The sequence below is a fragment of the Streptomyces sp. NPDC001093 genome (assembly GCF_040298985.1).
In the GTDB taxonomy this organism is placed as follows: domain Bacteria; phylum Actinomycetota; class Actinomycetes; order Streptomycetales; family Streptomycetaceae; genus Streptomyces.
Window position 1 is genome coordinate 56973 of sequence record NZ_JBEPBF010000021.1, and the last position, 46467, is coordinate 103439.

42 protein-coding genes and 7 pseudogenes are annotated in these 46467 nt (G+C 68.2%); 19 read left to right on the forward strand and 30 right to left on the reverse strand.

The genetic code is table 11. The annotated features are described in order from the left end of the window. Positions 1-55 precede the first annotated feature (55 nt). Complete coding sequence (locus tag ABT288_RS13620; protein ID WP_351606335.1) at positions 56-337, reverse strand: HIT family protein; 282 nt, start codon at positions 335-337, stop codon at positions 56-58. Between the two features lie 358 nt (positions 338-695). Continuing rightward, entirely contained in the window at positions 696-2300 is a 1605-nt protein-coding gene (locus ABT288_RS13625; protein WP_351606337.1) for an FAD-binding oxidoreductase, read from the reverse strand. 68 nt (positions 2301-2368) lie between these two features. Between ABT288_RS13625 and ABT288_RS13630 the strand changes: the two genes are divergently transcribed. Beyond that, positions 2369-3007: a TetR/AcrR family transcriptional regulator gene (locus tag ABT288_RS13630; protein WP_351606340.1), complete on the forward strand. Its 639-nt coding sequence runs from the start codon at positions 2369-2371 to the stop codon at positions 3005-3007. 28 nt (positions 3008-3035) lie between these two features. Here the strand turns inward: ABT288_RS13630 and ABT288_RS13635 are convergent, their stop codons facing one another. Further along, the gene (locus tag ABT288_RS13635; RefSeq protein WP_351606343.1) at positions 3036-4106 is read right to left on the reverse strand and encodes a recombinase family protein; all 1071 of its coding nucleotides are present in this window, start codon (positions 4104-4106) and stop codon (positions 3036-3038) included. Between the two features lie 947 nt (positions 4107-5053). Beyond that, on the reverse strand, positions 5054-5230 hold the full coding sequence (locus tag ABT288_RS13640; protein ID WP_351606346.1) for a hypothetical protein: 177 nt from the start codon (positions 5228-5230) through the stop codon (positions 5054-5056). Positions 5231-5385: 155 nt separating this feature from the next. Between ABT288_RS13640 and ABT288_RS13645 the strand changes: the two are divergent. Then, positions 5386-5653 (forward strand): annotated as a pseudogene (locus ABT288_RS13645) (IS5/IS1182 family transposase); the annotation flags it as partial. Positions 5654-6191: 538 nt separating this feature from the next. On the opposite strand, the pseudogene ABT288_RS13650 reads toward ABT288_RS13645, so the two are convergent. The 3 genes and pseudogenes from ABT288_RS13650 to ABT288_RS13660 all read right to left on the reverse strand — a co-directional run. Then, positions 6192-6509, reverse strand: a pseudogene (locus tag ABT288_RS13650) (acyltransferase family protein); the annotation flags it as partial. Positions 6510-6684: 175 nt separating this feature from the next. Further along, positions 6685-7749, reverse strand: a complete 1065-nt coding sequence (locus tag ABT288_RS13655) for an alpha/beta hydrolase (protein ID WP_351606349.1) — start codon at positions 7747-7749, stop codon at positions 6685-6687. A 101-nt stretch (positions 7750-7850) separates the two neighbouring features. After that, positions 7851-8816, reverse strand: a complete 966-nt coding sequence (locus ABT288_RS13660; RefSeq protein WP_351606351.1) for an alpha/beta hydrolase — start codon at positions 8814-8816, stop codon at positions 7851-7853. 174 nt (positions 8817-8990) lie between these two features. On the opposite strand from ABT288_RS13660, the gene ABT288_RS13665 reads away from it, so the two are divergent. The 3 genes from ABT288_RS13665 (at position 8991) to ABT288_RS13675 (ending at position 9918) form a co-directional block, all read left to right on the forward strand. Further along, complete coding sequence (locus tag ABT288_RS13665) at positions 8991-9449, forward strand: MarR family winged helix-turn-helix transcriptional regulator (RefSeq protein ID WP_351606353.1); 459 nt, start codon at positions 8991-8993, stop codon at positions 9447-9449. 164 nt (positions 9450-9613) lie between these two features. Further along, positions 9614-9736, forward strand: coding sequence for a hypothetical protein (locus tag ABT288_RS13670; RefSeq protein ID WP_351606443.1), 123 nt, complete (start codon positions 9614-9616; stop codon positions 9734-9736). Continuing rightward, complete coding sequence (locus ABT288_RS13675) at positions 9733-9918, forward strand: hypothetical protein (RefSeq protein WP_351606444.1); 186 nt, start codon at positions 9733-9735, stop codon at positions 9916-9918. The genes ABT288_RS13670 and ABT288_RS13675 overlap by 4 nt, the downstream gene beginning before the upstream one ends. On the opposite strand, the pseudogene ABT288_RS13680 reads toward ABT288_RS13675, so the two are convergent. The 7 genes and pseudogenes from ABT288_RS13680 to ABT288_RS13710 all read right to left on the reverse strand — a co-directional run. Further along, a pseudogene (locus ABT288_RS13680) lies at positions 9850-10272 on the reverse strand (hypothetical protein); the annotation flags it as partial. The gene ABT288_RS13675 and the pseudogene ABT288_RS13680 overlap by 69 nt on opposite strands. Positions 10273-10968: 696 nt before the next feature. After that, entirely contained in the window at positions 10969-12078 is a 1110-nt protein-coding gene (locus ABT288_RS13685; protein WP_351606435.1) for an alpha-hydroxy-acid oxidizing protein, read from the reverse strand. A gap of 120 nt (positions 12079-12198) precedes the next feature. Continuing rightward, positions 12199-12996 (reverse strand): class II aldolase/adducin family protein, encoded by a 798-nt coding sequence (locus ABT288_RS13690; protein ID WP_351606437.1) that lies wholly within the window; start codon positions 12994-12996, stop codon positions 12199-12201. A 104-nt stretch (positions 12997-13100) separates the two neighbouring features. Beyond that, on the reverse strand, positions 13101-13979 hold the full coding sequence (locus ABT288_RS13695) for an alpha/beta fold hydrolase (protein ID WP_351606355.1): 879 nt from the start codon (positions 13977-13979) through the stop codon (positions 13101-13103). Further along, on the reverse strand, positions 13976-14578 hold the full coding sequence (locus ABT288_RS13700; protein ID WP_351606357.1) for a TetR/AcrR family transcriptional regulator: 603 nt from the start codon (positions 14576-14578) through the stop codon (positions 13976-13978). Before ABT288_RS13700 ends, ABT288_RS13695 begins: the two co-directional genes overlap by 4 nt. Before the next feature lie 559 nt (positions 14579-15137). After that, positions 15138-15500 carry a winged helix-turn-helix transcriptional regulator gene (locus ABT288_RS13705; RefSeq protein WP_351606360.1) on the reverse strand — a complete coding sequence of 121 codons (363 nt, stop codon included), beginning with the start codon at positions 15498-15500 and terminating at the stop codon, positions 15138-15140. A 240-nt stretch (positions 15501-15740) separates the two neighbouring features. Continuing rightward, on the reverse strand, positions 15741-16571 hold the full coding sequence (locus ABT288_RS13710) for an enoyl-CoA hydratase/isomerase family protein (RefSeq protein ID WP_351606363.1): 831 nt from the start codon (positions 16569-16571) through the stop codon (positions 15741-15743). Between the two features lie 434 nt (positions 16572-17005). On the opposite strand from ABT288_RS13710, the gene ABT288_RS13715 reads away from it, so the two are divergent. The 4 genes and pseudogenes from ABT288_RS13715 (at position 17006) to ABT288_RS13730 (ending at position 20816) form a co-directional block, all read left to right on the forward strand. Continuing rightward, a complete protein-coding gene (locus tag ABT288_RS13715) occupies positions 17006-17713 on the forward strand; it encodes a maleylpyruvate isomerase family mycothiol-dependent enzyme (RefSeq protein ID WP_351606365.1) in 708 nt (235 codons plus the stop codon). Positions 17714-17998: 285 nt separating this feature from the next. Then, entirely contained in the window at positions 17999-19084 is a 1086-nt protein-coding gene (locus ABT288_RS13720) for an alpha/beta fold hydrolase (RefSeq protein WP_351606367.1), read from the forward strand. A 446-nt stretch (positions 19085-19530) separates the two neighbouring features. Next, positions 19531-20212: pseudogene (locus ABT288_RS13725) on the forward strand (molybdopterin-dependent oxidoreductase). After that, entirely contained in the window at positions 20154-20816 is a 663-nt protein-coding gene (locus ABT288_RS13730; RefSeq protein ID WP_351606370.1) for a cytochrome b/b6 domain-containing protein, read from the forward strand. The pseudogene ABT288_RS13725 and the gene ABT288_RS13730 overlap by 59 nt, the downstream one beginning before the upstream one ends. 80 nt (positions 20817-20896) lie before the next feature. On the opposite strand, the gene ABT288_RS13735 is transcribed toward ABT288_RS13730, so the two are convergent. After that, positions 20897-21838 (reverse strand): AraC family transcriptional regulator, encoded by a 942-nt coding sequence (locus ABT288_RS13735; protein WP_351606373.1) that lies wholly within the window; start codon positions 21836-21838, stop codon positions 20897-20899. A 110-nt stretch (positions 21839-21948) separates the two neighbouring features. Here ABT288_RS13735 and ABT288_RS13740 point away from each other — a divergent pair, with 110 nt between their 5' ends. From ABT288_RS13740 to ABT288_RS13750, 3 genes and pseudogenes are all read left to right on the forward strand, one after another. Next, complete coding sequence (locus ABT288_RS13740) at positions 21949-22791, forward strand: NmrA family NAD(P)-binding protein (RefSeq protein ID WP_351606376.1); 843 nt, start codon at positions 21949-21951, stop codon at positions 22789-22791. Positions 22792-22869: 78 nt separating this feature from the next. Then, positions 22870-23292: a VOC family protein gene (locus tag ABT288_RS13745; protein ID WP_351606378.1), complete on the forward strand. Its 423-nt coding sequence runs from the start codon at positions 22870-22872 to the stop codon at positions 23290-23292. 367 nt (positions 23293-23659) lie between these two features. Then, positions 23660-24126: pseudogene (locus ABT288_RS13750) on the forward strand (NAD(P)-dependent oxidoreductase); the annotation flags it as partial. Between the two features lie 137 nt (positions 24127-24263). Here ABT288_RS13750 and ABT288_RS13755 read toward each other — a convergent pair. The 4 genes from ABT288_RS13755 to ABT288_RS13770 all read right to left on the reverse strand — a co-directional run bounded on the left by ABT288_RS13755 (position 24264) and on the right by ABT288_RS13770 (position 27591). Continuing rightward, positions 24264-24572 carry a putative quinol monooxygenase gene (locus ABT288_RS13755; protein WP_351606380.1) on the reverse strand — a complete coding sequence of 103 codons (309 nt, stop codon included), beginning with the start codon at positions 24570-24572 and terminating at the stop codon, positions 24264-24266. Positions 24573-24750: 178 nt separating this feature from the next. Continuing rightward, complete coding sequence (locus tag ABT288_RS13760) at positions 24751-25446, reverse strand: SDR family oxidoreductase (RefSeq protein ID WP_351606383.1); 696 nt, start codon at positions 25444-25446, stop codon at positions 24751-24753. A 151-nt stretch (positions 25447-25597) separates the two neighbouring features. Continuing rightward, a complete protein-coding gene (locus ABT288_RS13765) occupies positions 25598-26866 on the reverse strand; it encodes an MFS transporter (protein WP_351606385.1) in 1269 nt (422 codons plus the stop codon). A gap of 95 nt (positions 26867-26961) precedes the next feature. Further along, positions 26962-27591 carry a cysteine hydrolase family protein gene (locus tag ABT288_RS13770; RefSeq protein WP_351606388.1) on the reverse strand — a complete coding sequence of 210 codons (630 nt, stop codon included), beginning with the start codon at positions 27589-27591 and terminating at the stop codon, positions 26962-26964. Positions 27592-27757: 166 nt separating this feature from the next. On the opposite strand from ABT288_RS13770, the gene ABT288_RS13775 reads away from it, so the two are divergent. Together ABT288_RS13775 and ABT288_RS13780 are read left to right on the forward strand one after the other, a co-directional pair. Next, positions 27758-28348, forward strand: coding sequence for a TetR/AcrR family transcriptional regulator (locus tag ABT288_RS13775; RefSeq protein ID WP_351606390.1), 591 nt, complete (start codon positions 27758-27760; stop codon positions 28346-28348). A gap of 364 nt (positions 28349-28712) precedes the next feature. Further along, entirely contained in the window at positions 28713-29171 is a 459-nt protein-coding gene (locus tag ABT288_RS13780; protein WP_351606392.1) for a winged helix-turn-helix transcriptional regulator, read from the forward strand. Positions 29172-29215: 44 nt separating this feature from the next. Here ABT288_RS13780 and ABT288_RS13785 read toward each other — a convergent pair whose 3' ends face one another. From ABT288_RS13785 to ABT288_RS13800, 4 genes are all read right to left on the reverse strand, one after another. Continuing rightward, the gene (locus ABT288_RS13785) at positions 29216-29410 is read right to left on the reverse strand and encodes a hypothetical protein (protein WP_351606394.1); all 195 of its coding nucleotides are present in this window, start codon (positions 29408-29410) and stop codon (positions 29216-29218) included. A 125-nt stretch (positions 29411-29535) separates the two neighbouring features. Continuing rightward, on the reverse strand, positions 29536-30432 hold the full coding sequence (locus ABT288_RS13790; protein ID WP_351606397.1) for a bile acid:sodium symporter family protein: 897 nt from the start codon (positions 30430-30432) through the stop codon (positions 29536-29538). 15 nt (positions 30433-30447) lie between these two features. Continuing rightward, positions 30448-31212 (reverse strand): enoyl-CoA hydratase/isomerase family protein, encoded by a 765-nt coding sequence (locus ABT288_RS13795; protein ID WP_351606400.1) that lies wholly within the window; start codon positions 31210-31212, stop codon positions 30448-30450. Next, positions 31209-32405: a CaiB/BaiF CoA transferase family protein gene (locus tag ABT288_RS13800; protein ID WP_351606402.1), complete on the reverse strand. Its 1197-nt coding sequence runs from the start codon at positions 32403-32405 to the stop codon at positions 31209-31211. Before ABT288_RS13800 ends, ABT288_RS13795 begins: the two co-directional genes overlap by 4 nt. A gap of 104 nt (positions 32406-32509) precedes the next feature. Here ABT288_RS13800 and ABT288_RS13805 point away from each other — a divergent pair, with 104 nt between their 5' ends. Further along, on the forward strand, positions 32510-33286 hold the full coding sequence (locus tag ABT288_RS13805; protein WP_351606405.1) for an IclR family transcriptional regulator: 777 nt from the start codon (positions 32510-32512) through the stop codon (positions 33284-33286). A gap of 307 nt (positions 33287-33593) precedes the next feature. On the opposite strand, the gene ABT288_RS13810 is transcribed toward ABT288_RS13805, so the two are convergent. The 3 genes and pseudogenes from ABT288_RS13810 to ABT288_RS13820 form a co-directional block, all read right to left on the reverse strand. After that, positions 33594-34235 (reverse strand): 3-oxoacid CoA-transferase subunit B, encoded by a 642-nt coding sequence (locus tag ABT288_RS13810; protein ID WP_351606408.1) that lies wholly within the window; start codon positions 34233-34235, stop codon positions 33594-33596. A gap of 3 nt (positions 34236-34238) precedes the next feature. Further along, positions 34239-34730 (reverse strand): annotated as a pseudogene (locus tag ABT288_RS13815) (CoA transferase subunit A); the annotation flags it as partial. 11 nt (positions 34731-34741) lie between these two features. Further along, positions 34742-35901 (reverse strand): annotated as a pseudogene (locus ABT288_RS13820) (alpha-hydroxy-acid oxidizing protein). A gap of 111 nt (positions 35902-36012) precedes the next feature. On the opposite strand from ABT288_RS13820, the gene ABT288_RS13825 reads away from it, so the two are divergent. After that, positions 36013-37047, forward strand: a complete 1035-nt coding sequence (locus ABT288_RS13825; RefSeq protein WP_351606410.1) for an Lrp/AsnC family transcriptional regulator — start codon at positions 36013-36015, stop codon at positions 37045-37047. Positions 37048-37452: 405 nt separating this feature from the next. After that, positions 37453-39183 (forward strand): DUF3533 domain-containing protein, encoded by a 1731-nt coding sequence (locus ABT288_RS13830; RefSeq protein WP_351606412.1) that lies wholly within the window; start codon positions 37453-37455, stop codon positions 39181-39183. Positions 39184-39245: 62 nt separating this feature from the next. Here ABT288_RS13830 and ABT288_RS13835 read toward each other — a convergent pair whose 3' ends face one another. The 4 genes from ABT288_RS13835 to ABT288_RS13850 form a co-directional block, all read right to left on the reverse strand. Next, the gene (locus ABT288_RS13835) at positions 39246-39902 is read right to left on the reverse strand and encodes a helix-turn-helix transcriptional regulator (RefSeq protein WP_351606415.1); all 657 of its coding nucleotides are present in this window, start codon (positions 39900-39902) and stop codon (positions 39246-39248) included. Between the two features lie 32 nt (positions 39903-39934). Continuing rightward, complete coding sequence (locus ABT288_RS13840) at positions 39935-40735, reverse strand: alpha/beta fold hydrolase (protein ID WP_351606416.1); 801 nt, start codon at positions 40733-40735, stop codon at positions 39935-39937. A 181-nt stretch (positions 40736-40916) separates the two neighbouring features. Then, positions 40917-42062, reverse strand: a complete 1146-nt coding sequence (locus ABT288_RS13845) for an FUSC family protein (RefSeq protein WP_351606418.1) — start codon at positions 42060-42062, stop codon at positions 40917-40919. 130 nt (positions 42063-42192) lie between these two features. After that, positions 42193-43881 (reverse strand): alpha-keto acid decarboxylase family protein, encoded by a 1689-nt coding sequence (locus ABT288_RS13850; RefSeq protein WP_351606420.1) that lies wholly within the window; start codon positions 43879-43881, stop codon positions 42193-42195. Between the two features lie 296 nt (positions 43882-44177). Here ABT288_RS13850 and ABT288_RS13855 point away from each other — a divergent pair, with 296 nt between their 5' ends. Both ABT288_RS13855 and ABT288_RS13860 read left to right on the forward strand, forming a co-directional pair. After that, positions 44178-45371, forward strand: a complete 1194-nt coding sequence (locus ABT288_RS13855) for a PucR family transcriptional regulator (protein WP_351606422.1) — start codon at positions 44178-44180, stop codon at positions 45369-45371. Between the two features lie 416 nt (positions 45372-45787). Beyond that, positions 45788-46354: a carboxymuconolactone decarboxylase family protein gene (locus tag ABT288_RS13860; RefSeq protein WP_351606425.1), complete on the forward strand. Its 567-nt coding sequence runs from the start codon at positions 45788-45790 to the stop codon at positions 46352-46354. The last annotated feature ends 113 nt before the right edge of the window (positions 46355-46467 follow it).

The following is a 46467-nucleotide window of genomic DNA, read 5'->3' on the forward strand; positions in this document are numbered from 1 at the left end:
TCCCGTGGCGACGCCCCTCCGTGGGCCGGCCGCCGGACGGCGCCGGTGGCCTGGCTCAACTTCTGTGGTGCTTGCCGGCCGTCAGTGCGTCGGCGAGTTGTACGGCCGGGTCACCGGCGAATCGATGGTGCGACAGCCCGGTAGGCCAGGTGGGGATGCCATCGTCCGGCCACCGCGGAACGACGTGGAAGTGCAGGTGGCGTACCGACTGTTCCGAGCCCGGACCACTCGCGTCGAGGACGTTCACCCCAGTCGCGTTCAGCCCGGAGCGCATGGCCCTTGCCAGACGCTGGACCAGCTCGACTGTCTCGGCCAGTACGTCGGTGGGCGTGTCCAAGACGTCTACGGGCTACCCATTGCGCACTGTCTTCGTGCATGAGCCGGCAGAAGGGGCACGACATGCAGACGACACTGCCACACGCCGCCGGCTCGCAACCGATCGGTACTCTTACGCTCGCGGCACCACGGAAGTTGAGCCAGAACCCGAGAAATGACAGCCCCTGGGGCTTGACCTTTCGGTCCGGGCGCGGTGAGGCCGGAGACGCGACTGCGGGGTGCCGGTGTCCGTGTGGGGTGGCGGTGTCCGGCGGGAGATGGGCGGCTTGAGGACGCCGCCGCCCGTGTCGGGCTGTCCGGGGCCGGCGCGGGAGAGTCGTTGCGGCAGTTCCGGCCGCCTTCGCCTGATTGCTGTCTTGTCAGTCGAGCAGGACGCCGGGGTTGAGGATGTGGTGGGGGTCCAGGGCGTGCTTGGCGGCGCGCAGTGCCAGCGCGAAGGGTTCGGGGCGTTGGAGGTCGTAGCCGGGGCGGTGGTCGCGGCCGACGGCGTGGTGGTGGGTGATGGTGGCGCGGTGGCGGTGCAGGACGTCCATCGCGGCGGCTTTGATGTCGTCCCAGATCTCGGGCTCGTCGCCGGGCCGGCCGGCGACTGCGACGGTGAAGTAGGGTGCGGCGCCGTCGGGGTAGACGTGGGTGAGGCGGCAGTTGACGGTGGCCGGGTGTCCGGTGGCCTTCGCGGCGGCGGCGCCGACCTCGGCGCGGACGGCCTCGATCAGGGCGGGTATCTTCTCCCAGGTGGCGGCGGTCTCGAAGGTTTCGACGACGGCGCCCATGCGGGCCAGACCGTCGCGCAGGTAGGGCATGCGCAGGAACGCCGCGCGCCAGGCGCTGACGGCTGCGTCGGCCGGGGCGTCGCGGTCTGCCGCATGTGTCTCGCCGCGGCCGCTGTGGGCGCGGGCCAGGTCCACGGCGCTCGCGAGGCGGTCGTCGACGGGGGTGGTGGCGGACTCGAAGCCCAGGATCAGGACGGCGGAGCCGTCGTGGGAGGCGCCGGACAGCAGCGCCTCGCCGGGGTCGAGCAGGCGGCAGTTGGCCGGGGCGAGGTCGGACCGGGCGATGACACGTACGGCGTCCAGCGCGCGGTGGAAGTCGGCGAAGGCCACGGACGCGGAGGCTTTGTGGCGGGGGCGTTCCTGCAGGCGCATCCATGCCTCGGTGATGACACCGAGGGTGCCCTCGGAACCGAGGAAGAGCCGGTCGGGAGACGGTCCGGCGCCGGATGCGGGCAGCCGCCAGGAGGTGCCCGCTGCGGCGGGTGTGACCACGCGCAGGGACTGCACGAAGTCGTCGATGTGGGTGTGGACGGTGGCGTAGTGGCCGCCGGCCCGGGTGGCGAGCCAGCCGCCGAGGGTGGAGAACTCGAAGCTCTGCGGGAAGTGGCGCAGGGTCAGGCCGTAGGGGCACAACTGGCCTTCCAGCACGGGTCCGAGCGCTCCGGCTTGGATGCGGGCTGAGCGGCTGGTGGTGTCGATCTCCAGGACGCGGTCCATCGCGGTCAGGTCGAGCGACAGGACTGCGTGGTGGGTGTCACCGCGGTACTCCACGCCGCCGACCACCGAGGAGCCGCCGCCGAAGGGGATGACGGCCACGCCGTGCTCGCCGGCCCAGTCCAGCAGGTCGGCCACGTCCTGGTCGCCGGCCGGGTGGGCGACGAGGTCGGGGATCCGGCGGGGCCGGCCGCGCAGGGCCCGGATGACGTCGCGGTAGGCCTTGCCCATGGCGTGGGCGGCGCGCGCCTGGGGGTCGGCGGTGACCAGGTGTGCCAGGGAGGGCGGGGGCGTCGCGGCGGGGCGGCCGATGGGCAGGTCGGCGATGCGGGGTATCGGCAGCGGGCGGGCCAGGGTGCCCGGCAGCAGGGCACCCATCGCGGCGCATTCGGCGTCGTCGGGGTGGGCGTCGGCGTAGCCCCAGCCCCACCAGGAGCGGGTGCGGGAGGTGCGGGGGTCGGTCGCGGTGGCAGGCATGGGTGCGCTCCAGCGGGATCCAGGGAATTTACCCGTCAGTAAATTACCCTAGGGTAAGATCTGGTTCCATGACAACGCCCCCCTCCAAGGCCGGCACCAAGGGCGTACCGAGGGCCACACGCGAACGACAGGTCCTGGCCGCGGCCACCGAGGAGTTCGGCCGCCACGGCTACGAGGCCACCACCGTGGCCGCCATCGCCACCCGCGTCGGCGTCACCAAACCACTCCTGCACCACTACTTCGGCAGCAAGCAGGACCTCTACCTCGCCTGCCTCGACCCGGTCGGCGACCGGCTGCTGGCCGCCATCCGCGCCGCGATGGCCGAACACGACGCCGACGCCCCGCCCACGCCCCTGCGCGTGCTGCACGCCCTGTTCACCGCCCTCGACGGCCGGCGCGAGGCATGGTTCGTCCTCTACGACCCCACGCTGCCGCCCGACAGCGAAGCCGCCCACCGCGCGGCCCACTACCGCGACGCCATCGACGACCTCGCCGCGACCGGCACCGCCGACCTCCTGCACACCGCCGGAACCAGCGACCCCCTCGACGCCGACGCCCTCAAACACGCATGGCGCGGCCTGTGCACCGCCCTGGTCCGCTGGTGGATCAACCACCCCGACCAGTCACCCGACGCCATGACCCGGCGCTGCGCACGTCTCCTGGGAACCGCCCACACCATCCTCTCCGCCGGCGACGACAGCGCGTGAGCCAGACCGACGCCCCACGCCCTTGCCGTCACAACTCGTGAACATCCGACTCCTTATAGCGATACGGAATCGAGGGCCTCGACCTGACGGTCGCGGTCCTCGTTGCGTGGTCGTACGCGATCGTGATGCCCAGAGCCTCGTAGAGTGGCTCTTTCTTCTCGGCGTCGGCGGCTTGGATGCGTTGAGCGATGTCTCCGAACCTTTCAGTAATCGCCCGGATCTGGTCTGCCGTGAGGGGTGGTTCCTTCCTTCGGGTGCCGGTGGGCAGGGCGTCGAGCTTCTTCTGTGCCGCTTCCCTGTCGCGTTGCGCGTCGTTGATCCACTGGGTGACGACGGCTGGGTCGGCTCCAGAGTCGAGGGCGGTCTGGTAGCGGGCGAGGCGCCGCTCGCACTCCTTGATCGCCTGGCGGGCTTGAGCCTGCTCGGGGGTTTGTGGCTGTGCAGAGCTTGCCGCGATGCCGGCCTGGCTGAGTGCGGTGATGGGGGCGGTGAGCCGGTCCGGGGCGAAGGCCCGAGCGATCCATGCGTCCAGTGCCCGGCAGATGATGTCTTCGCGCAGGTTGATGGTGCGCGGATGATCGAGCCCGGGGTAGAGGGCCACTTCCTGTTCCTTGTACTCGCATCGGTAGTAGACGCGGTCGCGGATCGCCGAGGGCTGCATCTTCCGTCCGCACAGAGTGCATCTCACCCGTCCTCGCAGGACGTAGGCCCGTCGGCTGCTTCGCCGGTTGGGGCGTTCCTGCCGCTGGTAGACGCGGGCGCGCTGCCTGCGGGCCCGCTGGGCGGCCTCGAAGAGTTCCTTGGGGATGAGCGGGGTGTGTGCGGGTTCGTTGGACCAGATCCACTCGTCGGTGGGGTTGTGGGTCATGGTGGTGCGGTGACCGAGGGTGACGTCGTCGATGTCGGTGAGGCGTTCTTCCTTGCGCTGCTTGTTCCACACCTCGTAGCCGTTGTGGCGAGGGTTGTGGAGGATCGCCCTGACGGCACCGGCCTGCCATGCCTTCTTCGCTGCCGGAGGGCTCCACGGGCAAGGCGCCTGCTCCCGCCGGGTGAGGCGGTCGCGGGTGTGACGCCACTCGCTTGGAGGGCTGCGGGGCACCGGACAGGTGGCGGAGCGGATGAGGCAGTGCGCCTCGATGCCGACGCATCGGACTTCTCGCCGCTTTTGTGCGCGGTGAACCCGTACGGTTCCCTCATCGAGTGGCTGCTGTCCGGGACTGGTGCAGCTGATCGGGGTGCGGCGAGTGTCTGCGCTACGGGTTCCTCACGAGTGCCGGGTTGCTCGAGAGGCGGGGCCGGGGCGGTGTGGGTGGCGTGCCACAGGTCCGGCCGCCGATCGGGGCCGTTCTTGATGCCCCGGTTTCGGTGGGCCAGATTTCGCTTCTCGAGGGCGACGAGGGCCTTGAAGGTGCTGGAGCGGGCGACGTCGGCGGCTTGGGCGATGTCGTCGACGGTGGCGGAGTCGGTGAAGGTGACGAGTTGGGTGTAGACGTGAATGACGGCGGGGGACAGCCCCGTCAATCGGTCGCTGATCGTGGTGTCGGACATGAAGAGGGCCTCGCTTCCCGAAGGGCTTGTGGAGTGAGGTCCCCGGCCGGGGCGCGGTCTCGGGGGGCCGCTTGTGTCGCCGGCGCGTGCGCATCGCGAGTGTTCCGGACGGACAGGCCGATGCATGGGAACGCGGTGGTCTCCGTAATCCCGGTTGACGCGTCGGCCGCGACCATGGACGCTCGGACGCGGCCATGACGTCAAGCGTCGGTCAGCCGATCGCGTCCGCCCACATGATCGGCGCGCTGATCGGAAACGGCTGGCGTCGAACGACCGTCGTCGCCCGAGTTGGGAGATCGACGACCCTGTTTGTCAGCTGGTTCTTCGTCTACTGGTGGTGCCGGGTTGATAGGCTGCTGACCAGCGGAAATGGCCTCGAAGTGGGAGAGCGGCTCTCTGGCTCGCGAACGTTCTGGATCTTGATCCGCGACCGCACCGGAAGGGGGGCTCTACCATCCGGAGAGCGTTTGGCCAGCCGGTCGAAGTCGGCCCGGAACTTCATCCTCGGTCTTCCGAGGCGAACTTCACCCGGTCCTCCCCGAGCCGCCGCTCGAGGACCATGAACTGGTGGCGCAGGACGAGAATCTCCGCGTCCTTGTCGCGGTCGCTCATCGGTAGCAGCCGCAGTGCGGCGAACGCGTTGGTGATGGTCAGGTAGGCGAGACGAAGCAACACGGGTGCTCATCCTGCCTCAGCGCCGAACAAGCCCCTGACCTGCATGGATGACATTCTCGGCAGGCGCAGAGTCCAATTGCCGGCCCATTCCGTCACAAGGAGCGGGCGTCGCCTTCGTCCTGGCGGCATGGACCACGAGACTCTCGGCCATACTCCGCTGGCTTGCGGGATCACCAAAGTCACGTCCCAGGCACTGCTCCGCCGGCCTGCCCAGCGCCGTGCTCGCGACGGAACCGTCAGTACCTGCGGCGTCGGCAGATCCGGCACACGATTCCCGAGCGGCGGGACCAGCGGGCCAACCGTAAGCGGCGCGGCAGCCGGGGCGGTCGCCCCGCTGGATTCGACCGGGCTCGGTACGCCCGCAGGAACGAAGTCGAGCGGACCATCAACGGGCTCAAGGACTTCCGGGCCGTGGCGACCCGGGCGGAAGCGGTAGGGGATTCCGCAAGCCGTACGCACGAGCGATCCTGGAGGTATGGCCCGCCGTCGGCACTGCTGCGTCTGCGGCGCCGTGCTCCCGAAGAACGCGATACAGCGGCGCCTGTACTGCGGCCCGGCCTGCCGGGCCCAGGCGTACCGGGGCAGACAGGTCACCATACGGATCGGGGCACTGGGCGGGCTGCTGATGAGGGCCAGAGCCACCGAGGATGGCCACCTGCTGCGGCGGCTGCTGTGTCCGGTGTGCGGACGCATGACCTACGCGGCCGGGTCCCGACGCCGAGACGCCAAGTACTGCTCTGCCCGCAGTCGAGACCGTGCCTACCGGCGTCGGCAGCGTCAGTACCGTCACGTCAAGCCGTCGGAAAAGCGAGCTGTACCGACGGGTACGACGCCCTGACCCCACGCAACGAGAAACCACTGCGCGACCCGGCTGACCGCCGCCGCCAGTGACCCCTGTCTGACCTGCTACGAAACCAAGATCAATCTCACCGATACTGGCTGTTCCGTCGGTCCAAGGCCGGTAGAAGCGCCGCAACGACAGCGAGCCGGTCGGCCCGGCCTCCCGGAGCAGGCCCGAGGTGATGAGGAAACCGGAGATGACGAAGAACACGTCGACTCCGACGTAGCCGCCGGCAATGAACGGGATTCCGGCGTGCGCGAGTACGACGAGCGTGACGGCCAGCCCGCGCAGCCCCTGGATGTCGTGCCGGACGGAAGGATCCGTCGGACGGCCGCCAGGCGATGCGCTCGCATCGCGCCCGCGCCGTGGCCACCCCTTGGCCTGCAGGTCGGGCTCACTGTCTCGCAGCAGGCGGGAGGCCGTGGAGTTGTGCGTCATGCCCTTGGACTGTCCGCCGGGCGGAGGGTGTCCCTGCGATGCGGAACACGGATCCATGCCGATGAGACGGGCCGGAACTTGACGGGGCGTGCGGACAGGCACGGGATGCTCGGGAGTGTGGGGCCGGCCTGTTGGGTCGGCCCCACACTCTCCGACAGGGGGCAGGCATTGCGTGTCAGTGGAGCGTGTTCCGCAGGAAGGTGTTGGCCTGGGCGACCGCTGCCTGGGCGGCGTTGGTGTTGCGCAGGGCGTTGAGCATCGCGAAGTCGTGGATGGTGCCGTTGTAGCGCACGGCGGTCACGTCGTTGCCGGCGGCGCGGAGCTTGGCTGCATAGGCTTCGCCCTCGTCGCGGAGCACGTCCGCCTCGTCCGTGATGACCAGTGCCTTCGGCAGTCCGCTGAGCTGATTGAGGGTGGCGCGCAGCGGGGATGCGAGGATCTGGTTGCGGTCCTTGGTGTTGGGGGCGTAGGCGTCCCAGAACCACTGCATGGCCTTGCGGGTGAGCCATGGGCCGCCTGCGAACTCGCGGTAGGAGGCGTCGTTGAAGGCGGCGTTGGTCACCGGGTACAAGAGGACCTGGCCGCGCAGCTTCGGCCCGTGCTGTTGCTTGTCCATGAGACTGACAGCGGCGGTCATGTTGCCGCCGACGCTGTCGCCGGCGAGGGCGATCCGGGAACCGTCGACGTTGATCTCGTTGCCGTGCTCGGCGACCCACTTGGTGGCGGCGTAGGCCTGCTCGATGGGGATCGGGAAGTGCGCTTCGGGGGCGGGTGTGTAGTCGACGAAGATCACGGCAGCGTGTGCGCCGTTCGCGATCTGCCGGACCAGGCGGTCGTGGGTCCCCTCGTTGCCGAGCACCCATCCGCCGCCGTGGAAGTACATCACGACCGGGAGCCTTCCGGTCGCTCCGGCGGGCCGGACGATGCGGATCGTCACCTTGCCGGTGGGGCCGATGGGAAGAGTGCGGTGAGAGACGTCTGCCGGGGGCAGCGGAACAGGGCCGGACTGCGCGGCGTCCAGGGCCTTACGGGCTTCGGCGTACGACAGGGTGTAGATGGGGGGATTCTTGGCCGCCGCATCGGCGAACACCTGGGCGTCGTGCTCCAGCACGACCGAGGAGTGCCCACTCGACGAGCCGGGGGAGGCGAGAGCGTTGCCGGCCGCGACGATTCCTGCGACGAAGGGGACGGTCGCGGCGAGCGCGATCTTACGGCCGATGCGGGGGGAGGGTGCGGACATGACGGAATATCTCCTGGTTGTACGGTGTGCGGTCGGCGGCGTGCCTTGCGGTCGAACGCTTGCTGGCTGCAGATGGATCAGATCGGGTGGGTGCTGCCTGGTCAGTTGGTGCCCAGAACGTCGCGCAGCGTGGTGATGGCCTGGGTGATGGCGGCCTCGGCGGCGTGGGTGCCGCGCAGGGCGTTGAGCATCACGAAGTCGTGGATGATGCCCTGGTAGCGCACCGCCGTGACCGGGACGCCGGCCTCGCGCAGCTTGTTGGCGTAGGCCTCGCCCTCGTCGCGCAGCACGTCGGCCTCGCCGGTGATGACCAGCGCCGGGGGCAGACCGGTCAGCTGCTCGGTGGTGGCGCGCAGCGGGGACGCAGTGATCTGGGCGCGCTCACTTTCGTCGGTCGTGTACTGGTCCCAGAACCACTGCATGGCGTCCCGGCGCAGGAAGTAGCCCTCGGCGAACTGGTGGTAGGAGCCGGTGTCGAAGCTGGCGTCGGTGACCGGGTAGAACAGCACCTGCTGCACCAGGGGGACGTCGCCGCGCTCCTTGGCCATCAGGGTCAGCGCCGCGGCCATGTTGCCGCCGACGGAGTCGCCGGCCACGGCGATGCGGGTGGCATCCAGGTTTTTCGAGGCGCCGTCGGTGACGATCCAGCGGGCGACGGCGTAGTTCTGTTCGATGGCGACCGGGTAACGGGCCTCCGGAGACAGGTCGTACTCGGGGAAGACGACGGCGGCCCGGGCGCCGACGGCCAGCTCGCGGACCAGGCGGTCGTGGGTGTGGGCGTCGCCGAAGACCCATCCGGCGCCGTGGATGTAGACGATCACCGGCAGCACGCTCTGAGCGTCGGCGGGGCGGACGATGCGGGCCTTGACCGATCCGGTGGGACCGCCGGGGACGGTCACCCACTCCTCGGCGATTTCCGGCTTGCTGATCTCGCCGGACTGGACCTCGTCGACGGTCTTGCGGCCTTCGACCGGCCCCAGGTCGAACAGGTACGGCGGGTTTGCGGTGGCCTCGGCGAAAGCTGCGGCGGCAGGCTCCAGCACCGGGCGGGTGGTGGTCTCGGACATGGGGCGCTCCTCATGGGGAATGGCGGCGGGCGGTAGGGCCGGCCGTCCGGGTGGGCTGACTGGAACAGTACTGCACGATTTAGTCGTGCACAACTTAATCTAGCGCTACATAATCGTGAGCGCCTGGAAGGGTAGGATGGGGTTCGCTGATCATTCGATGTGAGGACCGGAGCCATGGACGAGACCGGGCACCAAGCCGCTGAGCCGGGCTCGCTCCTGCTCCAGGACCAGCTGTGCTTCGCCTTGTACGCCGCCTCGCGGGCGGTCACCGTCCGCTATCGGCCCCTGCTGGACGATCTGGGCCTGACCTACCCGCAGTACCTGGTCATGCTGGTGCTGTGGGAGCAGGACTCCATATCCGTCCGTGAGCTGGGCACCGCGCTCCAACTGGAATCCAGCACCCTTTCTCCGCTGCTCAAGCGCCTGGAAGCCGGTGGCCTGATCCGCCGTGAACGACGCGCCGAGGACGAGCGGTCCGTCTCCATCCACCTCACCCCGGCTGGTGCGGATCTTCGCGATAAGGCTCGTACCGTCCCTGCGGCCATCGGCGAGGCCATGGGACTGACTCTTGAGCAGGACGCCATGGCCAAGCACTTGCTCCGCCTGCTCACCAGGAACGTCACCGGTACTTGAGCTACCGGGCGAGCGAAGCTTGTGGGGTGTCTCTGCATTCATCGTCGAAGCACCGGGCCTGCGGCGCGGGAAAAATCGCCCGACAATGCGGGAAACGATCTACACAGAGGTTGCATCGGCCCTGACCAGGGAATTCCGTCGGTGCCCCCTGTTCCCCGGCCGACTTGGTGGCCACCACCGCCGAGAACGCCGGCATCCGCAAGACCGCTACCGGCGACCTGCCCGCCCCGCCCGCGAACGTCGCGAAGTTGCGGCCCCGCGCCGCCCGCATCCTGCCCGACGCATGACCCGCGCCTACGTCACCGATGAGCAGTACGAACGCTGCGTTGGCATCGTCCAGCGGCGCGAGTTGGCCCCGGCCTTGATGCGGCCGATGCCGGTTGAAGTGGCGCGCGTAGTCGTTGAGGACCTTCTCGGCGTGGCCGCGGTCGAAGATCGGGAGCCGGTCGGTGCACTCCTCGCGTGCTGAGCGTGCGAACTGCTCGGTGCGGGGATTGCAGTTGGCGGAGCGCGGAGGGATTTTGGTGACGTTGATGCCCTCGCTGGCGAAGACGGCGTCGAGGCTGGCGGTGAGCTTCGTGTCCCGGTCGTGGATCAGGTGAGTGAAGTCGGATGCGCGGTTGCTGAGTTGCCATATCAGCTGTCGGGCCTGCTGGGTGGCCCAGGCCGCGGTTGGGATGCGCGATGGCCCCGAGGAGGTGGACGGTTCGGGTGCGGACCTCCATGACGAACAGCGGGTGCAGCCGCTGGAGGCCGACCGTGTCGACGTGGAAGTAGTCGGGGCGCGGAGGCCGTGGGCCGGGCCTTGAGGAAGGCGGTCCACTCAACGCGCGCCGATTGTGGGCGAGGGGCCGGCCCGAGGCCGGCGGTGCGTGGGGTGCGGCGGACGGTGGCCGGGCTGGGCCTTGTGCCCGAGACGGCGGAGTTCGCCGTGGACACGCCGGAAGCCCCATCGCCGGTTCTCGGTGCCGAGCCGGACGACCAGGTCGCACAGCTAGTCGGGTAACGGCGGGCGTCCCGGCGAGGCTGGTTGTGTCCGCTTGTCCTTGATCAGACGTTGGTGCCAGGCCAGGAGGGTGCGCGGGGAGACGATCGGATGCTGGCGTACCGCCCGTGGGAGGAGTCGGGCGAAGGTGGTGAGCAGTGCCCGGTCGGGCCAGGTGGGCTTGGGGGGCCGCGACCTGTCGGCGCAGTACCGCGACTTCGTGTCGCAGGATCAGTATCTCGGCCTCCTTCGCCGCGGAGGATCGGGACAGCAGGACCAGCCACGCGAAGATCCGCGTGGCGATCAGGCGGAGCATTCGTACGAGCACAAGGTCCGATGGCGCCCGATCGGTCCGTGGAGCGTCGCCCCAGGTCACGGTCTGTGCAGCCATTCTGAAGCGGTACGGGGTTCCGCGGCAGCCCATGGCCAGGGCGACGCCGCAGGCGCGTACGGCGTCGGAAGCCAGGACCTTTGGCGGACCTGTACGACCGGGAAGCCACCGCGCGCGTGGCTGGCACAGGCTGAACAGCTGGGTCACGGACGTCGCCGCAAAGCCGAGGGGCTGAGGTCTGCGATCTTCGGGTAGCCGTCGACCGCCATGAGGAGGTCAGCCTCCGCAAGGAGGGATCGCAGCACGTGGATGATGCCGTCCTCGCCGCCCAGTGCCAGCCCGTAGACGTAGGGCCGCCCCACCGCTACCGCTCGCGCGCCCAGCGCCAGGGCTTTCACAACATGGTCCCCGGAGCGCACACCCGAATCGAAGATCACCGGAGTCTCGCCTGCGGCTTCGACGACATCCGGCAGCATGTCGAGTGAGGCAAGGCCACCGTTGGCCTGGCGTCCACCGTGGTTCGAGCAGTAGATCCCATCGACACCGCCGTCGATGGCCCGTTGGACGTCCTCGGGATGCATGATTCCCTTGAGGATCAGCGGCAGGTCGGTCATGGAACGGAACCAGGCGAGATCGTCCCACGTCAGGCGCGGGTCGCCGAAGGTCATTGCCCAGGATCTCACTGCGGCCTGGAGGTCCTCTTCCGGGGGCTTGGCCAGCCGGGACCTGAAGACCGGGTCGCTGAAGTAGTTTTCAAGGGCCAGCCCTCGCAGCTGGGGGAAGTTCGAGCGGCTGAGGTCGCGAGGCCGCCACCCCGGGATCCAGGTGTCCAGCGTGACGACGATCCCCTTGAAACCCGCCTGCTCGGCCCGGTGCACCAGGCTCTCGGCAAGTTCCCGGTCATTCGGGGTGTAGAGCTGGAAGAAGCCCGGGGTGTCACCGAACTGGGCAGCGACATCCTCCATCGGGTCGACCGTGAGAGTGGAGGCGATCATCGGCACGCCAGTCCTCGCCGAGGCTCGCGCCACGGCCAGGTCACCGTGGCCGTCCTGCGCGCACAGGCCGATCACACCCACGGGCGCCATCAACAGCGGGGACGGGAGGGTCAGCCCGCACAACTCGATGGACAGGTCGCGCTGGGCTCCGTCGACGAGCATCCTCGGGATCAGCCCCCAGTCGTCGAACGCCGAGACGTTGAGGTCCTGAGTGCGCTCGTCGCCCGCCCCGCCGGCGACGTAGGAGAGGAGCCACGGGTCCAGCGCCTTGGATCCTCGCTCCTCCAACTCCGCGTAGGTCATCGGCATCTTCGGCATGATGCCGGAGAGCCCGTTGAGGTAGATATCGAACTGGTAGTCGCCAAAGTTCGACACGTGGTTTCCTGCCTCCTCCTGGTCGGTTCTGGCCCGGCTGGCCGGTCTTGCTCGGTCGGAGCCTCAGTCGAACAGGTCCGGCGAGGAGGCGATGATCTGGTCCCACAGCGGACGGAACTGGAACCAGCCCGCGAGGGGCCCGCCGATCTGGGTGCGGACCTGCTCCGCGGTCTCCCGGTCGATCTCGTCGGGGGTGCCGGCGGCCATGGCCAGGAGTTGCGCCTGGCACGACCGTTCCATCGTGATGAACCACCACGCGGCGGCGGCAACGGACTGACCGACAGTCAGCAGGCCGTGGTTCTTCAGGATGACGGCCTTCGCCGAGCCGAGTGCCTCGCCGATGCGGCGCCCCTCGTCGGCATCGCTCACGACTCCGCGATAGTCGGCGTAGAGGCCTTGGTCCTCGAAGAAGGCGCAGGCGTCCTGGGTCAGTGGTGCCAACGGGATTCCGAGTGCTGAGAACGCCTTGCCGTGGAGGGAGTGCGCGTGTGCGGCGGCGACGGCGTCGGGGCGGGCCTTGTGGACCTCGGCGTGGATGCAGAAGGCAGCACGGTTCACCGGGCGCTTGCCGTGCAGCAGATTGCCTTCATGGTCGACACGGACCAGGTCGGAGACCTTGATCTGATGGAAACTCATCCCGAACGGGTTGACCCAGAACGTGTCGGGGAACTCGGGGTCACGGGCAGTGATGTGCCCGGCGACCCCCTCGGAGAAGCCCAGCTTGCCGAAAACCCGGAAGGCGGCGGCGAGTTCCTGCTTGCGTACTTCGCGCTCCTCTTCGACCGAGAGCCCCGTGGGCGGGAGCGGGAGATCGAAGTCGTCGGGGATCGGGCCGATGTTGGCCCGGATCAGGTCGAGCATCTCGGGGGCGTGGCGCTGCTGCGTGATCGTCATGGTCTTCGTTCCTTTCGATGTGTGGAGACGTGGTCAAGCCGTGAGCGCGGTGACAGGGATCCGTGCGGACTTCAGCCGTTTCCTGCCGTGGCGAGGATCAGTGAGGCGACGCGTTGCGGCGCCTCCAGCGGGGGCCAGTGTCCGACGTCCGCAAGGGCGTGGAGTGTCGCGTTCGGCATGCGTTCGGCGATCAGCTCGGCGATGTGGGCGCCCGCGACGGGGTCGCGCAGGCCCCAGATGAAGGTCTTGGGCAGATCGCTGGTCTCCATGGCTTCCACCCATCGGTCGCGGTGGGCAGTCCGGTCGGTGATGTAGTGGATCAGCCGGTGGGAGTTCAGGTGGCCGTCACCGTGGCTCATGCTCTTCCACATCGCGGCTGCGTCGGCGCTTGGGTCGTAGTGCTCGGCGAAGGTCGGTGCGAGGGCGGCGGCCATGAGTTCGCCGGTCAGTGCTGCGCTGAGCTGGGGGCCGGATTCCGGGTCGAGCAGCGCCGTCTGGGCCGCTTCCGGTCGGTGGAGTTCGGGGTAGATGCCGCCGTTCAACAGCGTCAGGCTCGTGATCCGACTCCTCAATGACCCGTCGGCGCTGCGCGCGAGCAGCTCCTGCGCCACGGTGGCCCCGTAGTCGTGCGCCACCAGATGCGTCGAGGTCACCGCCTCGTGCTGCCACAACGCGACCACCAGGTCGGCCTGCTCGTGGATCGAGTAGTCGTGATCGGCCGGCTTCTCGCTCGCGCCGAAGCCGAGGAAGTCCGGTATGAGGAGGGTGTGGCGAGCGGCGAGAACAGGTACCGCCTGGGCCCAGTCATGTGACGAACTGGGGAACCCGTGGAGCAGGGTCATCACGGGGCCGCTGCCGATGCGGCGGACGAACACCTGGCGGGGGACTCCGGCGACGGCGAGCGGGACCAGTTCCCCTTCGGACCACCATTGCTCGATACTGGCCGTCATCGGAGCCCTCCGAACAGTGCGGGCAGGAACCGGCGCTCCAACTCGCCGTGCGGGAGCGCTGCCGGTTCCACCAGGCTTTGTGCGAGTCCGCCTTCCCGGACGGCGACGACGAGGCGCAGCAGCATGTCGAGATCCGTCTCGGTCACCTTGCTCGGTGTGGTGGCGAGGAGTGGTGCGAGCAGCTCCGCGATTGCCGCCCGGATCGCAGCGTCGTGGCGGGCGAGGGCTTTGGCCGCCTCGGGGTTGCGGATGGCGTGGAGCGTGAACTCGGTGGAGATGAGGAACCAGGTTCGGGTCTCCTCGTCCACGACGCTCGCCAGCTCGATGAACGTGGCGACCGGTTGCTCGGAAACGACGGCTTGCTCCACCGCCTCACCGAGCTGTTTGAGGACGATCTCGGAGCGTCGAGTGAACAGCGCAAGGAAGAGTTCATCCTTGGATCCGTAGTTCGAATAAAACGCGCCGGTCGTGTAGCCGGCCCGTGCGCACAGCTCCGCGATCGAGACACCGTGAAACCCGCACTCGGCGAACGCCTGCTCGGCTGCGTCGAGCAGGCGCTCGTTCGTCTCCCGTCGTCTCTTGGTCACGCGTTGTGTCATGCATCCCACCTGTTCGCGTCAAGGCGCTCGACGATGCCGGATAGTGCTCCCTATCGGATAGGTACTCCTATCCGATAGGGAGCACTATCCAATGAGGGTGGCGGTGACGCAAGGCCCTCGACGGCAGTGTTCGAGGCCGAGGACGCTCTTCGAACCGAGCAGGCTGCATCGGGCCAGGTAGTCCGCCTGTCGGCGCAGCCGGTCACGGTGAGGGCGTGTTCGGGCGCTGTCACGTGTCGGTTGTGTGGATGTCTGACGGTGCGTCGAGGCGTGGTGCGGCCGGGTTCCGACTCGCTGCTCAGGCTGTGGTTGTGGTGGGCCGACCGACCGCGCCGATGATGTGCTCCCAGATCGCGAAGCGGATGTTCATCACGGCTCGGCGATCGGGGGGCGGTCATCAGGTGGCGGCGGAGCTGGACGCGCGGGGAGATGCCGTTCAGCGCTGACAGGAACCGCTTGGCCCGCCCAGCCGGCGGAGCGGAGGCGGTGTTGACACTCCCGATCACGTTGGCCGTGCGGGCGAATCGGCAGATCCGCGTCGGAACAGCAGGTACTGCGACTAAAAAGACCAAGCAGCGTGAACGCGCGACGAAGGGCCCTCGCGGATCTCGACATGGTGAGCATTCAACGCGGCTGACCGTTCGGTCCGGATGGACGTGGGCAGTGGCGCTCCCCCCACTGGCAGGGCGGCAAGGACGATGAGTAGCTCCTCGCCGGCTGGTGTGAGGTGGTATCTGATGCGGTTTCTGATGCCGGGCTCCTGGTAGGTCTGCTTTCGCAGGACTCCGGCGTCCACCAGTTTCTTCAAGCGGGTGGTGAGGAGGTTGGATGCGACTCCCAGTGCCGACTGGATTTCGGTGAAGCGGTGTCTTTCGCTGAAGATCTCGCGGATGATCAGCAGGCTCCAGCGCTCGCCGAGCACTTGCGAACTGCGTTGTACGGAGCACCACGGTTCGTCGGATGCCGTACCTTCCGCCCTTCTCGTCGGCCGACCGGACCCCAGGTCGGAGGCTGCCCAGGGTTCGGCCGGGACTGGTTACGGCGATCTCGGAGAGGCGCTGTCCGGGCTGTGGTTTCCACGTCGCCTGGCGTGCTCACTCATGCCGGACTTCGCCGGCTTTGGTGAGGGCCGGGTCCCGCTCTGGGCGCTGTGTTGCAGGTGTCAGTTTCGGTTGCTCTCTGCGACCTGCTTGCCGAGGTCGAGTTCGATGCCGTCCGGCTTCTGCAGGCCTCCTTCGAAGAGGCGCCGGACGCGGTGTTCGTTCTCGGGCCGTCCTACCGTTTGGAAGTAGGCGGACAGGGCGGATCCGAACTCTTCGTCCGGAATCCGGGCGCTCTCGTCGATGAGGGCCTTGGTTCCGGCTACGGCGACCTTGTCGAACCCTGCGATGCGGCGGGCGAAGGCATCGACGAAGGCGTCCAGCTCGCCCTCGGGAAGGACGCGGTTGACGTAGCCGTATTCTGCCGCCAGTTCCGCTGGGAAGTCGTCGGCCCCGAGCAGGATCTCCATCGCGCGGTCTCGGCCCACCAGCCTGGCCAGGTGCCCCGTCGCGTTTCCGCCGGGCACGGCCCCGACACCGACCTCGAACTGCCCCAGGATCGCGCGGTGTCCGGCGAAACGGATGTCCGTTGCCAGCACGAACTCACTTCCCGCTCCCCGGGCGCGTCCCTTGATCGCGGAGATCGTGACGGCCGGAACCCTGCCGAGGCGGATGAAGTTGTCCGCGTAGGGGTGGAGTCCTGTGGGGCCGGGCTTCATGGCGGCTATGCGCGACTTATCCGCCAGGAAGTCGAAGTGCGCCATGAAGAAGTCGGGGTTGTCGCTGTCGAAGACGACCACGGTCAGGTCAGGCGCCTGCTCGATGCGGTCCACCAGAGCGGCGAGCTGCTCGATGGTGTCCACGTCCATGAGGTTGATCGGGCCGTTGGAGAAGGTCACCTTCCAGTAGGACGGCGATGCTTCGGCCACGTGGAACTGCTGTGCGTTTGTCATGCGCCGCAACGTAGCTGACTATAATTTTAAAAGTCAACCCTGGCGGACGAAGGGTTGCCATCGATCGACTGCGTTTGCCTGCGGCGGAGATCTGACACCCCGTGCGGCTTGGCGCTGGTCCTGCCGGTCGCACGCTGCGGGCGCGGCTGACCGGTGTCGAAGTGGCGGAACGAAACCTCGGCCGGATCGAACGGGGGAGTCGGAGGTTGCCCTCCGTGCCCGCCACCGAGCTCACCGGGAAGGTCTGACTTGCAAAATACTAGCCTGCCGTGCATGCTTCCTTTCGGCCTCAGGGGCGGTGTTCACCCGATCGCTTCCTGAAAGCAGGTCTCGTTCCCTGGCGGCCGAGGCAACCGCCGTCATCAGGTCCCGCCTTACCGGAGGTCACCGTGAATCAGCCCCCCGCTCCGCTGCCTCTCGCTACCGGCACGTATTTGGCCACCCTGCGTAAGGAGGCGGCCGCACTAGAGCAGTTGCTGCGCGTCGCGGATCCGGCCACCCCGGTGGCCACCTGTGGCAGTTGGAGCATGCACGACCTGGGCATCCATCTGGGCCAGGCGTCCCGCTTCGCGGCGGCCCTGCTGCAGACCGGGCAGTTGCCCGGCGAGCAGTTCGCCCCGCCGGCCGGGCAGGAGATCGCCGACTGGTACGCCGGGGGCGCGGCCGCAATCCTGGCCACCCTGGAGGAGACCGACCCCACCACACCGGCCTGGGCGTTCGGCTTTGAAGACGCGGTGGCGGCGCTCTGGTTCCGCCGTGTTGCCCAGGACACGGCGGTCCACCTGGTCGATGCCCAGCTGGCCACCGGCGCCGACGTGCACGTCGATCCGCTGATCGCAGCCGATGGCATCGATGAGGTGTTCGCCGTGATGGTTCCCAGGGTCTGGCGCAGCGGCGAGCAGAAGCCGCTGCCGGCACCCGTGGCGCTTCACACCACCGACACCGGACACAGCTGGCTGATCCAGCCCGGCGACATGCCGCAGACCCTGCCGGTGGACTCGGGGCCCGCAGCGGCCACGGTGAAGGCTCCCGCAGCCGAGCTGCTACTCGCCCTGTGGAAGCGGCAGCCCGCAAACCCGGAATGGATCAGCGGTGACATCGCCGCGGCCAACGCCCTGCTGACGGCCACGTTGACACTCTGACCGCCCCTGCTCTTCCGTCTTCGGCACCCCCAGCTGTCCCGGGGGGAACCGGAGCACGAAGCCGTGTGCGCAGAACCGGGCGACGGTCCGCCGGACCGCGTCCGAGAACGGCGCCGACAGATCAAGACTCGTGGATTCCACAATTCTGTGCCTAACAAGTCCGGACCTGCGCCGTAATTCTGCTGTTTCCCGGCGCAAGGCGCATCGCGGGACGAACCGAGTGGACAGACACACCCGTCCTTCGGCGTCTCGCCTTTACATCCCAAACAACCAAAGGGGTCTACCGTGTTCGAAAAGCTGCCGCTGCACTCCCGGCGGAAATTCCTGGCCACCTCGGTCGCAGCGGCGGCCGCGGCGACCGCAGGATCCCTCAGTGTGCTCCCCGCCCAGTCGGCTGCGGCAGCCGAGGCGGGATCCCGCCGCGGATGGCCGGCAGGCAGCAGCGTCAACGGCCTCGGCAGCGTCTCGCAGGCGCCCAATCTCCCGGCCGGGTTCACCGACACCTTCACCAGCCGGTTCATCCAGGCCAACGGAATCCGCCAGCACGCGGTCATCGGCGGCCACGGCCCGGCCCTGCTGCTCGTCCACGGCTGGCCCGAGACCTGGTACGCCTGGCGCCTGCTGATGCCCACCCTGGCCAAGGACTTCACCGTCATCGCCGTCGACCAGCGCGGCATCGGCCTGACCGACAAGCCCCAGGACGGCTACGACACCGCCACCCTCGCCGACGACCTGGCCGCCCTGATGGACGAGCTCGGCCACCAGCGGTTCGCCGTCGTCGGCCACGACACCGGAATGCCGATCGCCTACGCCCTGGCCGCCGACCACCCGGAGCGGGTCGACCGCCTGGTCGTCGCCGAGGCGCCCCTCCCGGGCATCAGCACCTCGCCGCCGGCCTTCGGCCCCGAGTGGCTCAACGACCGGATCTGGCACATCGGCTTCAACCGCCTCGCCACGATAAACGAGCTGCTCGTCAGAGGACGGGAAGGCATCTTCTTCGGCTTCGAGTTCGACATCAACGCTGCGAAGAAGCTGCCCGACTACGCCGTCGACTACTACATCAGCACCCTTGCCTCCGACCGCGACGCGCTGCGCGGCAGCTTCAGCTTCTACCGCGCGTTCGACACCACGCTCGCGCAGAACCTGGAACGCCAGAAGTCCGGCTTGCTCACCATGCCCGTCCTGGCAATCGGCGGAGCGCTCAGCATTGCCGACGGAGCCGGGGTCACCATGAAGGCTGCTGCACACGACGTGCAGACCGTGGTCATCCCCGACACCGGCCACTGGGTCGCCGAAGAGGCACCCGAGCAGATGCTGGCGGCGCTGACCCCGTTCCTGGTCCCTTACCGCGCAGCGCACACCGCCGCCTGATCCGGGGTAAAGGACCGGTTCGGGCCTCTCTGCACATGACCCGGTCCAGCGGGGCCGAGCGGGGCGCGCCCTCGACCCGCTCGGCCCCACCGGCCACGTGCACTTCCCCGGCCCGGGCACCTCGGACGTCCCGATCGCAACCGCGTGCGACCTGAACCCCAAGGCCTTCGTCCGTAACCAACTTCCAACCCGCAGCAGAGCAAGACACGTCTTAAGCGAAATGCTCCCACAGTCCCGCAGTCGTGTGCGTTCGATGAAACGCAGGTGCTATCCCATGACGGGCACCGGCAGGGACCCGCGCTACTCGTTGCGGGCTAACCGCAGTGAACTCTGCCGACCAGCTCATCGCCTGTTTTCCTTGGGCCGCGAGTATTCCAACAGGAATGACTGAAATGACTGACCAGCACAGTGAACCGGATGCCGGCGTACCCATAGCCAGACGCGTGATGCTCGCGACGTTCGGTATCGGCGCAGCCGGCATCGCCGCCGCGCCCTCCCTTCAAAGGGGCTGGGACAGCGCGCTCGGTGCGGCATCGCAGTACGACCCCACCAAACTCACCGAACTGCTGCCCAGCCCGGGCGGCTTCCGCTACTACAGTGTCGCCGACTCGGTGCCGCACAAGGACGCGACGAACTACCGGTTGACCGTCGACGGCCTCGTCGACCGCCCCAGAATCTACGCACTTGACGAGCTGCAGGCCCTTCCGCACACCAGGGTGGTGCACGACGTGCAGTGCACCGACGGCTGGGGGGTGCCCGACACCCCCTGGGAAGGCCCCCAGCTCTCCACCATCCTTGACGCTGCCGGGGTTCGTGCCGAAGGCAAAGCGATCCGCTTCACCTGCTTCGACGGTGTGTACAGCGAAAGCCTCACCCTTGAACAGGCACGCCGTGAACCGTCCTGATGTGCTCGTGGCACTGAAGATGCAGGATATGCCCGTCACCTACGAGCATGGCGGTCCGGTACGCCTCTGCGTTGCCCCGATGTACTTCTACAAGTCCGCGAAGTGGCTCTCCAAAATCACCGTCACCGACCGGGTGATACCCGGCTACTGGGAGGTGAACGGATATGACGTCGACGGCTGGCTCCCCGGAGCCGACAAGAGAAGCGGCGCATCCACGGTCTGAGCCCCCTGGCCGCATCCACCGGTTCGGTCGTGCGCAGCGTCTGGCCCACCGCGCTACCAGCTGGCTGATGCTGCTCTGCGTGGCAACCGCAGCCTGTCTGTACTTCCCGCCCCTCTCCGAGCTCGTCGGTCGCCGCCACCTGCTCGTCACCGCCCATGAGTGGACGGGAATCCTGCTGCCCGTACCATTCCTCCTCGGGCTCACCTCATCCGATTTCCGTCGTGATCTGCGCAACCTCAATCGCTTCGCCGAATACGACTGGCGGTGGCTGCGGGCTGTCCGTAAGCGCCGGACCTCACCGCGCTCCCGCCCGGCCGGCAAGTTCAACGCCGGGCAGAAGCTCTACGCCGGGTGGATCGCCGGGGCCGTACCGGTCATGATGATCACCGGCCTGCTGATGTGGTTCACCAACCTCCTGCCACCGATCCCGCGCACAAACGCGATCTTCGTACACGACTGGGTGGCGTTGACGATTGGTCTCGTCGTGGTCGGGCACATGCGACTGGCGTGCAGAGACCCGGAGGCGCGGCGCGGCATGCGGACGGGGTACGTCGACCTCGCCTGGGCAGCGAGGCACCATCCCAAGTGGGTGGGCAGAGACTGACGGCGTCCACGAACTCGGGCCGAAGGGCTGAGAGGCGGCCGCAGGGCGCCGCCTGTCAGGACGGGAAATTCCGGTGACGCTCACGGGCCCTGGTGGGTGTTGGTGAGCAGTCGTGTCTCTGCGGCCGCTCGTTCCCTCTGCCGCCAGGTTCCGGGTGGTTCTCCGTGGTGGCGGCGGAAGGCGGCGGCGAAGGCGAAGGGTGAGCCGTAGCCGACGGCGTCGGCGATCTGGGGCAGGGTGAGATCGTCGGCGCGCAGGTGGTCGCGGGCGATGGTCATGCGCCATTCGGTGAGGTACTGCATGGGGGCCTGACCGAGTGCCTCCCGGAACACCCGCGCGAAGGCGGCGCGGGACAGGCCGCTGATCGCGGCCAGTTCGGGGACCGTCCACGGGTGGGCCGCATTCTCGTGCATGGCCTGTAGCGCGGCGGCAAGGCGCGGGTCCGCGGCTGCCCGGTACCAGCGGGGCGCGGTCGTGCTGCGGCGGAAGTCGCAGCGGATGGCCAGGACGAGAAGCAGGTCCAGGAGGCGATCCAGGACGATCTGCTGGGCGAGTTCGTTCCGGACCAGTTCGCGGGAGATCAAAGTGATCACGTCCCGCAGGGGATCGTCGTCGGCCGCCGATAGGGTCAGAACCTGGGGCAGTGCGTCCAGCAGCCCGCTGCCGACCTCGCCGGAGAACTGGTAGGCGCCGCACAGGAACACCGTGGCCTGCGGGTTGTCGTCGGGGCTCGTCCGGGCGTGGCGGGCCCGGAACTCCTCCGGCTCGAGGCATGTGGCGCCCGGCTCATTCCCGATGTAGTGGTGCGGCCCGCCGCGCACCAGCGTGACGCTTCCCGGTATGAGCTCCACGGCGCTGCCGGGGGTGTCCAGCCAGAGGTAGCCGCGGCCACGGACGACGGTGTGCACCGACAGCGGTGTCGAACCGCCAAGATGCAGTCCCCACGGTGGTTCGGCGACCGTCCGTGCGAACACCGCGCCGGTGGCGCGCGCCCGCACCAGGTGGTCAGACAGCAGGTCCATGGGATCAGCTTGACCAGTAGGAGTATCAGGGTCAAGGCGCGAGAGCATCAAGTAAAGAATCGAGCGGAACACGCATGGAGTGTCTTGCTCAGGACTTCTAGCGTGGAGTCATGAACAACGAAACACGCCCCACCGCACTCGTTCTGGGCGGCACCGGTCGGACTGGTTCGCTGCTGGCCGAGGGCCTCGCCCAGCGAGGGGTCGCTCCCCGTACCGCGGCACGCACCGGAGCGGACGTCCGGTTCGACTGGGACGACCCGGCCACCCACTCCGGCGCCCTGGCCGGCGTCGACCGCCTGTACCTGGTGACACCTACCATGCGCGTCAGCTACGCCGACCAGGTCGGCGCCTTCCTGGACCTCGCCGAGGCGGCCGGCGTGCGCCACGTCACCTATCTGAGCGTCCACAACGCCGACCAGGCGCCGGCCGGGATCGACATCGCGGCCGTCGAGGCCGACCTGGCCTCCCGGCCCGGCATCACCCACACGGTCCTGCGCCCCGCATGGGTGATGCAGAACTTCGCCGACGACCACCTCCCGGTCATCGGCGGAGTGATCACGGCCCCGAGCGCCGGCGGCAGGGAGGCCTTCGTCGACGCCTCCGACATCGCGGCGGCCGCGGCCGAGACGCTGCTCGACCCCGAAACCCACGCCGGCGCCACCTACTCGCTCACCGGCCCGCAGGCCCTCACCTTCCGCGAGGTCGCGGGCACTATCGCTGCCGTGAGTGGCCACCCCGTCGCCTACCACGACATCGACCAGGAGGCATGGATCTCCGGTGCGCTCGCCGCGGGTGTCCCCGCCGACTTCGCCGTGATCATGCGCTGGCTCACCGGCGCCGTCATCGCGGGCAGTGGAGCCACGCCCACAGGCGACATCGAGAAGGTCACGGGGCGGCCGGCCACCACGTTCCGCGCGTTCGCCGAGCGCCACGCCCACGTCTGGACCTCGTAAGGGCCCGGCGCCGCCCCGGTGGCACGAGAGACGAAGCAAGCCCGCTGACTGCGGGACACATCCGAAGGAGACACCACAATGATTGATCACGTGTACATCTCGGTGAGCGATCTCAAGCGCTCAAGCGCCTTCTATCTCGCGGCGCTCAAGCCGCTTGGGTGGAAAGAGATCGGTTCCTACGAATCGGACACTCCGGGTGTCCCCAGCCTCTTCGGACTCTGCGATCAAGTCTATGGATCGGGTAAAGCTGTCGGTGCCAGCATCTGGCTGCGTGAGCGGCAGCCAGGTGAGACCGGCCTCTACCTCGGCCTCGTCGCCGACAGTCCGGCCGAAGTAGACGCTGCGTATTCTGCCGCCCTGGCCGCCGGCGGCCAGGATGACGGTGGAGCGGGTCCGCGTCCGCACTTCGGCCCCGGATATTACGCCGCGAACGTCACTGACCTCGACGGCAACCGACTTGAGATCGTCAACAAGACCATCAATCCAAAGCGCCCAGCCTGACAGGTAGTTGCCTCCTCACCTTGTGCGAGAAGTGCAGCCGGATGAAATGCGCCGACTTGCTCGACCTCCGGCTGCACTTCCGAGTGCCCCAGCTGCGAAGGCCACGCGAGTACGGCGAGATGCACATGCAGTCGGCCGGCCGTGTTGGTGACCGTGCGTAAGCGTGGCGCTGGAGAAGTGGCTGGGTGCGGCGTGGTCAGGCCGCCTGGCCACAGTTGTTCGCGCCGGGACCGTCGCCGCGCAGCGGGCTGAAGTCGACATCCAGGGACGGGTCGTACGCCTCGGGTGGGATGCCGAGTACGTGGGCGGAGTACTCGCCGAAGCGGCGGATGCGGTCGGTCAGGTAGGGCGAGATGTGGGCCAGATACTCACGCCGTTCGAGTGCGACGTGCTGAGGGTCGCACGAACCGCTCGAAGTGCACCGCTGGGCCCCGTTCAGGCCCTTGCGGACCTACCCGACCTGCTCCCACGCGCCGACGCGGTGAACCTGGCCACGCCCCTCACGGACGCCACCATCCACCTTGTCGACGCCGCTTTCCTGGCACGCATGTGGAACGGCAGCCTGCTGGTGAACATCGCGCCCGGCGGTGTTGTCGACACCGAGGCGTTGTTCACCGAGCCGAAGCTGGACGGCTGCGTGCCGCGCTAGACGTCACCGACCCCGAACCGGTACCCGCGGGCCACCCGCTATGCAATGCTCCGGGGGCGCTCATCAGCCCCCACATGGGCAACAAGACCTCCGCCTTCCTGCCGAGAGTCGAGCGGCTGCTGTGCTCCCAGATTGGCCGCTTCGCCGACGGAGAGCCACTGGAGAACGTTGTAACGCAGCACTGAGCCACAGCCGGCGGGTGCCTCTGAATCTGGTGGAAGACTTGTTCTGGCCGTGTACGAGGAGGTCCATGTGGGGCCGCATGGAGTCTCGCGCCGGTATTGCATCGACACGCTGTTGTGACGGCTCAGACAGTGGGTCGCTAGTGGATCACGCCCTTGTCGGGGTCGCCGAGGGGGACGCTTTGCACCGGCCAGATCTCGCTGGGTTCGGTCAGTAGGGGCTTTGTCGCGTCCCTGATCCGCTGGAGATTCGAGCTGGCCAGGTGTGCCTGGAAGTCCTCGGAGGTGAGCCAGTGCTCGACGATGAAGACGTCCTTGCCATCGGTGTGTAGTGCGAAGAGCTTGCATCCCGGTTCCTGATGGACCAGCGGGGCGAGCTCGCGGTACACGTCGAGCACCTCTTGGGTCTTGCCCGGCGCGGGGATCAGGCGGGCGATGACGACGGGCATACGTGCAAAACCTCTCGGGACGGTCTCCCGCGCCGTGAACGTGGGATTCGGGGTGAAGCCGCACTCCCATGATGCACCGCACCGGCCGCTACGCCACTGGTGGCGGCACGGCAGCGCGCCACGACCGTTGGCGCCGCCAACAGCCTTGATCATAGGTCGCTCATGAGTCGGCCGTCCGTCACCGGGTCGAGTACAGCGCGGCGATGTCGTTGGGCAGCGCGGACTTGATCTGGCGGCTGAATTCGTCGACGAGCACTTCCTCCTGGCCGGTGAGGAGTCCCCTGATCGCGGCTCGTGCGACCTCCTCGGGACTGATCTTGGGCTGGTCGACATTGGCGGACAGGTCGGTGTCGACATACCCGACGTGCACACCGAGCACGCGGGTGCCCTGCGAGCGCAGGGCCAACCGCATCGCGTTGGACAGCGACCACTGCGCTGCCTTGCTCGCTGCATATCCGGGCGCCTGCTCCAGGGCCAGCCAGGATGCGGCGGACAGCATGTTGATGACGGCGCCGCCGCCGTTGTGGGACAGCGTCGGAGCGAAGGCCTGGGTCACAGCCCAGGTGCCGAGGTAGTTGACCTCCAACTCGCGCCTGGCGTCGTCCAGCGACGCGGTGAGCGGCGACGCCGCGAAGGCGGTGCCGGCGTTGTTGACCAGGATGGAGAGGTCGCCGATCGCCTCGACCGCGGTGGCGATGGTGGCAGGGTCCGTGACGTCCAGTTGGATCGGCACCACCCCGGGATCGGTGATCTGTTCGGGGCGGCGTGCGGCGGCGTAGACCGTGGCGCCGTGCTCGGCGAGCACTCGGGCGAACGCCTGGCCGATCCCCCGGTTGGCGCCCGTCACCAAGGCGGCCTTGCCTTGAATCTGCATGTCTATGTCCTATCCGTTCGGTGTTGCACGTGGGCCGAGGTCTGGCGTCGTCGGTAGCAATTCCACCTGACTTTTCTTCTTAAAGTCAAGGGCGCTTCCCGCGGTCCGGCGAGATGGTTGTCCAGCGGGCCGGCGTCCTTCGCCACGGGCTTCAGCCGCCCTTTCCGACGGGGCGGCCGACGGCGACACGCGGGCCTGTTTCTACGGAGTTCTGCACCCCGGATGTGCGGCGTTGCCTGACGGAATGGACCGTCAGGGACAGCGCTCCGACGGCGAGGAAGGCCATCCCCTCGCAGGCCGTCGCTGTCCAGCCGTGTGCTTGCAGGAGCGCCAGGCCGATGCTGGAGCCGATCGCGCCGCTGGCGAACAAGGCGAAGATGTAGACGGTGTTGAGCCTGGCGCGTAGGGCGGCGGGCCCGGTGAAGATCCGTGTCTGGTTGGCTATCTGCGCACTGGTGGTGCCGTAGCCCAGCAGGTTGCAACCGATCACGAGGCCAACCACGGAGTCGCCGGCGAACAGGAAGACGACGAAGGCGATGCCGGCGGACGCCAAGCCGACGGTGTTGACGGTGTCGGGGCCGTAGCGGTCGGTGAGCCGACCGGAGTAGCGGGCGGCCAGTGCGCCGGGCACGCTGCCGAGACCGAAAAGGCCGGCCGCGGCCGGTCCGAGCTCGATGGGCTTCTGGGACAGATGGAAGGCCAGCGTCGCCCAGAACGCGGAAAAGGCAGCGAAGCCCGTCGCGCCGAGGACTGTGGACAGGCGCAGGGAAGCATGCCCGACGATGAGCCGCGGCAGGGACGCCAGCAGCTTCGGGTAGCCGATCCTGTCCTGGCCGCCGTGCGGGCTCTGTTCCGGCATGTACCGGGGCAGGACGAGCAAGAGCAGGGCGGTGGCGGCCGCGGCGGCGAAGTAGCCGGCACGCCACGTCCCGGTCGCTTCGGCGAGGGCCCCGGAGACGGTACGGGAGAGCAGCGCTCCCAGGGTCAGGCCGGTACCGACGGCTCCCAGGGCCCGGCCCGCCTCGCCGCGGGCCGCCATGGAGGAGACGGTTGGCATGATGAGCTGCGGGAGCACGGTGGTGACCGACAGGACGAAGGTCGCCGTGCTCAGCACTGCTATCGAGGGGGCGAGTGCTCCTGCGAGCAGCGCCAGTGCGGTGATGGCGAGCAGAACGCTCGAGATTCTGCGCAGTCGTGCGCGGTCGGCGAGAGGGACGATCACGACGATGCCCAGTGCGTAGCCGATCTGCCCGGCCGTGGCGACGATGCCCGCCGCGGCGGAGGAGACGCCCAGCCCCTGTGCGATCCATTCGAGAAGCGGCTGGGTGAAGTAGATGTTGGAGACGGTGATGGCGGTGGCGGTGGCGAAGACGGGGATGGTGCCGCGCTTCACGCCCGAGGTCGTGGACAGCGCGGTCATTGCGCCTCCTCGCACAGCCAGGAGGGCAGGGGCGGGCGTATCGGGAAGGCGAGGGGGGTCGGCTTCACCGGGCCGTCGCCTGGTCGGCATCAGGCTCACGACTGTGCGTCCTGGAACGCGGTGACGAGTTCTGCGGTGGTGACGATGGCATGGGCGTAGGTGGGGCCGGTCAGCTCGTGTGCGGCATGCATTCGTTCGGGGGAGAGGGCCGCTGTGGCATCCCGGACCAGCGTCACGTGGTAGCCGAGTTCCATGGCGAAACGGGCTGTGGCCTCGACGCAGGTTTCCGCCAGCAGGCCGACGACCGCCACGTGGGTGATGCCGTGCTGCTTGAGCTGGAAGTCCAGGTCGGTGTTGGCGAACCCGCTCGAGCCCCAGTGCTCCCCGACGACGACATCTGCCGCCTGCGGCTGGAAATCGGGGTGGAACTCCCCGCCCCAGGATCCCCTCGCGAAGTGGTGCCCCTTCTGAATCATGCGCTGTGAGGGGTTGGGGTGGTCCCAGGTTTCGTAGTCGCCTGGCTGCCAGCGGCGGTGCGGGACGAACACCACGCGCATGCCGGCCTCGCGGGCGGAGTCGATCACGGAACGCAGGTTGTCCAGCAGGCCGACCTCCTTCGCCACGGGCTCCACTCGCGGCCAGGTCTTGCCGCCCTCGGAAAGGAAGTCGTTGTAGGGGTCGACCAGCAGAACGGCTGTGCGGCTGGGGTCGTAGGTGTCGGTCACGGCTTCTCCTCGAATGTGGATGATGAACAACATCTAGATTCAGGATTACTCGCATCATCCTCGAAGTCAAGTATTAGCAGCTCATAGTCAGGATTCACTTCATGTGTATGATGGACGTCATCCATCCGGTCGGCGGCAAGCCGCTCCCTCGAAAGGAAGACCCGACATGGGGCACTCGCAGAAGGAGAAGGCGGCGTCCCGCGAGCGGGTACTGCGTATCGCAGCCCGCAAGATCCGCGCGGAGGGCGTCACGCGCCCCGGCATCGCGGACCTGATGAAGGAGGCGGGGCTGACACACGGCGGCTTCTACAAACACTTCGCATCCCGGGACGACCTGATCTCCCAGGCTGCGGCCGTAGCCCTGGCCGAGGGCTCGGCGAAAATGGAGAGAGCCGCGCGGAAGAACGAACGAGAACCGAGGGCCGGTCTCATCGACGCCTACCTCGGGAAGCAGCACCGCGACGCGCCGGCCACCGGCTGTGCCCTGGTCACGCTCGGCGCCGCCGCCGGACGCGGCGACCAGCACTTCAAAGAGGCCTACGAGAAGCAGGTCCGCACGTACCTGGATCTGCTCGCCGGCCTCAGCGAAGACTCGGGGGAGGCCCAGGCCGAGGCGATGCTCACCCTCAGTGCCCTGGTCGGCGCCACGCTCATGTCCAGGGCCGTGGCCGACAAGAACCTCTCCGACGAACTGCTCGCGACAGTAGCCGGCCGACTCAAGAACGGCGGGTCACGGACCTCGTCCCCCGCCGTCTGACGCGTGTGCCGGTGGGCTTGCCCCGACGCGCGGCGTCGATGCCGTGCGCGTCACGAGCGACGTTCCGTATGTGGTGAGGTGTCCCGCTCGGTGACGGCAGCGGGGCGCCCCCGGTCCCGCGGGGGAGGTGGCCACCGGCCGCGTGGGCCGCGATCGCTGTGCGGGCGAAGCCGGACTCACCCTGCGCGTCGTCCCGCCGTCACGCCGGTCTCAGGCCAGTGGTTGTTCTGGACCCTCAAGCGGCACACTGGATAGTGATCCGATACTCAGGTATACAATTCGGTCATGCCGTGCGGTCGCGTGGCATGCGTGAGGATCCGGCAGAGATGTGGAAGGTGGGGTGGCAGTGCCATCGACGAGGAAGGTGTCCGGTCCCACGGACGATTCGCCGGCCTGCTCCATCGAGCGCAGCCTGCAAGTGCTTGGCGAGCGTTGGACTCTGCTGGTCCTACGCGACATCTTCGCGGGCAAGCACAGGTTCGCCGAAATCCAGTCGTCCCTCGGCATCGCGCCGAACCTGCTCAGTGACAGGCTCAAGCTTCTCAGCGAGGCCGGTGTGTTGCGCACGCGGACGTACCAGGAGCCGGGCAGTCGGCATCGGCTGAGCTACCACCTGACTCCGGCTGGGCAGGAGCTGCAACTCGTGCTGGCGGCTCTCCAGCAGTGGGGCGACCACCACCGCCCTCGCCCGTCTGGACCCTCCTCTCTGCGGCGAATGCGTTCCACCGGTCAGGCCGTGCGGGTCGGGTTCCTCGACGACGACGGCCACGAGTTGCCCGCCGAAGGCGTGACGTTCGTGATGAATACGGGGCCCGGGGCCTGATGGCGTAGGACTTGGTTGCCCAATTCTGCCCGGCTGCAAGGTGGTTAGGGAATGATCTCTGTCGCGGCCGAGGTGCGGAACCCCATTCTGCCGTTGTTCACGGTTGCGGCTTGGAAGCACTTGGGATCGGTGACTCCGCGCCGGCGGACCATGGCGCGGAGTTTCAACGTTCCAGCTGGCGCGGGCGCGGCCCAGTGATGCGCGCCTTCCTCCGAACCGTCCCGGTCGATCAGGTCCACAGACTGCCCGATGCGCCGGAGGCTCACGGGCCGTGATCACCCGGTTCGGAGACGAGTGGCGGTCCCTGATGCAGGAGAACACCACCGTTGCGCCGGACCACACCTCCACGGCCCTCATGCGGCGGTCAGGTGCTGCTCGCCGGTTCCATTACGGGCAGTGTGCGGGACCGCCGGGCGAGCAGGGAGGCTGCCACCGCCGCGGTGATGAAGGCGACAAGACTGTAGATCGCGGGTGTCACCGCGGCGGCCGGCATGTTCAGCAATGCGGGGCTGAGGGCGATGGTGACGGCGAGCGCACCGTTGTGGATGCCGATCTCCATCGACGAGGCGACTGCCTGGGGCCGCTCGACGCGGGCGAGGCGGGGAACCCAGTAGCCGATGACCAGGTTCAGGACGCTGAACGTCGCCGTGAGCGGAAGGACGGAGCCGAGGGACCGGCCCAGCTGGCCAGCGTTCTGCAGGATCGCACCGACGACGACGACCGCCAATACGATGAGCGAGACGATCCGTACCGCCTGGCCGAGAGTCCGCGCAAGGCCGGGGCGCAGGCGCCGCAGCGCCATTCCCAGGGCCACCGGCAGCACGACGGTGGCGATCAGCGTGACCACGCCCTGCGGTTGCAGTCCGATGTTGTGGGCGTGGCCGACGTAGTGGCGGGTCACGCCCCACATGACGAGCGGCAGTGTGACGACGGAGATCAGCGAGTTGACCGCGGTGAGGGTGATGTTCAGCGCGATGTCACCGCGGGCGAGGTGGCTGTAGACGGCTGCGAGCGTTCCGCCGGGTGATGCGGCCAGGAGCAGCATCCCGACCGCGGTGTCGGGGTCGGCTCCGGTCAGGGCAAGCAGCGCCAGACAGAGCGCGGGCATCAACACCAGCTGGCAGGCCAGTGCCGTGCCCACTGCGCGCGGCGCACCGATCACGCGGGCGAAGTCGGCGAAGGTGAGAGAAAGACCCAGGCCGAGCATGATGACCGCCAGGGCGATCGGCAACAGCACGGTGGTCAGGACAGAGCTGTGCAACGTCACTCCTCAGGATCAGTGCCGGTGGTATTCGCCGACCGACCGGCCGAAGAAGGCACGCAATGCCTCCTTGTGGTCGTCCTTCATGAACAACTCGGCCAGCTCGTCGACCTGTCGCCGGTGCGCCTCGTCCCGGCTCATCTCGAGGGCGTCGTTCACGCACCGCTTGGTGGCCTCGACCGACAGGGGGGCGCGGGTCGCGATCCGCTCCGCCTTCGCCAGCGCTACGTGCATGAGCGCCTCGGGTGCGCATACCTCGGTGACCAGTCCCCAGGCCGCGGCCCGCTCGGCTCCGTAGCGCTCGCCGGTGAGGAGGATCTCCTTGGCCGGTCCGAGTCCCACTATCCTGGCGAGGCGCCAGAAGTTGGCCATCAGGCCCACGTTGACACCGGCCGCGACGAAGGACGCCTCGCTCGACGCGACACGAATGTCGCAGGCCAAAGCCAGCTCGAACCCGCCGCCGACGGCCGGGCCGTTGACCGCGGCGATCACTGGAGCGCGGAACCTCTCCAGGCCGTCGACGATCCGCTCGAAGTCCGCCACGAGAGCGGGCAGTTCGGTCCGGGTCATCCGCTGGTCCTGGGCCAGGTCCGCGCCTGCGGTGAACACACCTCCGGCCCCGGTGAGGACGACCGCACGAATCTCCGGCTCTTCCTCCAGCCGGTCGATGGCCGTCTTCAGGTGCGCCCGACTCTCCCAAGAGAGCGTGTTCACGGGCGGATTGCTGAGTGTGATCACCACGATGTGCGGGGTGTGGTGCCTCAGCTGGACTGCGCTCACTTCTCCTCCTTGGCCACGCCCGCGGCGAGCAGGGTCTCGATCTCGGATGGGCCGAAGCCGGCTTCGGTCAGCACGTCGGTGGTGTGCTCGCCCAGCAGCGGGGCCGGACGATCGATGACGGCCGGAGTGCGGGAGAACTTGACGGGCACGCCGATGTGCTTCACCAACCCCGCCGTGGGGTGTTCGACCTCGACGAGCATCCGCCTGGCCCGGACCTGGGGGTCGGAATAGACCTGAGCGATGTCGTACACAGGTCCGGCGGGGATGCCGTGCGGCAGGAGGATGTCCACCCACTGCTCGGTGGTGTGCTGCAGGAACCTCTTCTGCAGTTCCTCGGTCAGCGACGGGCGGTTGGTCATGCGGGACATCGGATCGGCAAACCGCGGATCCGTCCCCAGCCCCGGCCATGCCAAGGCCTCCACGAGGCGTTCCCACATCCGCTGATTGGGTGTGCCGACGGTCAGCCAGCCGTCCGCAGTCCGGAACGCCTCGTAGGGGGCCGCGAGTCGCATCTGCGAGCCGAGCGGGCCGGCTACCTGCCCGGTGGCGAACAGGACGGCGCTCTCCCAGACCATCAGGGAGATGCCAGCCTCCAGCAGAGATGTGTCCACGTACTGTCCCTCGCCGGTACGCAGACGGTGGACATAGGCGGCGAGCACACCGTTGGCGGCCAGGAGCCCCGCGGTGAGGTCACAGATCGGCACGCCCGCCTTGACCAGCGCGCCACCGGGCTCCCCGGTGACGCTCATGATCCCGGACATGCCCTGGGCGACGAGGTCGTACCCGCCCCGGCCGGCCAGCGGGCCGTCCTGGCCGAATCCCGAGATCGAGCAGTAGACCAGCTGCGGGTTCCGTGTGGCGAGTCGGGGATAGTCGCAGCCGAGCCGCTCCATGGCGCCCGGCCTGAAGTTCTCGACGAGGACGTCGACTCCCGCACTGAGCCTGCGCAGCGCGGCGGCTCCCCGCTCGTCCCGCAAGTCCAGGGCGATCCCGCGCTTGTTCCGATTCACCGCCATGTATGCCGGCGACTGGCCGCCGGGGAAGTCGGCTCCCCAGCCACGGAGTTCGTCGCCGACCGGACGTTCGACTTTGATCACATCGGCGCCCAGGTCGGCGAGGAGCGCCGCGCAATAGGCACCAGCCATCACTTGGCTGACGTCCAGAACCCGCACGCCGTCGAGGGGACCCGCCATCGCATCTCCCGAAGATGTCGCCCGTGGAATTTGTGCCGCGATGCGGCACGCCTGTGCTACTGTGCGGTCCAAACGGTAGGGGGGTAGTCAGGAGGCGTCAACGGATGCGCAGCGTTTTCACGGCCTTCTCCGTGCTGGAGGCGCTCGCCGAGGCCCAGCCGGTCGGTGTGGGCGCCCTGGCACGGGAGCTGGATCTGCCCAAGAGCACCGTGCAGCGGAGTCTGACCACGCTGGCCGAGGTGGGGTGGATCCGCCCGCTGGACAGCAGCGGCCACACACGGTGGATACTGACGGCCAGGCCCCTGAAGTTGGCCGGGCACGTGTTGCGCCACGAGCGCCTGCTCCGTGAGGCCGCAGCGCCGGCGATGGCGGACCTCGCCCGGCAGACCCGCGAAACGATCCACCTGACGATCGTGGACGGTGACAGCGTGATCCTGCTGGACAAGATCGACAGTACGCACACCGTCCGCAACGTCTCCTGGGTCGGCGGTCGCGCTCCCCTCCACGCGTCGGCCTCCGGGCTGGCGATCCTCGCCCACCTGCCGGCGGACGCGATCACCCGCCACCCGCTGACCAAGTACACCGGGCAGACCGTGACGGATGCCGAGGCGCTGGGTGCCACTCTCGCCACGGTCCGCAAGCGCGGTTACGCCATCAACACCGGGATGTGGCGCGACGACGTCAGCGCCGTCGCTGCGGCGATCCTGGATCCGACCGGGGTGCCGGCCGCATCCCTCAGCATCTCTGTGCCGACCTACCGGCTCTCCGACGAACTCCGCGATCAGTACGGCATCCTGGTCCGCGACGCCGCCGCGCGCGTAACGTCCCTGTGGGATGGGCAGGACCCCGAAAACAGTCCCATGGCGGAACGGGACGGCTGAGGGGGTGGGTCCACAGACGAGACACGTCTCTCGGAGGCGCCGATACCGGCCGCCTCCAACGCCATCTGGAGGTCGCCGACATCGATGCCGCCCTGGGCGCATGCAACCTCTGCGCACTCGTCGACAGCATCGCCCACCAGTTCCCGCGGGGGATCCCACAAGCGGCGGACCTCGTCGCTGACGCCTTCCTGCCACCCAGTCCAAAGACGAGCCACTTGCCCCGGCTCGCCTTTCGACTCACGCCTGACCAATGCCTACGATCTGAGCAACGGAGTCGTAAGGGTCTCTGACCTGATCTCCTCGCCGACTAGCAGTGGCCGGCGGTCTCCAGCGGGGCTGCGGTCCGGGCCACGACGTCGTCGACAGTGACGCCGGGTGCGAGTTCGACCAGCCGTAGACCGTCGGCCGTGACGTCTATGACGGCGAGGTCCGTGATGATCCGGTCGACGACATCCAAGCCGGTGGCAGGCAGCGTGAGTTCCCGGACGATTTTGGGGCTGCCGTCCTTCGCGGTGTGCTCCATCACCACCAGCAGGCGACGGGCGCCGTGTACCAAGTCCATGGCGCCGCCCATGCCTTTGACGAGCTTGCCCGGGATCGCCCAGTTGGCGAGGTCACCGGCGGCGGAGACCTGCATGGCGCCGAGCACCGATACGTCGATACGGCCGCTCCTGATAATCCCGAAGGAGAACGCCGAGTCGAAGTAGGAGGCCCCGGCGCGCACGGTCACGGTCTCCTTGCCGGCGTTGATCAGATCCGGATCGACCATGTCGTCGTACGGGTAGGGGCCGGTGCCCAGAATCCCGTTCTCCGAGTGCAGGATCACCTCGACCTCGGGCGGGAGATGGTTCGGGATGAGGGTCGGCAGGCCGATGCCAAGGTTGACGTACTGACCGTCGCGCAGTTCGCGGGCGGCCCGGGCAGCGAGCTGGTCACGATCGAGCGGCATCGCTTACTCCTTTCCGAGCCGGCAGCCGGCAGCCGGCGTTCGGACGGTACGGCGTTCGATCCGCTTGTCCTCTTGGCCGGCTGCGACGATCCGGTCGACGTAGACACCTGGAAGGTGGATGGCGTCCGGCGGAATCTCGCCGGGGTCGACAATGCGTTCCGCCTCAACCAGCGTGATTCGGCCCGACATGGCGCACAGCGAGTTGAAGTTGCGGGCGCCGGCGTGGAAGACGTAGTTGCCGTGGCGGTCGGCGACCTCGGCGCGCACCAGCCCGAAGTCGGCGGTGATGGCCTCCTCCAGGACATGGCGGCGACCGGCGAACTCGCGTACTTCCTTGGGCGGTGAGGCCACCGCCACCGAGCCGTCGGATGAGTACCGCCACGGCAGTCCGCCCAACTCGACCTGGGTGCCGGTGCCTGCCGGGGTGTAGAACGCCGGGATGCCGCTGCCCCCGGCCCGCAGCCGCTCGGCCAGGGTGCCCTGCGGAGTCAACTCCGGAACTCCTGTCAGCGGATGCGGCGGAGTGTGCCGGGCGTGAGGTCGGCGAGGGTGGGGTAGCCGTCGACGGCCATGACGAGATCCGCTTCGGCAAGCAGGGAGCGCAGCACGTGGACGATGCCGTCGGCGCCGTCCAGGGCCTGGCCGTATGCGTAGGGCCGGCCGACGCCTACGGCTGTGGCGCCCAGGGCGATGGCCTTGATGACGTCGGCTCCCGTGCGGATGCCCGAGTCGAACAGAACGGGCATGTCGTCGGCGGCCTCGACCACCTCCGGCAGGGCATCGAGGGCCGGCAGGCCGCCGTTCGCCTGACGTCCGCCGTGGTTGGAGCAGTAGATGCCGTCCACACCCGCGTCCCTGGCGCGGCGGGCGTCATCGGGGTGGCAGATGCCCTTGAGGATCAGCGGCAGATCAGTGATCGAGCGCAGCCAGGGCAGGTCGTCCCAGGTGAGGGGGTTGCCGAAGATCCGCACCCACTCGGCGACCGCGGCCTGCGGGTCGTCCTCCGGGCTGTGGGCGAGCCGGGCGCGGAAGACCGGGTCGCTGGTGTAATTGGCCAGGCAATTTCCGCGCAGCTGAGGGAAATTGCTGACGGCCAGGTCGCGGGGACGCCAGCCGGTGATCCAGGTGTCCAGGGTGACCACGATGCCCTTGAACCCGGCCTTCTCGGCACGGTGGACCAGGCTTTCCGCCAGATCCCGGTCGGTGGGGGTGTAGAGCTGGAAGAAGCCGGGGGTGCCGCCGAACTCCGCGGTCACCTGTTCCATCGGGTCTACGGTCAGGGTGGAAGCGATCATCGGCACGCCGGTGCGGGCAGCGGCGCGGGCGGTGGCGAGATCGCCGTGGCCGTCCTGGGCGCACAGCCCGATCACGCCGATCGGGGCCATGAAGAGCGGCGAGGGCAGGCGTATGCCGAACAGGTCGACCGACAGGTCACGTTCCTTCGCTCCGACCAGCATGCGTGGGACCAGACCCCATTGCTCGAAGGCGGTGACATTGGCCCGCTGGGTGTGCTCGTCCCCTGCGCCGCCGGCGACGTAGGACCGCACCGACGGGGTCATCGCGGCCTGGGCCGGCGGTTCAAGGTCGGCGTAGTCATCGGCAGGCGTGGTACCACCCCGTGCAGGCCGGCGAAGTAGATCTCGTTCTGATAGTCGGCGAACGCCATGATCCGGTCCTCCCGCTCCCGCCCGCCAGATGCGAGCTCATCGACCCACAGTGCGAGACTGGTCAGCAGGAAGAAGGAGAACGCAGGATTCTCGCCATGAGGCCAGTGCTGATGCAGGAAGATGGCAAGCTGCTGAGTGAGGACGACCTCGCGCTGATCCACGCGCTGCAACTCCGGCCGAGGGCCTCGTGGTCCGAGCTCGGCCGGGTCCTCGGGGTGGATCCGGTCACCGTCGCCCGTCGCTTCAACCGCCTCGCTGAGCACGGCATGGCCTGGGTCGGCCTGTCACCCGGCCCGCGCATGTTCGACCAGATGTGCCTCTCCTTCGCCCAGATCGACTGTGCCCCCGGCGCGACCGCCTCCGTCGCCCAGGCCCTCAGCGGTCATCCGCACATGCTCACCATCGAACGCTCCGCCGGTAGCCACGACATCCTCGCCACCGTCGCCACCAGCGACCTTCCCGCGCTGTCCCGCTACACCCTCGACCTGCTCCCGCACGTTCCCGGCATCACCGCCGTCGACGTCCGGATCGTCACCCACATGTTCACCGAGGGCGGCCGATGGCGCATCGCGGCGCTCGCTCCCGACCAACGCGCTCAGCTCACCGCACCGGCCGCGCCCCAGCCGGCCCGGCACGGCGGCGGAGACATCACCGCCATCGACCGCGCTCTTCTCGCCCGCCTGGCACACGATGGCCGCGCCTCCTACCAGGCCCTGTCCACCGACCTGGGCGTCAGCCTGTCCACCGCCAAGCGCCGCGTCGAGCAACTGACCCGGCTCGACGTCCTGCGTTTCCGTTGTGACTTCGCCCGCACCTTCGGGGGCTGGCCCGTCGCCACCACCTTCTGGGCCAAGGTGCCGCCCGCCGACCTGCCCGTCGTCGGACACGCCCTGATCCGCCTGCCCGAAACACGCAACTGCGCCGCCGTCACCGGCCCCCACAACCTCATCGTGCAGGCCAGCCTGCACTCCGTGGACGACGCCCTGCGCCTGGAGACCCAGCTCGCCACCACCCACCCCGGCCTCGACATCGTCGACCGTGTGATCACCCTGCGCCACGACAAGCTCCTCGGCCGCCTGCTCGACCCCTACGGCCGCTCCACGGGCGTCGTCACGCCCGACATCTGGGCCGAACCACAGAACTGACGCCACGTCGTCGCAGAGGTCCACCACACCGGATTCCACGCTCCCGTTCCGCGTCCTCTCCGACCGGACGCGGTGCCTGCGTGCCCCCGAGGAGCAGCTGCCGGGGAACGCGGCGGCGGACCGCTCCGCGCCCTCGACTACGAATTCCTGTAGGCCGTGCCGGCGAATCGGGCCCCTTCGCACGTCATCATCGAAATCCGGTCCTGATCCGCATCGATTCGCTGCGCGGCAATTCGCGGAGACGGACCGCATCGCATCGGAAGGCGTGCGCACCGCACGCGGCACTTCCGCACAGGCATCGGCTCGCACGGACGTCGCTCAGGCCGCGCCGTAAACCGAGCCGCAGACCGTCATTCAGGTCTCGTCCAGCAGCTCCACCTGGAACCCGAAAGGCATCCGACACCCATGAGGATCAATGTTCCCGGCGTGCCGAAGGCCACCGCCCGACACCTGCTGCGCCGACCGAACCTCTGGTTCTTCCCGACGCTCGTCATGATCGCGGTCAGCGTGGTGGTGTCGCTGTCCTGCATCGGAGGCATCATCAACCCCACGGGCAACCTCCACCACCTCCCGATCGCGATCGTCGACGAGGACCAGGCGGTGCACGTCGACGGCCGGAAGGTGCACCTCGGTCCGCAGATCGTCCGGGGCATCACGACCGCGTCGGATTCCCGTCAACGCGTGGAATGGCAGACGCTGAGTCTGCGCGAGGCAGAAGCCGAGATGGACAAAGACGCAGTCTACGGCGCCTTGATCATTCCAGCTGATTTCAGCAGCGGCGTCCTGTCCTTGACCGGCCCCGTCGCGCCCCATGCGACGGCTCCGCGGCAGCCGAGTGTCCACCTGCTCACAAACCCCCGTTCCGGCAGTGTGGCCACCTCCTCGGTTCAAGCCGTCGGAGAGCGAACGACCCACACCGTATCGAGTCGTATCGCCGCGACGCTGGCTGCGCACGTGGAGCCCGCGCACCACACGAGCCGCCGGGCGATCCCGACCGCCGAGAAGATGTTGCTGGCCGGCCCCGTCACGCTGCACACGAGCGAGCATCGCCCTCTCGGCAACCATTCCGGATTCGGCCTCAGCGCTTTTTACGTCAGCCTCGTCCTCACTCTTGGCGCCTATCTGGGTGCGGGTGTCGTCAGCAGTTCGGTCGATTTCGCTCTGGGATATCAGTCAGCCGAGCGCGGACGTCGCTGGTCCAGCAAACTGCCGGTCCCGATTACCCGCACCCAAACACTGGTGGCCAAGACCGCCATGTCGGCCGTCCTGTCACCGGTCACCGCGACAGCAATTTTGCTCACGTGTAAATTCGCCCTTCACATGGATACACCCCACTTCGGTCTGCTATGGATCTATTCCGTATGCGCCTCGATCGCCGTCGGGGTGACCGCTCAGACCATCATTTCGCTGGTCGGAGGACTCGGGTCGCTGGTGGGCATGCTCTTCTTCGTCGCCTTGGCGGTGCCCTCGTCCGGGGGGAGCTTCCCCCTCCAGACCGTTCCCAGCCCCTACCGGTGGCTCGCTCAGTTCGAACCCATGCGGCAGATCGACGACGGCGTTCGCGCGATCCTCTACTTCGACGCCCGGGGCGATGCCGGCCTGACGCGTGGCTGGATCATGATCGCCGTGGGGTGTTTCGTCGGCCTGGCCCTGGGCCTGATCGTCGCGTGGATCCGTGATCACGGCGGTCACCAGCGGCTCACGGGCCACCAGATCACCGCCGCACATGCACACTTCCGCTCCACGGTCTCCCTCGCGGCCACAGCCGGCGGTACACAGCACGAATCCGGTGGAAAGCCCGCTCCCCGAACTGCGGCGCCCGACCGGCGCAACGCCACCGAGCCAACCCCTCCCTCGCAGGCAGCACCCCGCGTCTTCGGCCGGGTACGGAACTCCTACGGAGACGTTGTGCCCCTGGCCGCCGTCACCCTTCTCTCGCTGAACGGGAGCCAACTGGGCCGGATCGGCACGCAATCCGATGGCTCTTACGAAATTGATGCGCCGGCATCCGGAGCCTGCCTCCTTCTTGCTACGGCGGACGACCACCAGCCCCACGCCGCCATCGTTCAGATCGGCGACAGGTCGCGATGCCACGACGTGGTACTGAGCGGACTGAGCGGGACGGTTCCGGCATGACGAGCGGTGGTCCGGCGCCTCCGCCGTTTCGCCTGGTCGGAGTGGGCGGGGCTCGCCCGACGTCACTTGCCTTCTTCGGAGCCGGGGGGCCAGGACGTGGGGCTCAGAATTCCGAGGACATACGCCTTGGCGACCAGCGCGGTCCTGTTCGGCACTTTCAGCAGGCGGCACATCCGGGAGAGATGGTAGTTGACGCCGTCCGCCGTGAGGCCGACCGCCCGGGCGATCAACGCGGAGGTGGCTCCGGACGCGACCAACGCCAGGATGCGTTCTTCTTTCGGTGACAACTCCTGCACCAGATTTGGTTCTGCCCCGTGCGCCATCGGGTCGACGTGCAGGAACACCATGAGCAGCGTCGGAGTGATGACTTCGTCGCTGACCGGTTCCACGGTGAGTTGGCCGGTTCTCGTCACGCCCACGGCGTCCCACTCGACTCGAATCGGGTAGCGGAAACGACGCCCGAATCGAAGCCCCTCCGAGATCTTGAGCAGTGACTCCTCGTCCGGGGAGACCAGCAGATCGAGCAGGTTGAGATCACGCATATGTCCCGGCGTCAGGCCCCACAGGGCAGAAAATGCGGGATTGGTGATCACCAGCAATCCATCGGGCTGGCTGATCGCAGTGGGTGCCGGCGACCGGTCGAGCAGCCGCAGGAACCGGTTCCGCCAGACCGCCATCTCCTGTCGGAGGTCGGTCCATTCTTCCGGTTCATTGATCATGGACCAGTCGCCTCCTGTAACGCGATACGCGATCAATAGCGCTTGTCCTCATGTGCCGAGATCACTCGCTCCGGCGCCTCCAGCGACGGCCAATGGCCCACGTCCGGCAGCTCGAGCAGCCGTGCCCCGGGCACGCAGTCGCGGATCCGATCGGCGATGTGCGCGCCGGAGACCGGGTCCTGAAGACCCCACACGAACTGAAGCGGAAGGTCTGTCCCCTCGAGCGCCTCGACCCAGCGATCGCGGTACGTCTCCCGATCGCGGACATAGCGCAGCAGCAGATGGGAGTTCAGATGTCCGTCGTCACGGCTGTACGTCCGCCACATATCCACGCTGTCGGTCAGCGCGTCGTAGGCGGGTGCGAACGTGACGGCGAGGTCGGTGATGAATCGGTCCAGGTCGACCTGCGCGCTCAGCACGGGACCGAGCTGGGGGTCCAGGAGCCGGCTTTGCGCGTCGGTACGCCGGTGCAGTTCGGGGTAGATGCCGCCATTCATCAGAGTCATGTCGACCAGGGCCACAGACAGCGAGCCCTCCGAACGTCGTGCGAGCAACTCCTGCCCGACCGAGCTGCCGTAGTCGTGAGCGACGACCCGGGTGGCACTCAAGCCGTCGTGCGCCCACAGTGCCTCCACCAGATCGGCCTGCTCCATCAGGGAGTAGTCGTGCTCGCGCGGCTTGGCGGACGCGCCGAAGCCGAGGAAGTCCGGCATCACCAGGGTGTGGTTGCGGGCCAACTCGGGTGCGATCTTGGTCCACTGGTGGGACGACGCCGGGTATCCGTGCAGGAGTGTGAGCGGGGGCCCGCTGCCCATCCGGCGTACGAAGATCATGTGCTCGACGCCGCGCAGGCGGAGAGAGACGTACTCGCCTCCTGACCACCAGGCTTCGACGCCATCGGTTGACCCAGCGGCTGACATTGCGCGCCTCGCTCTCGGCTCACGTGACATGTCTACTCTCCGTGTCTCACGACAGATGTTCATGACAGACGTTCGAGACAGATGCTCGATCGGATCACCGACTCAGTACGCCACGAACGCTGACAACTTCAGCCGCACCTGCTTCTTCGGGTGGCTCTATGCCGTCCAGGTCAGTGAGGAGTCGCTCCACGTCGGCGACGAGCGAACCGTAGACCTGCCATGCGTTCAGATCGGTCAGTGCGCCGCGCTCGAGCAGATCGGTCACCGTCGCATGCCAGGTCAGCATGCGATCGATAGCTGTGCGCAACTGCCTCCGGGCATCGTCCTGACGTGCGTCGGCCGCCACACCGAGAGCGGCATATGTGAGGAAGACCTGCCCTGCCAACTCGAGGGCCTCCCCGTATCGCACTGCGAATCCCTGCTTCAGGCCGTGGTCGGTGCTGTCCTGGTCGAGGCTGTCGGCCAGAGTCCTGGCGATACCTCGCACCTGGAACGACGCCCTTTGGAGAACTTCGAAGGCGTATTCGTAGACTGCGGACATGTGCTGGCGGTGCGCGGCTGCGCGGGCGTTCCAGCGCAGGCTCTCAGCAGCCTTCTGCACCTCGTCGCGAGCGTCCGAGACCTGCCGCTCCAGCTCTCGTGCCCTCTCCAGCCAGAGGTGCGCGTGACTCGCAGACCGTCCTTCCCTCACGTCACGGCCCATGTCCCGCAGCAACGTGCCCGTGCAGCGGGCCAGGCCGCGCACGGCGGCGTCGGACTGGCTGAGATACGTCGGTGGGAAGACCAAGGCATTGACCGCGACTCCCACCGTGGCGCCTGCAAGGGTGGAGACCGCGGGGACGACCACATGCCCGACCGGAGCCGCTGCGGCGGCCGTCAGGCTGATCACCGCAGTCGAAGCGACTTGAAGCCGGTCCTCACCGTTACGACGTCCACCGGTGAACAGCACCACGATCAGGACGGCCACGATGGCTCCGGCGGTGGCCCCCAGCAACCAGGCGGCGGCGACAGCCAGGGAAACACCTGACACCTGGATCGCCACCCGGCGCGCGGCATGGACCACCGAGCTGTACACCGTGGACGCATTGGCCATGACCAACGCCGTGCCGACGCCGAGGAACTGTTGCTGCCCCGGTAGCCACAAGGCGATGAGCTGCCACGCGAGCACCGCTGCGGCCAGGCTCTTCACGCCATGGCGCAGGACGTACTCACTCTCTCTCGCATGGACCGTACTGATCATTCGCAGCGCGGCCGTCCAGGCCCGCGGCATTATCGCCGTGCTTCCATGCCGCGTGCCGGGGAGAAAAGGATCCATAGTGCTGTTTCCGCCGATGGGGTGTCTCGATGGTCGGTCCGGGTGTCGTCGGTGTTCAGCGGTCCGCGTCGGCATCGTGGGCAGCGGCGAGCGACTGCTCCGTGGCCCGCACGAGCACCTCCGGAACGTCCGACGGGGGCAGTACGGCCTCCAGCAGCACCAGGTCGGCCGGATCGGCGGCGCTGGCCAGTGCCGCGCTCAGCTCGGCCGGTGTACTCGCCCGCATGGTGGCCGCCGACTCGCCTCCCATGGCCGCCGGGAGCAGGCTCCAGTTCCATCGGGGAATGTCGTTGTAGCGACGCTCCCCACCGTGGAGTACGTTCTCGATGGTGTAGCGGCCGTTGTTGATCAGAAGCACGATCGGCGTGCAGCCTTCCCGCAGATGGGTGCCGAGCTCCTGAGCGGTCACCTGTGCGGAGCCGTCCCCGATGAGCAGGATCGTGCGCCGCCCGGGCGCCGCGAGCTGTGCGCCGAGGGTCGCCGGGAGGGTGTACCCGATGGAGGCCCACAACGGCTGGCCGATGAAAGTCGCCCCGGCCGGCAGCCGCATCGCCTGCGCTCCGAAGAGCGAGGTGCCCAGCTCGGCGACCACTATGTCGCCCGGCCTCAGGAAGCTCTGGATCGTCGGCCAGAACGTCGCGTGACGCAAGGCTTCCGCGCTGTCGGAGGGCGTCTCGTCGGCCAGGTCATCGGCTGAGGGCGGCGGAAGATCCGGGCGCGCCCACGACCGGCCCGACTCGGCCAGCACCCCGGTCAGCGCACGCACGGCGTCGCGCATCGGCAGGGGAGCGAACACCCGGTCGCCGACATGGGTGGCGCAGGGCTGCATGTCGATGGTCCGCTCCGCGTCGATACGGTGGCTGAATGCAGTGGTGCTGTCGCTGAACCGCACACCGACCGACAGCAGTACGTCGGCCTGCTCGATGGCGGCGAGCACCCGCTTGTCGCTGGCGGCGCCGCTGTAGGTGCCGGTGAAAGAGGGGGCGCTCTCGTCGAGCACGCCTTTGCCCATGGACAGCGTCGCGTTCGGGATCCGGCCGGCAGCGACCAGCTCGGCCACCTCGGCCCGGACACCGAACCGGTCGGCCAGGAAGTCGGCGAGAAGACCGAGTGTGTCGGCCTCGGCCAGCATGGTGCGTGCGGCGTCGGTGAACTCCGCCAGCACCCGGGCCGATGCCTCTGGCGCGGGTACGAGAAGCGGCTGCGTCGGCGGCTCGGCCGGGCTCGCGGCCACGTCGGTGGGCAGTACGAGGTAACCGGGACGCCGTTCCCGTTGGCTGGTGGCCAGCACCCGGTCGATCTCGGCGATCGCGTTGCCCGCGCTCAGGTAGGCCTGGGCCACGGTGACCTCGGCGTGTGCCCGGGCGAAGTGCCGGTAGTCGCCGTCACCGAGGGTGTGGTGGAGCAGCGCGCCGGCCTGTTGCGCTGCCGTGGACGGTGCGCCCACGATGTGGATGACCGGGACGTATTCGGCGTAGGCGCCGGCGATCCCGTTGATCGCGCTGAGCTCGCCCACACCGTAGGTGGTCAGCAGGGCGCCGGCCCCGTTGACGCGGGCGTAGCCGTCGGCTGCGTAAGCGGCGTTGAGCTCGTTGGCGTTGCCGACCCAACTGATGCGGTCGTGCTCGACGATGCGATCGAGGAAGGCCATGTTGTAGTCGCCCGGCACGCCGAACACGTGCTGGACACCGATCTCGTCGAGCCGGGCAAGAAGGTGGTCGCCAACGGTGTAGTCGCCTGTCATGTCTGACCTCGGTTTCCGGCAGATGCGCCTGTTCCACGGGTTTTTCGCTAACGGTTCGAGCATTTCACTGCATAACGGACAAAACTACGGCGAAAGCCTGGAGATGCTGAGCCAGGATTTGTGGAATCCACGAGCCCGGGTGCTGTCGGGCCAAGCGTTCGCCGCTCACTCTTCGACCTCACGGTTCCCCGTGTCGGCACCTCCCCGTCGGCCGATCTTCTGTCCGAGATTTGAGATTTTCACCACTCGGTGCTCTGGATCTACGGTGAAAAGCCGGAAATGCTAGGGTCAAGTTCGTGGAATCCGAGAACCCGGCACTGTCGACGCCCCTCACGGGCGCGGCCCGGAACGCCGTTGCTCAGATCTGCGCGCACATCACCGACGACCTGCCGGTGATCAGTCTCGAGGTCGTCCGGCGAATCCGGGCCGAGATCCCCGACTACGCCGTCGTGCCTACGGAGGAACACCGGGACTTCGTGCTGTACCAGGGCCGCATGCTGTTCGCCGGCATCGCCGAGCAGCGGCCGCCGGGGGAGGAGCAGATTGCGCACGCCCGGGAGCTGGGGCGGCGGCGTGCCGAGCAGGGCCTGCCCATCGAACTCATGCTCGGGGCCTACCACGTCACCTTTCGCGAGGCGTGGAACCTGATCCTGCAGCGGGCCACGGCCGACCACCCCGAGCACGTCGGCGACCTGACGCATCTGGTCACGCTCATCTGGACCTGGATCCGGGTCCTCACCGGCAACGCATCCGAGGCCTACGGCGAGGAAGTCCGGCGCGCTCAGGTCACCCGGGTCACGCTCGCCCACCGTCTGTTCGCCGCACTCACCGCCGACCCCGTCCAGGTGGAGGCGGCGGCCCCCATGGCCCAGTCGCTCGGCTACCGAGTCGACGGCGAGTTCCAGGCGCTGTGCCTGCCCGCCGAGGACTGGCAGGACGACCGCACCGAACAGCTGCGCCTTCGGCTGACCGCCCTGACCGGCGAACTCCACTGCGCCACCGCCGGCACCCGGCTCCTGGTCCTGGGTCAGCGGCACGACCCGGACGCCGTGGCCGCAGCCGCCGCGGCCATCCCGCCGCGGCGGGACGCCACCGCGATCGGCGTCGGCCTGTCCCGCCCCGGCCTGGCCGGGGCGGCGGACAGCATCACCGACGCGACCCAGGCGCTGTCCCGGACGGGCGAACAGTGCCGTGTCGTGTACTTCGCCGATGCCTGGCTCGCCGCCGGCCTCGGCGGGCAGGCCACCCGCTTGGCTCCGCTGTTCACCAAGGCCGTGGCCACGGCGCGCACGGACCCCCACCTGGCCCAGGCCGTGGTCGCATTCGCAGACCACGGCCTGTCGGTGGCCGCCGCGGCCCGCGGGTTGCACCTGCACCCGAACTCGCTGGCTTACCGGCTCGGCCGGTGGCACGAACTCACCGGATTCGATCCACGCAGCGGCGACGGACTCGTCGCGTCCCTGGTCGCACTCCGTCTCTACCGGACGTGACGGAGGATTCCGTCACCCTTGTCTGCCGTGGGGTGTGCGCCGCAGGCGGACCGCTCACGACAATCACGGCGAGGGTCGACGGCGGGTCGGCACGAATGTTCCATCGAGCCGAGCAGCCTCGCCCGCGCCCGGTCGCGGTAGCACTCTGACCGGAATGCGACTCCATGCCGATTGGCATAAGCACTACGAGAATTTGTAGTCGAGCTTGGGTGCGTCACGGTCACGCAAGCCTAGATTGGCAAATGCAGGCAATCGACCCGCAGTCCGGCGAGGGCGGCCAACCATTCGAAATGGTGTGGACCTCGAAGACGCGGAGAGTGGTATGGCATGCGGCCTGACGGCCCGGCATACCGAGTGGCCCATCCACTGCCGTCGCAGAGCAGCACTTCACCGTCGCATTCCCAGAAGGAGCCGTTGTGTCCCGTCTTACCTACCCCGACCGGCAGGACTTTCCCAAGGAACTGCGTGAGTTCCTCGACCAGCTGCCGCAGCACGCGGCATTCGACATGCTGTCGCACTCGCAGGCCACCGTCGAGATCTTCCTCCGGCAGGGCCAGGCGCAGTTCACCCAGCTGGCGCTCTCCCCGCGAGACCGTGAACTGACCATTCTGACCACGGCCAGCGCCACGGACTGCGCATACGAGTTCACCCAGCACGTGCCGATCTCAGCGTCCGTCGGTGTCTCGGACGCCGTACGGGACGCGATCGAGCGCAAGGACTTCGACGCCCCGGAGCTGTCCGACGATGACCGCGCAATCATCCGCTTCGTGGCCGCGGTCATTGCCGCCCCGACCGTTTCCGACGAGATCTTCTCCGCGGTGAAGGAGCGCCTCACTCCACGCGAGATCCTCGAGATCATGCAGGTGACCGGGTTCTACTGGTCCTTCGGACGGGTCTGCACCGTTCTCGATGTCGAGGTCGAGAAAGACCATGGTGATGCCGTGATCGACGCGAGCCGGCGCATGCAGGTACCGGCGAAGTGACGTGGGGTGGGGGGGCCCGGGGGGGGCGCCCCCCCCCCGAACACCGGCGGGGGGGGGGCGGGGCTCCGGGAAATATCGACCGCCCCATTTTGGGGGTGTTTTTGGGGGACAAA

What these genes read in the sequence shown, in the direction of transcription:
- ABT288_RS13655 (WP_351606349.1), bottom strand. Translation starts at nt 7,749, where the DNA reads ATGTCCGCACCCTCCCCCCGCATCGGCCGTAAGATCGCGCTCGCCGCG.
- ABT288_RS13735 (WP_351606373.1), bottom strand. Translation starts at nt 21,838, where the DNA reads ATGGACCTGCTGTCTGACCACCTGGTGCGGGCGCGCGCCACCGGCGCG.
- ABT288_RS13825 (WP_351606410.1), top strand. Translation starts at nt 36,013, where the DNA reads ATGCAGGAAGATGGCAAGCTGCTGAGTGAGGACGACCTCGCGCTGATC.
- ABT288_RS13690 (WP_351606437.1), bottom strand. Translation starts at nt 12,996, where the DNA reads ATGCTCGACCTGATCCGGGCCAACATCGGCCCGATCCCCGACGACTTC.
- ABT288_RS13765 (WP_351606385.1), bottom strand. Translation starts at nt 26,866, where the DNA reads ATGACCGCGCTGTCCACGACCTCGGGCGTGAAGCGCGGCACCATCCCC.
- ABT288_RS13700 (WP_351606357.1), bottom strand. Translation starts at nt 14,578, where the DNA reads ATGACACAACGCGTGACCAAGAGACGACGGGAGACGAACGAGCGCCTG.
- ABT288_RS13660 (WP_351606351.1), bottom strand. Translation starts at nt 8,816, where the DNA reads ATGTCCGAGACCACCACCCGCCCGGTGCTGGAGCCTGCCGCCGCAGCT.
- ABT288_RS13695 (WP_351606355.1), bottom strand. Translation starts at nt 13,979, where the DNA reads ATGACGGCCAGTATCGAGCAATGGTGGTCCGAAGGGGAACTGGTCCCG.
- ABT288_RS13730 (WP_351606370.1), top strand. Translation starts at nt 20,154, where the DNA reads ATGACGTCGACGGCTGGCTCCCCGGAGCCGACAAGAGAAGCGGCGCAT.
- ABT288_RS13830 (WP_351606412.1), top strand. Translation starts at nt 37,453, where the DNA reads ATGAGGATCAATGTTCCCGGCGTGCCGAAGGCCACCGCCCGACACCTG.
- ABT288_RS13685 (WP_351606435.1), bottom strand. Translation starts at nt 12,078, where the DNA reads ATGCCGAAGATGCCGATGACCTACGCGGAGTTGGAGGAGCGAGGATCC.
- ABT288_RS13845 (WP_351606418.1), bottom strand. Translation starts at nt 42,062, where the DNA reads ATGATCAGTACGGTCCATGCGAGAGAGAGTGAGTACGTCCTGCGCCAT.
- ABT288_RS13745 (WP_351606378.1), top strand. Translation starts at nt 22,870, where the DNA reads ATGATTGATCACGTGTACATCTCGGTGAGCGATCTCAAGCGCTCAAGC.
- ABT288_RS13630 (WP_351606340.1), top strand. Translation starts at nt 2,369, where the DNA reads ATGACAACGCCCCCCTCCAAGGCCGGCACCAAGGGCGTACCGAGGGCC.
- ABT288_RS13800 (WP_351606402.1), bottom strand. Translation starts at nt 32,405, where the DNA reads ATGGCGGGTCCCCTCGACGGCGTGCGGGTTCTGGACGTCAGCCAAGTG.
- ABT288_RS13665 (WP_351606353.1), top strand. Translation starts at nt 8,991, where the DNA reads ATGGACGAGACCGGGCACCAAGCCGCTGAGCCGGGCTCGCTCCTGCTC.
- ABT288_RS13625 (WP_351606337.1), bottom strand. Translation starts at nt 2,300, where the DNA reads ATGCCTGCCACCGCGACCGACCCCCGCACCTCCCGCACCCGCTCCTGG.
- ABT288_RS13760 (WP_351606383.1), bottom strand. Translation starts at nt 25,446, where the DNA reads ATGCAGATTCAAGGCAAGGCCGCCTTGGTGACGGGCGCCAACCGGGGG.
- ABT288_RS13835 (WP_351606415.1), bottom strand. Translation starts at nt 39,902, where the DNA reads ATGATCAATGAACCGGAAGAATGGACCGACCTCCGACAGGAGATGGCG.
- ABT288_RS13755 (WP_351606380.1), bottom strand. Translation starts at nt 24,572, where the DNA reads ATGCCCGTCGTCATCGCCCGCCTGATCCCCGCGCCGGGCAAGACCCAA.
- ABT288_RS13810 (WP_351606408.1), bottom strand. Translation starts at nt 34,235, where the DNA reads ATGCCGCTCGATCGTGACCAGCTCGCTGCCCGGGCCGCCCGCGAACTG.
- ABT288_RS13850 (WP_351606420.1), bottom strand. Translation starts at nt 43,881, where the DNA reads ATGACAGGCGACTACACCGTTGGCGACCACCTTCTTGCCCGGCTCGAC.
- ABT288_RS13840 (WP_351606416.1), bottom strand. Translation starts at nt 40,735, where the DNA reads ATGATCTTCGTACGCCGGATGGGCAGCGGGCCCCCGCTCACACTCCTG.
- ABT288_RS13805 (WP_351606405.1), top strand. Translation starts at nt 32,510, where the DNA reads ATGCGCAGCGTTTTCACGGCCTTCTCCGTGCTGGAGGCGCTCGCCGAG.
- ABT288_RS13740 (WP_351606376.1), top strand. Translation starts at nt 21,949, where the DNA reads ATGAACAACGAAACACGCCCCACCGCACTCGTTCTGGGCGGCACCGGT.
- ABT288_RS13775 (WP_351606390.1), top strand. Translation starts at nt 27,758, where the DNA reads ATGGGGCACTCGCAGAAGGAGAAGGCGGCGTCCCGCGAGCGGGTACTG.
- ABT288_RS13675 (WP_351606444.1), top strand. Translation starts at nt 9,733, where the DNA reads ATGACCCGCGCCTACGTCACCGATGAGCAGTACGAACGCTGCGTTGGC.
- ABT288_RS13710 (WP_351606363.1), bottom strand. Translation starts at nt 16,571, where the DNA reads ATGACAAACGCACAGCAGTTCCACGTGGCCGAAGCATCGCCGTCCTAC.